Raw genomic sequence first — 56,091 nt, 5'->3', positions numbered from 1 at the left:
TCGGTGAGCCGGTTGGCGAACGTGGAGATGGTGTACGTGCCGACGCCGAGCACCACGTCCAGCGCGTGCCGGCGCTGCCACCCGGCGGCGAGCAGCGCGTCGAGGTCGGCGTCGGGGACCGCGCCCCGGTGGTCGAGGACGGCGACGGTGAACCGGCGCAGCGCCTCCAGCCGAGGGTCGGGCAGCGTCGCGCCGGTCCGCAGCGCCTCGATCAGCTCCGGCGCGGCGGCGTGCCGGACGAGCGTAGCGGTGTGCATGGCCACGCAGAGGTGGCAGCCGTTGCGGGTGGCGACGGTGAGCACGACCACCTCCCGGGCGACCGGGTCGAGGTCGGTCGCCTCGAACGCGGCGTTGGCGGCGAGGAAGCCCTTCAATAGTTCGGGTGAGCCCGCCATCAGGCCGACGGCAGCGGGCAGGTGGCCCAGTGTGCGGCGTACCCCGGCCATGACCGGGCGGGCGGCGGCGGGTGCGGTGTCCGGCTCGTACGTGGTGAAGCGGGACATGACTGTGCCCCTCTCGTAAGATAGTCAACGTGGTTGACGAAATAGTAAACGTGGTTGTCGAACGTGGCAACGCCTGACCGCCCCGGGTTCGCGCTGCCGCTGCTCCTGCTCGCCGGCTTCCGTACGCTCGTCGACGACCTGCACGCCGAGCTGGCCCGCCAGGGGCACCCCGAGCTGCGCCCGGCCCACGGGTTCGTCCTCCAGGCCGTCGGCCCGGACGGCACCACCGCCTCCGACCTCGGCCAGCGTCTCGGCGTCTCCAAGCAGGCAGCGGGCAAGACGGTGGACCGGCTGGTCGCGCTCGGCTACCTGGAACGCGTGGACGACCCCGCCGACGCCCGACGCAAGCTGGTCCGGACGACCGCGAAGGGCCGCGACGGGCTGCACCGCTCGGCGGCGGTCTTCGACGAGCTACGCGACCGCTGGGCGGCCACGCTCGGCGCGGACCGGGTCGCCGCCATCGAGGACGACCTGCGCCGGATGGTTCCCGCCGACGTGTTCCGCCTCGACGTCCCCGGCTGGTTCGGCGGCTGAGGACCGCTCAGCCGCGGTAGAGCCGAGCCGGATCGACAAGTACCACGTCCAGCCGGCCGTCGGCGGTGTCGACGAGTTCGTCATCGAAGCCGTGGCCGCTCGCCAGCAGCAGCCGCGCCCCGGCCGCGTCGAAGCCGGGTCGCCGTACCAGCACGGCGCGGATCCGCTCCAGCCGCTGGAGGTCGGCTCGGCCCAGCCGGCGACCCCACTTCACCTCACCGATCGCCAACAGCGGGCGGGGGCCGTCGCCCGAGGGCGGCTCTCCCATCGCGACCAGGTCGAGTTCGTGACGCGTCCGGGTGTCCGGATCGGTCAGCGTCGCCGCGCTCACCTCGGCGACGTGCCCACCGAGCAACTCCGGTTCGGCGAAGCGCAGCGACCACTGCCGCACGATCTCCTCGAACCGGGGCCCGAGCACCGCGCTGGCGTAGCGACGCTGTGAACGACGCCAGACGTCGGCCCCGCGCCGCTGCTCCAGAGCCGTCCACGCCGGGCGCATCACCGCCTGGTAGAAGGTGATCAACGGCTCGGTGATCCGGTAGCTGCTGCGACCGCTGCGCAGCGGATCGGGCTCCCGCAGCAGCAGCCCGGCGTCCTCCAGCACGGTCAGCGGGTGCTGGAGGTCGGTGGCCTTCCGCCCGATGTAGCCGGCGATGCCGCCACGACTGGCGTTCCCCTCCGCCACGGCGGCCAGAACCGAGTGGTACAGCGCCGTGTCCCGCAGGTCCGGATCCTCGGCCAGCAGGTACCGGGCCTCGCGGAACAGCGGCCGGGCCGGGTTCAGGACGGTACGGACGATCCACGCGTCGAAGTCGTCCGGCCCGGCCGGGGCGTCGTCCTGGACGTACTCCCGGCGGTAGGCCGGCGTGCCGCCGACGACGGAGAAGACGCGCACCGCGAGCAGCGGGTCGTCGATCTGCCAGAAGGCCGCCGCGGCGCGGAAGTCCAGTGGTTGCACCGGCAGCTCCAGCCCGGCGCGCCCGCGCAGCGGCGCCGACCCGGCGAGCAGCCCTCCCATGAAGGACAGCGCCGAGCCGCACAACAACAACCGCGCCCGGGACCCGGTCCGCTCCGGACGCCCCGGTGTCAGCGCATGCTGGATGATCGACGGCAGGTCACGCGCCGCCCGCACCAGGTACGGAAACTCGTCGAGGACGACAGTGACGGGACGCTCCCGTCCCAGCGCGAGCAACGCGTCGACCGCCGCACCCCAGTCCGGCAGGTGGACGGGTCCGGGCCCCCCGGAGTACGCGCCGAGCGCCTCGCCCAGCCGGCGCAGCGATTCCGTCGACGTCGCCTCGGTCGCGCCGAAGTAGAAGCCTCCGCTCGCCTGCGCCAGTTGATACAGCAGCAGGGTCTTGCCCTGCCTCCGGCGGCCGCTGACCACGCCGAGGGTCGCGCCGGGCCGGTCGTCGGCCACGAACCGGGCGAGTTCGGCCCACTCGACATCCCGGTCGAAGATCTCTGCGGGCTTTCCGAGCAGCGGCATACAGGCTCACACTTCTTATAACTACAGTTCTAAGAAGTGTAGTCCTACATTCTTCGTCACTGACAGGATCGCCGACGGCGGTTCATCATCGGCGGATGGATGACGCATACGTGGTGGGTGACCCGGACGGCCTCAGCCCACTCCAGGCAGAGATCCGCGACGCGGTGGCCCGCGAACTGCACGCCCAGTTCGCGCTCCGGGCCGACCGCCTCGAACTGGCCGACCTGCCGGAGGTGGCCTACCAGGTCACGCGCCGGGTGGACGAGGTGCTGAGCGCGCGCCCGGCCACTACACCCCGGCGTACGAGTGCAGACCGGTGAAGAAGAAGTTCACGCCGAACAGGTTCATCATCACGGTCAGGAAGCCCACGATGGAGATCCAGGTGGCCACGTTGCGCTTCACGCTCGGCGTGGCCCGGGCGTGCAGGTAGCCCGCGTACACCACCCAGGAGATGAACGCCCAGGTCTCCTTGGGGTCCCAGCCCCAGGCGCGGCCCCAGGCCGCCTCGGCCCAGATCGCGCCCGCGATCACCGCGAACGTGAAGATCGGGAACGAGAAGGCGTGCAGCGTGAAGGTCAACCGCTCCAGCCCGGCCGCCGCCGGAAGGCGGCGGGCCAGGGTGTACGGGAAGCTGCGGCGACCCTGCTCCCAGCCGGCCCGCATCAGGTACGCGGCAGCGGGCACCACGCCCAGCAGGAAGAGGCCCGAGGCAAAGATGATCGTCGAGACGTGGATGATGAACCACCACGACTGCAGTGCCGGCATCAGCGGCTCGATCGGCACGTAGAGCTTCAGCTCGGCGAACGCCAGCAGCAGCACCATCACCAGCGTCAGGAACAGCCCGAGCCGGCGCAGCCACGGCTGCTTCCAGAGCACCACGAGCCAGGCCGCCACACCGATCCAGGTGCCGGTCAGCACGAACTCGTACATGTTGCCCCAGGGCATCCGGTCGGCGGCGACGCCCCGCGTGATCACCGCGCCCAGGTGCACGGCGGCGGCGACCGCGGTGAGCCAGCCGGCGATCCGGCCGGCCAGCACGGCCCGGGCGGCGGAGTGGTCCGGGCGCGGCGGCGCGGCCGGCTCGTCGACGGTGCCGCCGGCGCCGCCGACGCCCGCGCCGACCAGTTCCCGCGCGGGCGCGGCCGCGGGGACCTTCCGCGCGTTGCCCAGCGCGAACTCCACGGCGTGGCTGATCATCGCGATCAGGTACACCAGGATCGCGTACGCGACCAGCTGGTCGGAGAGTGCGGACATCACTCGTCTCCTTCTCGCGCCCGCCGCGCGTCCGGCTCGTCGCCGCTCACCGCGGCGACGAGCTGCGCGAACTCGTCGGCGAACCCTGGGTGCTCGGTGCGCGGAAGCCCACCGGCCTCCACCAAACTACTACCGCCCGTCGGAGATCCACCCTCCGGGGGCGAAACCCGGAACCACACCCGTCGCCGCCGGGCGAACAGCGAGCCCATCAGGCCCAGCAGCAGCGTGCCGCTGGCCACCAGCAGCAGCGTCTGCCCGGGCGCGTGCCGGACCGCGAGCGTGATGTACGGCTTGGTGCCGACGAACTCCAGCGTGCTGCCGTCGTCGAGGGTCCACTTCTCCCCCGGCCGCAGCAGCTTGGTGCCGATCTCCTTGAGCTTGCCGTCGTCGATCTGCCGCCGGTCCAGCGCGTAGACCGAGCCGGGGATGCCGGCGTCCATCCCGAGGTTCCCCCGGTACGCGGTCAGGTTCACCATCGGGTTGCGCTCGGCCGGGTACTGCGACGCCACGTACGGCGCGCTCTCCGGCCCCGTGGGCAGGTAGAGCCCGTCGAAGGCGATCTGCTGGTCCGGGGCCCGCGCGCCGGTCTTCGGGTCGACGTTGGCGTCCGGGAAGATCGCCACGCCCTCCTCGGTCGCGTTGGAGTCGCCGGTACGCAGGAACGGCGCCTCGCTGGTCTGGCTGCGGCCGTACTTGTCGGTGTACTTCAGCAGCGGCGCGTAGCCGTTGCCGAGCAGGTAGACGTTCGCCGAGCCGAGCCGCAGCGGCGAGTTGACCGAGAAGCCGGCGGTCCGCGCCTCGCCGCCCGGCTCGTCCACGGTCACCGTGGCCCAGTAGCGGGACGCCAGCCCGGACGGCAGGTAGTCGGCCTCGAACTTCTCCAGCGTCAGGCAGAACGGCGGCAGGTCGGCGCTGTCCACGCGCGGGCCGAGCGACGCCTCGGCGTACTGCTGACGGGTGTTGCAGAAGGCGTTGTCCTCGCCCGCGACCAGGATGCGGTTGCCGTGCCATCCGTACCAGGAACCGAGCGCGACCCCGAGCAGGACGGCGACCAGCGATACGTGGAAGAGCAGGTTGCCGGTCTCCTTGAGGTAGCCCTTCTCGGCGGAGACCTCGTTGCCGCGCACGGTGACCCGCCACCGGCGGCCGCGCAGCACCGCCGCGATCGCCTCGGGGTCGGCGGCGGCCGGGGCCTCCAGCACCGTGTGCTGGGGCAGCCGTTCGAGCCGCTTCGGCGCGGCCGGCGGCTTCATCCGCAGCGCGCGGACGTGGTCCCGGGCGCGGGGCAGGATGCAGCCGATCAGCGAGGTGAACAGCAGCAGGTAGATCGCGGAGAACCAGACCGAGCCGAAGACCTCGAACGCGCCGATCTGGTCCAGCCGGGGTGCGAGATCGGGGTGGTCCACGAACCACTGGTTGACCCGCTCCGGGTTGACGCCGCGCTGCGGCAGCACCGAGCCGGGGATGGCCGCGACGGCGAGCAGGAACAGCAGGATCAGCGCGGTACGCATGCTGGTGAGCTGCCGCCACGAGTTGCGCAGCAGGGCCAGCACCGGGTTGACCCGCCGTCGGGGCGCCTGCGCCGGAGGGGTCGACGGCCGGTCGTCGACGGTCGTCATCAGATGCTCACCTCGCCCACGCCCACGTTCGTCTGCAGCCAGATCACCACGTTCACCCAGCCGCCGGTGATCAGCGCCAGGCCGATCGCGATCAGCAGGGCCCCGCCGATGCGGGTGACCCAGCGGCTGTTGCGCCGGACGGCGCGGAACACCCCGAGCAGGCGCTGGAAGCCCAGCCCGAAGACGACGAACGGTATCCCCAGCCCGAGGCAGTACGCCACGGCGAGCACCACGGCCCGGTCGGTGCCCCCCTCGGTGGCCGCCATGCCGAGCACCGCGCCGAGCGTCGGGCCGGTGCAGGGCAGCCAGCTGAGCGCGAAGACCGCGCCGAGCACCGGCGCGCCGAGCAACCCGGCGGAGGGCAGCCAGCGGATGCGGAACTCCCGCTGCATGCCGGGGATCACCCCGAGGTAGCCGAGCCCGAGCACCACCACGAGCGCGCCGATGACGATCTCCAGCGTGCGCTCGTACCGGAAGAAGAGCTTGCCGACGCCGGAGAAGAGGATCGCGGTGGCGACGAACACGACTGTGAAGCCGGCGATGAACAGCAGCGTGCCGGCGAGCACCCGGCCCTTGACGGCCGCGGTGGTCCGGGCCGGCGCCGCCCGCTCGGCGACGCCCACACCGCCCCCGCTCGCGCCGCCGCTGTTAACAAGGGGCCCTTCCTCTACCGGAGGCGTTAACAGGGGGCCCTTCCTTGCACCCTCCAGGTCGGCGCCGGCCAGGCCGGTCACGTACGACAGGTAGCCGGGCATCAGCGGGAGCACGCACGGGGACAGGAAACTCACCAGCCCGGCCAGTGCGGCCGCGCCCACCGCGAACAGCAGCGGGCCGGACTCGGCGAGCTGGCGGAACGTCTCGCCCATCAGCGGGCGCCGTTCGGCGCCGGCGACTCGGCGGCGATCTTCTCGACGATCGGTCGCAGCTCGTCGCGGGTGACGGCCCGGCGGATCACCACGGCGATCCGGCCCTCGCGGTCGAGCACGACGGTGGCCGGGGTGGTGTTCGGCGGGATGTCGAAGTTGAGCGCCTGCCGGCTGGCCGGGTCGAAGATGCTCGGGTACGTGACCCGGCCCTCCTCGAAGGCGAGCGCCTTGTCCTTGCTGTCCTGCACGTTGATGCCGAGGAACGTCACGCCGGAGCCCTTTGTGGCCTGGTAGGTGTCCTCCAGGTCGTCGGCCTCGGCGCGGCAGGGCGCGCACCAGGAGCCCCAGAAGTTGACCACGACGACCTGGCCGCGGTCGCGGGAGATGTCGTAGCCGCCGCCGGTGAGCAGCTCACCGCTGACCTTCGGCGTCTTCGAGCGCTGGTCGGGTGCGCAGGTGACGACGGAGCCGTCGGCCGCGCACCGGCTCTCCTGGCTGCCGGAGGAGCAGCCGACCAGCGCCGTACCGGCGGTGACGGCGGCGAGCAGGGCGGCGGCGAGCCTCCGGGTGAGCATCAGGCCCCCTTGGCCGTCCGGGCGGTCGGCGAGATCGACACCAGGTGGGCGGCCGGCTCGGAGTACCCGATGCCGACGATCTTGGCGCCGTCGAAGTGGAACGAGGTGAGGCTGGCCAGGCCGCACTGGCGGCGGCGCGGGTCGTGCCAGAGGCGCTTGCGCTCGACGTGCCGGCGCAGCGTCCAGATCGGGAGCTGGTGCGACACGAGCACCGCCTCGCGGCCCTCGGCGGCGACGCGGGCGGCGTGCAGCGCGGCGAACATGCGCTCGGCGATGGCCCGGTACGCCTCGCCCCAGGACGGGGTCACCGGGTCGCGCAGCACCCACCAGTTGCGCGGGTCGCGGAACGAGCCGTCACCGGGCGAGACCTTCTTGCCCTCGAACCAGTTCGCGCTCTCGATCAGCCGCTCGTCGACGCCGACGGAGAGGCCGAACTGCGCCGCGATCGGCTCGGCGGTCTGCTGGGCGCGCTCCAGCGGGCTGGCCACCACGTGCACCACGGTCCGGTCGGCGAGCGCCTGCGCGGCCGCCTTCGCCATCTGCACGCCCAGCTCGGAGAGGCGGAACCCGGGCAGGCGGCCGTAGAGGATGCCGTCCGGGTTGTGCACCTCACCGTGCCGCAGCACGTGCACCACGGTCTCCGCCATAGTTACCCCCCGCTTCCCGCCGCTGCCGCCGCCCGCGCCGCCACCGGCAGGGCGGCGGCGATCTGCTCCCACGCCGCGTCGTCGATCGCGGTCGAGACGAACCACGACTCGAACGCGCTCGGCGGCAGGTAGACGCCACCGGCGAGCATCGCGTGGAAGAACGCCTTGAACGCCGGCACCACCTGGGTACGGGCGCTGTCGTAGTCGCGCACGTCCGCGTCGGTGAAGAAGACCGAGAACATGTTGCCGGCGGTGGAGAGGCGGTGCGGCACGCCGGCCGCGGACAGCGCCTCGGTGGTGAGCTTGCCGAGCGCGGCGGAGGTCTCGTCGAGCCGCCGGTAGAGCGCGTCGTCGGCCAGCCGCAGCGTGGCCAGTCCGGCGGCGCAGGCCAGCGGGTTACCGGAGAGCGTCCCGGCCTGGTAGACCGGGCCGGCCGGGGCGAGCTTCGCCATGATCTCCGCGCGCCCGCCGAACGCCGCGGCGGGCAGGCCGCCACCCATGACCTTCCCGTACGTCCACAGGTCCGCGTCCGACGGGTCGAGGCCGTGCCATCCGGCGCGGGACACCCGGAACCCGGTCATCACCTCGTCGACGATGAGCAGCGCGCCGTGCGCGTGCGCGATCCGGGCCAGTTCGGCGTTGAAGCCGTCGCGCGGGGCGATCACGCCCATGTTGCCAGCGGCGGCCTCGGTGATGATCGCGGCGATGTGCTGGCCCTGGGCGGCGAACGCCTCCTCGACCGCGCGCAGGTCGTTGTACGGCAGCACGATCGTGTCGCCCGCTGCCGCGCCGGTCACGCCGGGCGAGTCGGGCAGGCCGAACGTGGCCACGCCGGAGCCGGCGGCGGCGAGCAGCGCGTCCGAGTGGCCGTGGTAGCAGCCGGCGAACTTGATGATTTTGGAGCGGCCGGTGAAGCCGCGGGCCAGCCGGATCGCCGACATGGTCGCCTCGGTGCCGGAGTTGACCAGGCGCACCTGCTCGACCGGCGTCCGCGCGATGATCTCCTCGGCGAGGTCCACCTCACCCGGGGTGGGCGTGCCGAAGCTCGTGCCCAGCGTGGCGGCCTCGCGCAGCGCCTCCACCACTGCCGGGTGCGCGTGGCCGAGAATGAGCGGGCCCCAGGAGCAGACCAGGTCGACGTACCGACGACCGTCGGCGTCGAAGAGCCACGGACCCTCCCCCCGGACCATGAAGCGCGGGGTGCCGCCGACGGCACGGAACGCGCGCACGGGAGAGTTCACCCCGCCGGGCACGACGGCCTTGGCGCGGTCGAACAGGGCCTCGGAGGCCGGGGCGTCGGCCGGGTAGCGGCCGGATCCGGCGGAAAGCGTCTCGGTCACGATGGGCCCATTGTGTCAGCGTCGGAGCACTGCCTGGCACGCACCCCGCGACGGGGGTTACCAGGCTCACCCCGGTGAGCGGCGGCAGGCCGCCAGCGATCCGCTCGACAGGCCCGTCGGTCGAGATCGCGATAGGCTGACCGGGTGGATCGTGCCGAACTGTCCATCGCCGTACAGCGGACCGGTGACGAAGCAGTGCTTCGTCTGGCCGGTGAGATCGACATGCTCACGGCCGCCCAGCTCTCGACGGTGGTCAACGAGGTGCTGGCGGATCCGCCCCCGCGCATCGTGCTCGACCTGGCCGGGGTCACGTTCTGCGACTCGCAGGGCCTCGGCACGCTCGTGGTGCTCAGCCGCAAGGCCAGTCATGCCCAGTGCCTGCTGATACTCACCAACGTCGGCGACTTCCTGATCCGCGTCCTGGACATCACCGGTCTCCGCAGCGCCCTGATGATCCGCAACGAAGCCACCCCGTAGCCCCGCCCTCCTTCCTCCGCGATCTTGCACTTGCGGCCCTCCACGAGGGTGATTCACCCCTTTCGCCGGGGCCGCAAGTGCAAGATCAACGCTGCTAGAGGACGGGGACGTCGCGGCGGCGGAAGGTGAGCAGGCCAGCCGTGGCCAGGGTCACCGCCAGGGCCGTGAGCAGGTAGAGCGGGGTGGGCGTCCAGGCGTCGCGGAGCACCTGCGGAGTGTGCGTGAACGGGGACAGGTCCAGCAGCCACTGGTCCAGCTCCAGCACCGCGCCGAGCTGCCCGAGCAGCACGCAGACCGCCAGCACCGCCCAGGTGACCGGCGCGAGCCGGGGCAGCAGGCCGTAGAGCAGTACGGCGAGTCCGGCCAGCACCCACGCCGCCGGCACCTGAGCCAGGCCCGCGGCGAGCATCCGGCCGAGTTGCCGGGGCACGTCACCGGTGCTCAGCCCGTACGTCAGGCCGGTGGCCAGCCCGGTCACCGCGAGCACCACCACCGGGCCGAGCAGCGCGAACGTCACGTGCGAGAGCAGCCAGGTCGAGCGGCGGGTGGCGGTGGCGAGCACCGGCTCGGCGTGCCCGGCGGACTCCTCGGCGCGCATCCGCAGCGCGGCCTGGATGCCGTACCCGGCGGCGGCCAGCCCGGCCAGGCTCAGCGTCACGCCCAGGTACGCGTCGGCCATGCCGGACGCCCCGCCGAGCCGGGCCACGATCTCCTCCATCCGCGGGCTCCCCTCGACGGACCGTCCGGCCGCCTCGGCCGCGCCACCGAGGATCAGCCCGAGCAGGCCGAACCCGACCGACCACCAGAGGATCTGCCCCCGGTGCAGCCGCCAGGCCAGGCCGAACGGACCGGACAGGCCACCACCGGCGGTGGCCGGGCCGAGCCGGGGCGGCAGCACGCCCGCGCCCAGGTCGCGGCGGACCGAGACCGGGTACGCGAACGCGGCGAGCAGCGCCGTGGCGGCAAGCGGCAGCAGCAGCACCCACCACCGCTCCCCCTCGTACGGGCGGACCCGGGCGGCCCAGCCCAGCGGGGACAGCCAGCTCGGCCAGTCGTTGCCCGCCGTGTCCCCGGCCAGGCGCAGCCCGAACGCGGCGCCGAGACCGGCGAGGCCGATGCCCCGCGCCCCACCCGCGGTCTCGGTCAACTGGGCCGCCAGCCCGCCGAGCGTGGCGAACACGACGCCGGTCAGCACGGTGACCAGGCCGTACGCCAGCGAGCCGCCGACCGGCAGCCCGGTCGCGACCAGCCCGGCGGCGGTGAGCAGGCCGAGCAGCAGATCCGCCGCGTACGTGACGAGCAGCGCGGCGGTCAGCCCGGCGTGCCGCCCGAGCACGTTGCCGCCGAGCAGTTCCCGCCGGCCGGCCTCCTCCTCGGTGCGGGTGTGCCGGATGACGGTGAGCAGGCTGGCCAGCGCGACGATGAGCAGCAGGAAGCCGCTGCGCTGCGCGGTCAGCCCGCCGATGCTGTCGCCGTAGGCGGGGCCGAGCAGCGCGACGATGGACGGGTTGCGGGCGGTGCCCTCCAGGTACGCGGCCCGCTCGGCGGCGGTCGGGAACAGCCCGGCGAAGCTGGCCGCGTACGTCATCGGCAGCACCGCGAGGATCAGCACCCACAGCGGCAGCAGGAGGCGGTCCCGGCGCAGGATCAGCCGGACCAGGTGGCGGGTGCCGGTGAGCGTGCTCATGCCCGGTCCGCCGTCTCGTAGTGCCGCAGGAACAGTTCCTCCAGCGTGGGCGGCGTGCTGACCAGGCTGCGTACGCCCAGTTCGGTGAGCCGGCGCAGCGCGGCGTCGAGCGCGGCGGTGTCGACGTCGAAGCGCACCCGCCGCCCGTCGACCCGCAGGTCGTGTACGCCGGGCAGGTCGGCCAGGCCGTCGAGCGGCGCGGCGACCTCGGCGTCGATGGCGGTGCGGTGCAGGTGGCGCAGGTCGCCGAGCGTGCCGGACTCCACCGTCCGGCCGGCCCGGATGATCGTCACCCGGTCGCAGAGCGCCTCCACCTCGGCGAGGATGTGGCTGGACAGCAGCACCGTGCGTCCGTCGTGGACAGCGCGGCGGACCCAGTGCTGGAAGACCTCCTCCATCAGCGGGTCGAGCCCGGAGGTCGGCTCGTCGAGGATGAGCAGTTCGACGTCGGAGGCGAGCGCGGCGACCAGGCCGACCTTCTGCCGGTTGCCCTTGGAGTAGGTGCGGCCCTTCTTGCGCGGGTCCAGCTCGAAGGAGTCCAGCAGTTCGGCGCGGCGTTTCGGGTCGAGCCCGCCGCGCATCCGGCCGAGCAGGTCGATCACCTCGCCGCCGCTGAGGTTGGGCCAGAGCGTGACGTCGCCGGGCACGTACGCGAGGCGGCGGTGCAGCGCGACCGCGTCCCGCCAGGGGTCGCCGCCCAGCAGCCGGGCGGCCCCCGCGTCCGCCCGCAGCAGGCCGAGCAGCACCCGGATGGTGGTCGACTTGCCGGAGCCGTTCGGGCCGAGGAAGCCGTGCACCTCCCCGGTGCGGACGGTCAGGTCGAGCCCGTCGAGGGCCCGGGTGCGGCCGAAGGTCTTCACCAGGCCGGACACATCGATTGCCGTTTCCATATTTCAGAAGCTACGCTCGTTTAACAAACTTGTGAAGACTGTAGGGTCACGGGGTGAGTGTCGAGGAGCCGACCATGAACGAGCCATTCCGCCACGACGAGGAGGAGGTACACCTCTTCGTGGAGCGGATGGCGATGGCCTTCGCCGACGTGGGCTTCCCCCGGATGGCCGCCCGGGTCCTGTTCACGGTGATGAGCGCCGACGACCCGCTCACCGCGGGCGAGATCGCCGAACGGCTCGGCGTCAGCGCGGCGGCGGTCAGCGGCGCGGTCCGCTACCTGACCCAGTTCGCCATGCTGGTCCGCGAGCCGGTCAAGGGCTCCCGGCGCGACCGCTACCGGATGCCGGACAACCCCTGGTACGAGGCGACGATCACCAAGACCACGCTCTACAAGAACTTCATCGACATCGCCGCCGGCGGGGTCGACGCGCTGCACGGCCGCAGCACCCCGGCCGGTGAACGGGTCGCCGAGATGCGCGACTTCTTCCTCTTCGTACAGGAGGAACTGGAATCGCTCGGCGACCGGTGGCGGGCCCGGCGGGCCGCGACCGGGCACGGCGGCCCGGCCGGCGGCTGAACCGTCAGCGGGTGTTGCCCCAGCGCGCCTGCTCCAGCAGCTCGACCGCGCGTTCGCGGGTGGACGGGTCGTCGTCGGCGCGCAGCAGCGCCGTCGCCTCGTCCACCGCGTCGGTCAGGTGCCGCCACTGCAGATCCCGCTCCCGCACCAGGTCCGACTGGGCGGCGAGCTGCCGGGTCTTCACCCACAGGTCGACGAAGACGGTCACCTTCGCCCGCAGCACCCACGGATCGAACGGCTTGGTCAGGTAGTCGACCGCACCCGCCGCGTAGCCGCGCAACGCGAGCTGCGCGTCCTTGTCCGCGGCGGTCAGGAAGATGATCGGTACGTGCCGGGTGCGCTCGCGCCGCTTGATGTGCGTCGCCGTCTCGAAGCCGTCCATGTCGGGCATCTGGGCGTCCAGCAGGATCACCGCGAAGTCGTCCACGAGGAGCTGCTTGAGCGCGGCCTCGCCGCTCTCCACCGCGACCGACTGCACCGGGAGACCCTGGAGGATCGCCTCCAGCGCCATCAGGTTCTCCCGCCGATCGTCCACCAGCAGGGCCTTGGCCGTCTGCGTCACGCGTTCTCCTCGCCTCGGCTGCGGCCGATCCAGGACGCCATCAGCTCGATCAGCTCGTCCAGGTCCACCGGCTTGGTGATGTAGTCGCTACCGCCGGCGCTGAGCGCCGACTCCCGGTCGCCGGGCATCGCCTTGGCGGTCAGGAAGACGATCGGCAGATCCGCGAACCGGTGGTTGCGGCGGATCTGCGCGGTCGTCTCGTACCCGTCCTGGTCCGGCATCATGGCGTCCATCAGGACGATGTCCACCTCCGGATGCTCGGCGAGCTGGCGGACGCCGTCCGCCCCGTTGTCCGAGTACAACACGGTCATGCCGTGCAGTTCCAACGCGGACGTCAACGCGAACACGTTCCGCACGTCGTCGTCGATGATCAGCACGGTCACGCCGTCCAGCCGCCGGGTGGCCGGCGTCTCCTGCGGCTGCGGCAGCTCCATCGGCATGAGCAGCGACGACGGCAGGCCCGCGCGGCTCGGCGACGGCGGCGCCGGCGCCACCACCGCGTCCGGCGCCAGCACATCGGGTACGAAGAGAGTGAACGTCGAACCCTGACCGGGCGCGGACGAGACGGTGATCGTGCCGCCGAGCAGGCGGGCCAGATCACGGCTGATGGACAGCCCGAGGCCGGTCCCGCCGTACCGCCGGCTGGTGGTGCCGTCCGCCTGCTGGAACGCCTCGAAGATCAGCGACAGCTTGTCGTCGGAGATGCCGATGCCGGTGTCGATCACGGTGAACGCGATCACCCGCTGCGCGTTCGTCAGCGCCGGCACGTCGAAGACGGCGTTCTCGGCAGCCGGCCCGATCCGCAGCGTCACCGCGCCGTTGTCGGTGAACTTCACCGCGTTGGAGAGCAGGTTGCGCAGGATCTGCTGCAACCGTTGGGCGTCGGTCACCAGCGCCGGCGGCAGATCGCTGCTGACCCGTACCTGGAAGTCCAGGCCCTTCTCCTCGGCCTGCGGCGCGAACGCCTGCTCGACGTAGCTCCGGATCTCGGCGAACTGGATCTCGGTGGGCTCCACGTCCATCCGGCCCGCCTCGATCTTCGACAGGTCGAGGATGTCGTCGATCAGCGAGAGCAGGTCCGAGCCGGCGCCGTGGATGGTCCGCGCGAACTCGATCTGCTTCGCGCTGAGGTTGCGCTCCGGGTTCTCGGCCAGCAACCGGGCCAGCAGGAGCAGCGAGTTCAGCGGCGTACGCAGCTCGTGGCTCATGTTCGCCAGGAACTCCGACTTGTACGCCGACGCCCGGGTGAGCTGCTGCGCCTTCTCCTCCAGGCCGAGTCGGGCCAGCTCGATCTCCCGGTTCTGCGTCTCGATGTTGGCCTTCTGCTCGGACAGCAGCTTCGCCTTGTCCTCCAGCTCGGCGTTGGTGCGCTGCAACTCGGCCGACTGGTCCTGCATCTCGTGCGCCAGCCGCTGCGACTGCGCCAGCAGCTCCTCCGTACGCCGGTTGGCCTGGATGGTGTTGACCGCGACGCCGATGGTGAGCACCAGCCGCTCCAGGAACGCCAGGTGCAGGTCGGAGAACGTGGCCACGCCGGCGAACTCGATCACGGCGAGCAGTTCGCCCTCGAACAGGACCGGGAGCACCACCAGGTCGGCCGGGGGCGTGTCGGCCAGCCCGGAGCGCACCACGAGGCGCCCGTCCGGCTGCGCCTTGACCCGGATGGTCCGGCGGGACAACGCGGCCTGCCCGACCAGCCCCTCACCCGGGCCGAACGTGACGTCGTGCCCGCGGGCCACGTACCCGTAGGAGGCGGTGAGCCGCAGCCGCATGCTGCCCTCGGAGCTGTCCGCCAGGAAGAACGCGCCGAGCTGCGCGTCCACCAGCGGGGTCACCTCCATCATGATCATGCGGCAGACCTCGCCCAGGTCGCGCTGGCCCTGCAGCAGACCACCGATGCGGGCCAGGTTCGAGTCGAGCCAGCCCTGCTCGGCGTTCTTCTTCGTCGTCTCCCGGAGGGTGACGATCATCTGGTTGATGTTGTCCTTCAGCTCGGCGACCTCGCCCTGCGCCTTCACGTTGATCCGCTGGGTCAGGTCGCCGCGGGTCACCGACGTGGAGACCTGCGCGATCGCGCGCAACTGCGTGGTGAGCGTGGAGGCGAGCTGGTTGACGTTCTCGGTGAGGTCGCGCCACGTACCGGAGACGCCCTTGACCTGGGCCTGACCACCCAGCTTGCCCTCGGTGCCCACCTCGCGCGCCACCCGCGTCACCTCGTCCGCGAACGAGGAGAGCTGGTCGACCATCGTGTTGACGGTGTTCTTCAGCTCCAGGATCTCGCCCTGCGCGTCCACGGTGATCTTCTGACCCAGGTCACCGTTCGCCACGGCGGTGGTGACCGAGGCGATGTTCCGCACCTGGCTGGTCAGGTTCGACGCCATCGAGTTCACGTTGTCGGTCAGGTCCCGCCACGTACCCGAGACGCCCTTGACCTGGGCCTGACCACCCAGCTTGCCCTCGGTGCCCACCTCACGCGCCACCCGCGTCACCTCGTCCGCGAACGACGACAGCTGGTCCACCATCGTGTTGACAGTCGACTTCAGCTCCAGGATCTCGCCCTGCGCGTCCACGGTGATCTTCTGCGACAGGTCACCCTTCGCCACCGCAGTGGACACCTGGGCGATGTTGCGCACCTGCGCGGTCAGGTTCGACGCCATCGAGTTGACGTTGTCCGTCAGGTCCCGCCAGGTGCCGGCGACGCCGCGTACCTGCGCCTGGCCGCCGAGCTTGCCCTCGGTGCCCACCTCACGGGCCACCCGCGTGACCTCGTCGGCGAACGACGACAGCTGGTCCACCATCGTGTTGACAGTCGACTTCAGCTCCAGGATCTCGCCCCGGGCGTCCACGGTGATCTTCTGCGACAGGTCACCCTTCGCCACCGCAGTGGTGACCGAGGCGATGTTCCGCACCTGGCTGGTCAGGTTCGACGCCATCGAGTTCACGTTGTCGGTGAGGTCGCGCCACGTACCGGAGACGCCCTTGACCTGGGCCTGACCACCCAGCTTGCCCTCGGTGCCCACCTCACGCGCCACGCGCGTCACCTCGTCCGCAAACGACGAGAGCTGGTCCACCATCGTGTTGACGGTGTTCTTCAGCTCCAGGATCTCGCCCTGCGCGTCCACGGTGATCTTCTGGCCCAGGTCGCCCTTGGCCACCGCCGTGGAGACCTGGGAGATGTTGCGCACCTGGCTGGTCAGGTTGCCGGCGAGCTGGTTCACGTTCTCGGTGAGGTCCCGCCAGGTGCCGGAGACGCCGCGCACCTGCGCCTGGCCGCCCAGCTTGCCCTCGATGCCGACCTCGCGCGCCACCCGCGTGACCTCGTCGGCGAACGACGACAGCTGGTCCACCATCGTGTTGACGGTGTCCTTCAGCTCCAGGATCTCGCCCTGCGCGGCCACCGTGATCTTCTGCGACAGGTCACCCTTGGCGACAGCCGTCGACACCTGGGCGATGTTGCGGACCTGCGCGGTCAGGTTCGACGCCATCGAGTTGACGTTGTCGGTCAGGTCCTTCCAGGTGCCGGCCACGCCCGGCACCTCGGCCTGGCCGCCCAGCTTGCCCTCGGTGCCCACCTCGCGGGCCACCCGGGTCACCTGCTCGGCGAACAGCCGCAGCGTGTCGGTGAGCGAGTTCATCGTGTCGGCCAGCTCGGCCACCTCGCCGCGCGCACCGACCGTGATCTTCTGCGACAGGTCGCCCTTCGCGACGGCGGTCGCCACCTGCGAGATCGACCGCACCTGGCCGGTGAGGTTCGACGCCATGGTGTTCACCGAGTCGGTGAGGTCCTTCCAGGTGCCGGCCACGCCACGCACGTCGGCCTGGCCGCCCAGCTTGCCCTCGGTGCCCACCTCGCGCGCCACCCGGGTCACCTCGTCGGCGAACGACGACAGCTGGTCCACCATCGTGTTCACCGTGCGGCCGATGCGCAGATACTCACCCCGGAGCGGACGACCGTCTATCTCCAGCGCCATGTGCTGGGAGAGGTCACCGTCGGCGACCGCCACGATCACCCGGGCGATCTCCGTGGTGGGCCGGCCCAGGTCGTCGATGAGCGAGTTGACCGCCCGCTGCCCCTCCGCCCAGGAGCCGTCCAGGCCCTCGTCGTCCAGGCGCTCGGTGAGCCGGCCGTCGCGGCCGACGATCCGGCTGATCCGGCGCAGGTCCAGGTGCTGCCGCTCCTGCAACGACACCACGTCGTTGAAGGCGTCGGCGACCTCACCGGGCAGTCCGGCCCGGCGCGGCAGGCGTACCCGCAGGTCACCGTGCGCCACCCGGCGCAACGCGTCGACCAGCTCGCCGAGGAGCACCTCGTGGTCGGGCGCGGACGGGTCCGCGGTCACCGACTGTTTTGCCGTGGTCATGGTTCCTCGCTCCGCTCGGGCTCGTGCCGTCACGCGGCCATCCCATCATTCTGCCGCGCGATCCGTCGAGGTCACGGCGTGCAACCGCGCGTCACGCGCCGTATCCGCCCGACTGGCCGGTTCGCCGGACCCTTGGCACCCGGGGCCGGACCGGTGGAGGATACGGAGGTGTCAGCGGAGGCGGGGGCCACTCGGAGCGGCGGTGCGGACGAGCACGTCCGCCGCGTCCGCCTCCCCGCAGACCGCCGCACCCCGGCGGCGGCCCGCGCGGTGGTACGCACCATGCTGCTCGAAGCGCGGCTGCCCGAACTGCTGAACGAGGCGCTGCTGCTCACCACCGAGCTGACCACGAACGCCGTCGAGCACGCGCGCACCGAACTGGACATCGAGGTCGAAGCCGACCCGAACGGCCTCACCGTCACCGTCACCGACTTCGCCTCCGGACCCGTCGACGAACTGATCGTCGGCGTGCGCAACACCACCTCCGACATCACCGAAGTGGCCGCGCGGGGACGCGGACTGCTGCTCGTCGACCACTTCTCCAGCCGGTGGGGCACCACGTACCTGCCCACCGGCAAGGGCGTCTGGTTCCGCCTCGACCGGCCCGGCCCCGGCGGGCCCGCCCGCCCGTCGGCCGGCCCACCGCCGGTGACCGAGCCGGAACGGACCGGCGACGGTACGCCCAGCGCCGCCGCGATGAGCGAGTTGATGCAGATCACCCCCGACCCGTACGCCGACGAGCCACTGCCCGAGTTCGCGACCGCCCTGCTGAGCCGGGTCGGCGAAATGGTCGGCGCCGCCGGTGGCACGGTCCGGCTGGACCGGGGCGACGGGCTCGGCACCCAGGTGTTCGCCCGGTACGGCCGGCACCCGCGTGAGGGCAACGAACTGCTGCGCGTACCGCTCGCCGTGCACCGCCCGTACACCGGTGAGCTGGAACTGGACGCGGCACCCTCCACGTACGCGCGGCCGCTGGCGGTGCTGGCCGCCGAGCGGCTGTCGCTGCACCTGGAGAACGACCGGCTGCGCCGCGCCGACGTACGCCGGTCCACCTGGCTGACGTTCCTCGCCGAGGCGAGCGAACTGCTCGCCCAGTCGCTGGACGTCGAGCTGACCATGGCGCTCATCCCGCAGCTCGTGGTGCCCCGGCTCGGCCAGTGGTGCGCCGTGCACACCACCGACGAGTGGGGGCGGCTGCGTCTCGCCGCGTCCAGCCACGCCGACGAGGCCATGCTGCCGCAGCTGCACCGGATCCTCCAGGAGACCGGCCCGGACTCGATCCAGTCCCGGCTGCGCGAGGCGTCCCGCAACGCCGCCCAGGTGCCGCTCGGCGGACCGATGGAGGGCTTCGCCGTACCGCTGATCGCCCGTGGCCAGCGGCTCGGCACCCTCGCGGTGGGCCGGCACCAGCGGCACCGGCACGACCCGGACGAGGTCTCGGTGCTGGAGGACGTGGCCCGCCGCGCCGCCCTCGCCATCGAGAACGCGCGCATCCACGCCGAACGCCGCCGGGTCGCCCAGACGCTCCAGCAGTCCCTGCTGCCGCCGGTGCTCCCGGTGGTCGAGGGCATCGGCTTCGCCGCCGAGTACGTCCCGACCGGCGACGACGCGGAAGTCGGCGGCGACTTCTACGACGTGGTCCCGCTGCCGGACGGCCGCTGGCTCGTGGTGGTCGGCGACGTTTCCGGCAAGGGCGTGCAGGCCGCCGCCGTGACCGGCCTGGTCCGGGACGTGATCCGGGTCCTCGTCGGCGACGGCAAACCGCTGCCCGAGGTGCTCAGCCGGCTCAACGAGACGCTCGTCGAGCGCGGCGGCGGACGCTACTGCACGCTGGCGCTGGCGGCCGTCTCACCCGGCGACGGCGACCAGCTCGACGTCTCGCTGCACCTGGCCGGCCACGACCGCCCGGTGCTGCTGCACGGCGGAGGCGGCGCCACCTTCGTCGGCACCGGCGGTACGGCGCTGGGCCTGCTCGACACCATCACCACGCCGACCGCCGAGCTGGCGCTCAAGCCCGGCGACGCGCTGATCTTCTACACCGACGGGGTCACCGAGCGGCGGCGCGGACGCGAGCTGTTCGGCACCGAACGGCTGCGCGAGTCGGCGGCGCCGCTGGCCGGGTACTCGGCCGACGTGGTCGCGGCACGGCTGCGCGCGGCGACGATCGCCTTCTCGGTGGAGCCACCGCGCGACGACATAGCCGTCCTGGTCCTCCGAAACGACACCCCGTAGCCCTCTCCCCGCGCCCCGCCCCCGGTTCCGACTCCGGTTCCGACCCGGCGGTGATCAAGGAGTTTGTGGCCTGGGGAGGCGCGAAACGTGACACAAACTCCTTGATCACGACAGTGGTGGGGAGTGCGGGTTGTCGGTGGCGGGTGGGCGGTGCCAGCTCGCCGAAGTGGCGGCATCCGGCGCACGTGGACACAACCACCACCCCGAACTGGTGCCTGCCGCTGCCGCGCCCGCTGGGACGGGCGTCCAGTGTGGAGGCAGGTCGGGGTGCCGGGTGAGCAGGCCGAGGCGGGCCGGATTCAGAGACCACCGGGGAGGCGGCCGGGGGCCAGCCGGTGGTGCGGGTCCAGGTGGGCCTTGGCGCTGCGCAGGCGCGGCAACGCGGGCAGCTCGCCCCAGAGGTCCACGGCACGGCGCACCGCCGGCGGCGCGGCCACCACCACACACCGGCCTCGCCGGGCGATCAGCACGCTGCGGACGGCGGTGAGGATCGAGGCGACCCGCTCCGGCGGCAGCGCGCCGGGCAGGGCGGCGTGCACCGCGCCGCTGCCGGCCGAGCCGCGTACCGGCACGGGGGTGCCGGCGGCGTCGCGCAGCGCGTAGACGGCGGCGTGCAGGTCGTTGATCGGCACCTCGATGCGCAGCGCGGTGTCTCCGGGCGCGAAGGGATAGCGCCCCCACCACTCCGGCGCGTGGCGGCTGACCATCGCCGGGGCGCCGAGCACGGCGGTGAGCCGTTCGGCCCGCTCGGTCACGTCGGCCGGGCCGCCCTCCAGGAGCACCACCAGGTTGCCCGCCGCGGGTCGGCCGGTCACGGCCGGGTGATCGGGGCGGTTGATCACCGACGGGTGCGTGGCCGGAATCCTACGACGGGGCAACGGCACCGGCACGGGCAGGTCCAGCTCGACGGCGGCCTGGCCGACGCCGGACGCCAGTACGGCACGGACCAGGTCGTGCACCTCCAGCGGGGTCCAGACCGGACGGGACACCCAGACCCGGCTCGCGGGCACGGCCTGCACCCGCATGGTGGCCGAGACCAGCACGCCGAGACCGCCCTGCGAGCCGCAGAGCAGCCGTGCCACGTCCAGCCCGGGCATCCCACCCCGACCGAGGATCGCATCGCCACCACCGCGACCCGGACCTCCGTCGGCACCGGCATCGGCCGCCGGAGCGCGTCCGCCCGGACGGCCACCGCCGACACCCGGGGCGGCCCGGCCGAACGCCTCCGTGCCGGACTCGCCGACGCTCACCAACTCGCCGTCGGCGTCGAGATAGCGCACGCCGATGAGCTGGGCGCACGGGCTGCCGTGCCGGTGCCGCAGCGGACCGGACTCGTCGGCGGCGAGCACCCCGCCGAGCGTCGCGCCCGGCGAGGGCGCGTCGACAGGCAGCCGCCGGTTGGTGCGCGCCAGCGTGGCCTGGACGGCGCGCAGCGGCGTACCGGCGCCGATCTCGGCCACCGCCGCGGCATGCGGCTCGTGCCAGACGCCGGCGAGGCGGCCGGTGTCGAGCATGATGTCCACCTGCGCCGGAGCGGCGCCCCAGTCGATCTTCGTGCCGGCGCCGCGGGGCACCACTGTCAGGTCGTACGCCGCGGCCAGCCGCAACACCTCGGCGGCGGCGTGCGGGCCGCCCGGCACGGCCACCCAGCGGGCGGTACGCCCGGCCACCTCGTCGGCCGGGCCGGCGAAGCGGGCGAACGGCGAACCACAGATCTCCGCCAGCTTCCGGGTGATGTCGAGGGCTCCGGGTCGGTTGGTGGAACGAGCTGCATCCGCCATGGCGCTTATCGTACACATGTTCGAAAGCCCTGGCGGCGAGTCGCCGGATTCGCGCGGCGGCCGGGCCCGGCGGCGGTCCGGCGCCCGGTAACGTGGCGCCGTGACCGAAACCCCACTGCCCGTCGCCAAGCGCGTCCCGACCGAGCGCGTCCATCACGGTGACACAGTCCTCGACGAGTACGCCTGGCTCGCCGCCAAGGACGACCCGGACACGATCGCCTACCTGGACGCCGAGAACGCGTACACCGAGGCGCGCACCGCCCACCTGGCCGAGTTGCGCGCGGAGCTGTTCGAGGAGACGCGCCGGCGCACCCAGGAGACCGACCTGTCGGTGCCGACCCGCAAGGACGGTCACTGGTACTACACCCGCACCGTCGAGGGGCAGCAGTACGGCGTGCACTGCCGCCGCGCGGTCCGCCCCGGCGAGACCGCGCCCCCGGTCAGCGCCGACGGCGCGCCGCTCGACGGCGAGGAGGTGCTGCTCGACGGCAACCAGCTCGCCGAGGGGCACGACTTCTTCTCGCTCGGCGCGTTCGACGTCAGCCCGGACGGCCGCTGGCTGGCCTACTCCACCGACTTCTCCGGCGACGAGCGCTTCACGCTGCGGATCAAGGACCTGACCACCGGCGAGTCGCTGCCGGACGAGGTGCCGGACACGTTCTACGGCACGGCGTGGTCGAGCGACGCCTCGACTCTGTTCTACGTGACGGTGGACGAGGCGTGGCGGCCGAACCGGGTCTGGCGGCACACCGTCGGCACGTCGTCCACCGAGGACGTGGTGGTCTACCAGGAGGACGACGAGCGGTTCTGGGTCGGCGTCGAGCTGACCCGCTCCGAGCGCTTCGTGGTGATCGACATCCACAGCAAGATCACCAGCGAGGTGCGGGTGATCCCGACCGCCAACCCGACCGGCGAGCCCGCCGTCGTGGCCCCGCGGCGTCAGGGCATCGAGTACGCGGTGGAGCACCACGGCCACCGCTTCCTGATCCTGCACAACGACGGCGCGGAGGACTTCGCGCTCGCGTACACCTCGGCGGACGCGCCGGGCGAGTGGACGCCGCTGATCCCGCACACGCCGGGCACCCGGCTGGAGGCGGTCGACGCGTTCGAGAACCACCTCGTGGTGTCGCTGCGCGCCAACGGGCTGACCGGTCTGCGGGTGCTGCCGGTCGGCAGCGACGACAGCTGGGACATCGACTTCCCCGAGCCGATCTACAGCGTCGGGCTGGACGCGAACCCGGAGTACCGCACGAACGAGGTGCGGCTGCGCTACACCTCGCTCGTCACCCCGGACTCGGTCTACGACTACGACCTGGTGACCCGGGAGCTGACGTTGCGGCGGCAGAAGCCGGTACGCCCCGGGCCGGACGGGCGGCCGTACGACCCGGCCGACTACGAGCAGCACCGGGACTGGGCGCTCGCCGACGACGGCACCCGGGTGCCGATCTCGCTGGTCTGCCGCCGGGACACCCCGCGCGACGGCTCGGCGCCCGCCGTCATCTACGGCTACGGGTCGTACGAGGCGAGCATGGACCCGTGGTTCTCGATCGCCCGGCTGAGCCTGCTCGACCGCGGCGTGATCTTCGCGGTGGCGCACATCCGGGGCGGTGGCGAGCTGGGCCGGCGCTGGTACGACGAGGGCAAGCTGCTGGCCAAGAAGAACACGTTCACTGATTTCGTGGCCTGCGCCCGGCACCTGGTGAAGGCGGGCTGGACGGCGAGCGACCGGCTGGTCGCCCGGGGCGCGTCGGCCGGTGGCCTGCTGATGGGCGCGGTGGCGAACCTCGCCCCGGACGCGTTCACCGGGATCGTCGCGCAGGTGCCGTTCGTGGACGCGCTCACCTCGATCCTCGACCCGTCGCTGCCGTTGACGGTCACCGAGTGGGAGGAGTGGGGCAACCCGCTGGACGACCCCGAGGTGTACGCGTACATGAAGTCGTACACGCCGTACGAGAATGTGACCGCCGCCGACTACCCGGCCATCCTGGCGGTGACCAGCCTCAACGACACTCGCGTGCTCTATCACGAGCCGGCCAAGTGGATCGCCCGGCTGCGCGCGCTCGCGCCGGCCGGCGACTACCTGCTCAAGACCGAGATGGGCGCGGGCCACGGCGGGCCGAGCGGCCGGTACGACTCGTGGCGTGAGGAGGCGTTCGTCAACGCCTGGATCCTGGACCGCGTCGGCCGCGCGTGACGGGGTTCAGGCGGCCAGTGCCGCGGTGAGCACCTGCGGGTCGGCGTTGCCGCCGGTCACGACCGCGACGGTACGGCCGGCCGGCAGCTCACCACTGTGGAAGAGCCGGGCGGCCAGGGCGACCGCGCCGCTCGGCTCGGCCACCAGTCGCGCGTCCCGGATCAGCCGGCCGGTGGCCGCCATGATCTCGTCCTCGGTCACCGTGACGATGCCGTCGAGCCGGTCCCGCAGGTGGGCCAGCGTCAACGCGGACAGGCTGGTCCGCAGCCCGTCGGCGCACGTCCGGTAGGTGCGTTCGACGTCCCAGACGACCACCTCACCGGCGGCGAGTGACTCCTGGGCGTCGGCGGCCAGCGCCGGCTCGACGCCGATCACGGCGGCGGACGGGCGCAGCGCCTTGACCGCCGTGGCCACGCCCGAGCCGAGCCCACCGCCGCCCACCGGCACCAGCACCACGTCCACGTCCGGCAGGTCGGTGACGATCTCCAGCCCGACGGTGCCCTGACCGGCGATGACCGCCGGGTGGTCGAACGGCGGCACCAGCGTCGCACCGGTCCCGGCCACGATCCGCTCCGCCTCGGCGAGCCGCCGGGCCGGCGGCACCAGCCGTACGTCCGCGCCGAGCGCCCGCATCCGGGCCACCTTGACCTCCGGCGCACCCTCGGGGACCACCACCGTGCAGGGCGCGCCGAGGGCGCGGGCCGCGTACGCCAGGGCTTGCCCGTGGTTTCCCGACGAGTGGGTGACCACCCCCCGGGAGCGGGTCGCCGGATCGAGCCGGGCCACCGCGTGGGTGGCGCCGCGCAGCTTGAACGACCCCACCGGTTGCAGGTTCTCCGGCTTGAGCCACAGCTGGTCGTCCCAGAGCACCGGCATTAACGGGGTCCGCAGCACGGTGCCGGCCACGTCCTCGGCCGCGTCGCGGATGTCGGCGATCGAGATCAGCTCCATCGCACCAACCTAGACTGCCGGCATGAGTGCGGAGGAGCCCTCGGCGGCGCGACGCGGACCGACCTGGCTGATCCTCGTGGTGGTGGCCGCCGCGCTCGTCGTCTGCTGCTGTTCGACGGTGATCGGGCTGGTCGTCGCCGGCTCCGCCGGGCTGCTCGGTCGCTGACCGCCGGGCCGGACGCCGGCCGTCCCGGCCCGGCGGGCGCCGCCGTCCGTGCCGCTCGCCGCCCCGTGCCGGCGAGCAAGCAACGTCAGCGGGTCCAGGCCGGGTTCCGTCCGGCCCGGCCGAGCAGCGCGTCCATGCTGGCCGGCGCCGCCTCGGTGGGCACCGGCGGGCCGAACGCGCCCATCTTCTGCCCCATGTCGCCCATCCGGTCCATGAACTCGTGCCCGGCCGACACCACGGCCGGATCCACTGTCAGCTCCTGGCCGGTGGCCCGGGCCAGGTCCCACCCGTGCACCGTGAGGTCGATCAGCGCCATCGACCCGACGGTCTCCTGTGGTAGCCCCATGCCGGGTGACACGCCCTCCAGCGCGGCCGGGTCGGACCAGGCCTCGGTGAGCCGGGCCGTCTCGGTCGCGAACCGGTCACGCCAGCCCTCGGTCAGGTGATCGGTCTTGCCGGACCAGTCGACCTCTTCCCGGCGGGCCAGCGCCTGGAAGTTGACCACCACGTCGAACAGGTGCCCGAGCAGGTCGCGCACCGTGTAGTCGGGGCACGGGGTGGGCAGGCCGAGTTGCTCGTCGGAGATGCCGCGAACCACAGCGACCGTACGCGGCGCCGCGACGGCGAGCAGCTCACTAGTCTTCGTGCTCATAGGGGCAGCGTATGAGGGCGGTCTTGAAGAAATGCGACACGAACCGCGGCGTGACAACCGGGGCATCCTCGATCCGGGCCGGCTGCGGCAGCAGGTCCGGTTCCGGCGCCGGATGGCCGCCCCGGCGTTGCGCCGGTGGGTGGAGCACTACTGGTTGATCGACTGGGATCTGACCGAGCCGTTCGAGCAGCGGGTGGTGCCGCACCCCACCGTGAACGTGGTGTTCCAGGCGCAGGAGGGCGCGCCCGAACAGGGCGAGATCGCCGGCGTCGACACCGGCCTGTTCGCCGTCACGCTGCACGGCGTCGGCCGGGTCTCCGGCGTCCAGTTCCGCCCGGGCGGCTTCCGGCCGTTCTGGCGGCGCCCGGTCGCCGAACTGACCGGCCGGCGCGTGCCGATCCCCGGCGGGCCGATCTGCCCGGGGACCGACGACGAGCGATGCGCGAGGCTGGACGAGCTGCTGACCTCGTGGCCGCCGGTCGCGGATCCGCTCGCCGCGGAGGCCACCACGCTGGTCGAGGAGATCCGCGCCGACCGGACCGTGCTGCGGGTGACCGACTTCGCCCGGCGGCGCGGCGTCTCCGTCCGCCGGCTCCAGCGCCTCTTCCTCGACCACGTGGGCGTCGGTCCGAAGTGGGTGATCCGCCGCTACCGGCTCCAGGAGGCGATCGAACAGGCCGCCGCCGGGCCGCTGGACTGGTCGCGGGTCGCCGCCGATCTGGGGTACGCCGACCAGGCCCACCTGGTGCGCGAGTTCACCGCCGCCGCCGGGGTCTCGCCCGCGGCGTACGCCCGCTCGCTGGCGGCCCTGCGGCCGTGACGCGGGTCAGGCCTGCCGAGCGCGGGCCAACCCTCACTCCGCGCGGTTACGCAAGGTGACAGTCGGCCCGAGCGGCGGGCCTCGCCTCGCGCCGACTTTGCTCTGCAGCCACTGACGCAACGCACACCGACGGTGACGGTGGCGGTGCGACGCCGCCGACCATGGTCAACAGGAAGCGCCTGCTCAGGCTCCTGCTGCACCGATGGCTGCAGAGCAAAGTCGGCAGCAAGCCCACTCACTCGCCCGGCGGCGGCCGTGACGCAGCGTTACAGGCAGCTTCGCTACGGTACGTGATCGGGAACGCGCGTCAGCGGCGGCGGACCGCCACCACCGCAACGTCGTCCTGGATTTCCGGCGGCGCCAACTCGACCAGCAGCCGCTGGCAGAACTGGTCCAGGTCGTCGTCCACCCGGGCGGCGGCCACGCCGAGCGCCGCCATGCCGTCGTCGATGGTGGCGTCCCGCCGCTCGATCAGCCCGTCGGTGTAGAGCACGAGCGTCGCCCCGGCGGGAAGCACGAACTCCAGGTCGGGCGGACGCGGCGCGCGTACCCCGAGCAGCGGCGCGGACTGCGCCACGAACTCGACCCGGCCGTCCCGGCTCAGCAACGCCGGCAGGTGCCCGGCGCTGGCCATCCGGACCAGCCCGGTCGACGGCTGGAGCAGCAGCACGCAGATGGTGGCCAGCTCATTCGGCAGCAGGTTGCGCATCAGCTCGTTGACCCGGTCCAGGATCACCCCGGGCTGATGGCCCTCGACCGCGTACGCCCGTACCGCGTGGCGCAGCTCGGCCATCACGGTGGCCGCGTGCAGCGAGTGCCCGGCCACGTCACCGATCGCCACCAGCAGGTGCCCGTCGAGCATCACCAGCTCGTAGAAGTCGCCGCCCACCTCGGTCTGCGCGCTCGCCGGCTCGTACCGCACGGCCAGGTCCAGGCCCACGACGTCGGGCAGCCGCTGCGGCAGCAGGCTGCGCTGCAACGTCACGGCGATCCGGTGCTCCTCGTCGAAGGAGCGCTGCGCCTCCACCGCCGAGGCGACGGCCTGGGCGAGCTGCACCAGCACCGGCGTACGGACGGTCTGGGTGGCGGTCGGCACCACCACGTACAGCGGGGCGCGGTCCTCCCGCAGCCGGGAGGCGGCCACCGTCACCGTGTCCCCGTCCGGCCAGCCCGTCAGCGCCCAGTCGCCCGGGTCGTCGACCCGTACCCGGGTGCCGATCGGCACGCCGGTGTCGTCCACCACCCACGGCACGATCGTGGCCGGCGTGTGCGGGTCGACCGCCACCCCGGCCAGGCAGTCCCCGTCGAACGTCTCGGCGACCACCGCCGCGGGGGCCTTGAAGATCCGCGCCGCGCCGCTCGCTGCCGCCTCCAGCAGCCGGACGAAGTTCGGCGTCGCGTGCATCTCCACCGTGGCGTCGGCGAGCGCGGCGAGCCGCTCGGCGAGCTGCTCGGCACGCAGCCGGGCCTGGTAGTAGCGCAGCACCGCGTGCGCGGTGGCGACCAGTTCCTCCGGCTCGATCGGCTCGGCCAGGTAGGCGTCCGCGCCCCGGGTGAGACCCTGCGCCCGGTCGACCACGTCCACCGCGTGGGCGGAGACGTGGATGACCGGAATGTACGGGTGCGTCTCCTTGATCCGCTCGCACACCTCGAAGCCGCTCATGTCGGGCAGCCGCACGTCGAGCACCACGAGGTCGACGTGCTCACGGGCCACCCGGTCCAGCGCCTCCGTGCCGTTCTCCGCCTCCACGGTGACGAAACCGGCCCGGGTGAGCCAGTTCACCAGCAGGTACCGCTTGGGGCCGCTGTCGTCGACCACCAGCACGGTCACCGGCCCGCTGTCCACCGTCACGCTCCGCCCGCGGGAAGGACCACTGTGAACGTGCTGCCCCGGCCGGTTTCGCTCGTCAGCTCCAGCGTCCCGCCGAGCAGCGTGACCAGCCGCCGCGCGTACGGCAGGCCGAGCCCGGTGCCACCGACCCGCGTCGTGCCGGGCACCTGGTAGAACTCCTCGAAGACCCGCTCGTGCAGTTCGGGCGGGATGCCGACGCCGGTGTCGGTGACCGACAGCGTCCACTGCTCGCCCCGGCGCTCGGCGCGCAGGCGTACCTCGCCGCGCTCGGTGAACTTCAGGCCGTTGTGCAGCAGGTTGCGCAGCACCTGGGCGAGCAGCACCTCGTCCGAGCGGAGCGTCGCCGGGGCCGGGGGCTCCTCGACCACAAGCTCCACATCGGAGCGGACGGTGAGCGCCCGCAGCGTGCCGCGCAGCTGCCCGAACACCGCGCGCAGGTCGACCTCGGACCAGTCCGGCTCGATCCGGCCCGACTCCGCCTTCGCCAGATCGAGCAGCTCGTTGACCAGCCCCAGCAGGTCACCGGCGGAGGACCGGATCAGCCCCACCTGGCGGGCCTGCTCGCCGGTGAGCGGGTCGGAGGCGGAGTCGGCCAGCAGCCGGGCCAGACCGATGATCGCGGTGACCGGCGCGCGCAGCTCGTGGCTGACGTTGGCGAGGAACCGGCTCTTCGACTCGCTCGCGGCCCGCAGCTGTGTGGACTTCTCCTCCAGCTCGGCGTAGAGCGCCACCACGCCCCGGTTGGTCTCCTCCAGCTCCTCGGTGAGCTGGTTGTAGAGCGCCATCACGCCCCGGTTGGTCTCCTGCAGTTCGGAGTTGAGCACCGCCAGCTCGTCGCGCTGGCTGCGTACCTCGTCGAGGGCCGCGATGAGCTGGGAGTTCTGCGCGGCCAGCTCGTCCAGCGCGGAGGCCGGAGCACGCTCGGCCAGCTCGGCCCGGAGCCGGCCGGCGCGTTCCGGCGTCAGCTCCTCGGCGTGGTCGGGCACCCGTCTGGACATCCTCACGACGGTATCGCCCTCGACGGCCACGACCTGCAACGTGTCCACCAGACGCGCGACGGCGCCGGACTTCGGCTCGTACCGGCCGCCTGGCAGTGGACGCAACGGCGACAGGTCGACCTGGAGGATCCGGCGGCCCACGGCGTCCCGGTCGAGAGCGAACGTGACGTCCGCGCCGTCGGCGCCGCTCAACAACTCCCGGGCCACCTCACTGAGCGCGGTGGCGATCCGCACCTGGTCCTGGTGTTCCAGCCCGACCGCCGCGGCCACCTCGCGGCCGCGCTGCCGGACCAGGAAGATGTCCTGCTCGACCCGGAGTGCCAGGTGCAGAAGGGGTTCGGTCATGCCGCCCCCCGCGCGACCAGGACGCAGGCGTCGTCGCGACGGATGGCGGCGTCACGCAGCAGCGTCGCGGCGGCCAGCAACGGGTTGCGCCCGGCCAGCCCGGGGTAGTCGTCCAGGTCCCAGCGATCCACCACCCCGTCACTGTGCATGACCAGGGTGGAGTCACGCGAGAAGGGGTAGTCGTACCCGCGGATCGCCGGACGCTGGTGCCCGGCGATGCCCGGCAGCGAGACGAGCCCGCGCCGCCGCTCGCCCGGCGCGACGATCATCGCGGCGATGTTGCCCAGGCCGGCGAAGCGGAGCAGCCCGGCGGCGGGATCCGGTTCGGCCACCGCGAGCGCCGCGCCCCGGGTGTGCGACATGGCGGCGTGCAGGTGCCGCACCACGACATCCGGCGGCCCGTCCGGCGCCGAGCGGAACGCGGACACGGCGGCCCCGGTCGCGGCGGCGGCCAGTGGCCCGTGGCCGAGGCCGTCGGAGACCAGCACCTGACGACGGCCGTCCACCTCGCGCACCGCGTACCCGTCGCCGCTGCTCTGCTCGCCGGTGATCGGCCGGGCCAGCCCGGCCGCCCAGTCCGGCTCCGGCGGCGCTCCGTCCCAGACCTGGACGACCAGGACCGTGCCCCGGCCGGGCGTCGAGTAGCCGTCGAACCGGCTCGACTGCCGGGTGATCGCGCCGAGCCCGATGCCGAGCGTGCCGGCGGTGGAGTGGCCGTCGACCGACGAGAGCGTCAGGTCGGCCATGCCGGGGCCGGAGTCGATGGCCACCAGTTCCACCCCGGCCCGTCCGGCCCGGCGCGCCGGGCGCAGCAGGAGCGTGCCCTCGCGGGCGTGCTTGACCAGGTTGCTGGTGATCTCGGCGGTGACGATGGCCAGGTCCGCGACACGATCGGTGCTCAGTTCGAGCTGCCGGCCGAGACGCTCGGCGGCCCGGCGTACGCCGCCGGCGGTCGCGCCGTTGTCGACCCGGAACCACACCCCGTGGTCGGGGACCACGTCGGCGGTCATCGCGACCACTTGGTGACGGTGATCCTCGTCCCCTCGCCGACAGCCGTCTGGATGTCGAAGTCGTCCACCAGCCGGCGGGCCCCGCTGAGCCCGAGGCCCAGCCCGCCCCCCGTGGTGTAGCCGTCGGTCAGCGCCAGGTCGAGGTCGGGGATGCCCGGCCCTTCGTCGGCGAAGAGGATCCGTACGCCACGCCGGCGGCCGTCCTCCACTGTGCTCACCTCGGCGCTGCCCCCGCCGCCGTAGATCAGCGTGTTGCGGGCCAGCTCGCTGGCGGCGGTCACCAGCTTCGTCTGGTCGACCAGGGAGAGCCGGACCGCGACGGCCGTGGTACGCACCAACTGCCGGACCCGCACCACGTCCTCGTCGCTGCGGATCGCCTGCGTCGCCGGCACGCCGAGGTCGACGCCCGTGGTCATGCCGTCGCCGTCGTCTCGGTGTCCTCGTCGTCGGCGCCCTCGTCCCACTCGTCGGCCCGGCTGGCCGCGATCAGCTCCATGCCGCGCTCGACGTTCAGCGCGGTACGGATGCCGTTGAGCGACAGCCCCAGCTCGACGAGCGTGATGGCGACGGCCGGGCGCATGCCGACCACCACCGTCTCGGCGTCCAGCACCTTCGAGATGGACGCGATGGTGGAGAGCATCCGGCCGACGAAGGAGTCGACGATGTCCAGCGCCGTGATGTCGATGATCACGCCGTGGCAGCCGGTGGCGACGATCCGCTCGGCCAGGTCTTCCTGCAACTGGATCGCCGTCTGGTCGGACATGTCGACCTGGATGGAGACCAGCAGGATGTCGCCGATCTTGAGGATCGGCACCCGTTCCATCAGGACTCCCGCCGCGGGCGGCGAGCGGTGGTCTCGACCCCGGTCAGGCGCAGCACGTGGCGCAGCGCGTCGGCGAGGCTCGCCTTGGTGGCGATGTCGCCGAACTCGATGCCGAGGGCGACGATCGTCTGGGCGATCTGCGGGCGGATGCCGGAGATGATGCAGTCGGCGCCCATCAGCCGGGCGGCCACCACGGTCTTGAGGATGTGCTGCGCGACCTGGGTGTCCACCGCCGGCACGCCGGTGATGTCGATGATCGCGTACGGCGAGCCGGTGTCGACCAGGGTCTGGAGCAGCCGCTCCATCACCACCTGGGCGCGGGCCGAGTCCAGCGTCCCGACCAGCGGGACGGCGACCACGCCCTCCCAGAGCTTGACCACCGGGGTGGACAGCTCCAGCAGCTGCTCCGCCTGGTCGGCGATCAGGCTCTCGCGGGCCCGGACGAACGTCTCGAACGTGAACAGGCCCATCTGGTCGACGAGCGCGGAGAAGGCGACGAAGTCGCGCAGGGTGTCGTCACCCTTCTCCTCTTCCATCAGCTCCAGCAGGGCGTCCTTGCACGCGAACACGCTGATCGCGGTCTCGGTGGCGGAGAACCCCTGCCGGGCCCGGTTGGTGGACAGCTCGGACAGCACCGCCCGCAGCTCACCGCCGTGCTCGTCGGCCAGGTCGGAGACGCCCTGGCGACCGGCGTCGACCAGCGCACGGTGCAGCTCCTGGACCTGCCGGGCCAGCTCGGCCCGGCTCAGGCGACCGCGCAGCGAACTGGCGACGATCTCCGTCCAGCGGTTGGTCAGCCGGTCCGCGTGCTGACTGAGCAGGTGGGCGAGCCGACCACCCTGTTCGGCGCTCAACGCCATCCTGACCTCCCTGATTTGGACGGGCGGACTCTATCACCGGGGGCTGACGCGGTACTTGTCACGGAGCAAAGAATGATCGACCGCACCCGTGACCGCTCCCGTTCTGCGCGGCGCGCCCGTCGTGGGATACCGTTTCCCCCGAACACAGGAGGTCGACGAATGTCCTTGACGGTGCACACGGAACAGCGCGGCGACGTGGTCGTCGTGTCGGTCGCGGGCGAGCTGGACATGGCCACGGCACCGCAGCTGCAGGACCAGATCACGGATCTGCTGGACAAGGGGCGCAACCGCCTGGTCTTCGACCTGGCCGAGGTGTCGTTCTGCGACTCCACCGGCCTGTCGGTGTTCGTCCGGGCGAAGAACAACTGCGACGAGGCCGGCGGCGTCGTCCGGCTGGCCGCTCCGCAGCGCGGCGTGCTGCGCATCCTCGAGGTCAGCGGGCTGGTCGAGGTGCTGCACACGTACCCGACCGTGGAACAGGCCGTCGCGGGCGAGCCCACCCCGACCTCCTCCTGACCGGTTCCGCTCAGCGCTCGTCCTCGATGTAGCGGGGACGGGCGATCACCATGCCCGCCGCCGTCTGCACGGCGAGCGCCACCAGCAGGAAGCCGATCGGGGCGGTCCAGCCGCCGGTCGCCTCGTAGAGGATGCCCACCAGCAGCGGCCCGAGCGCCGCGATGACGTACCCGGTGCTCTGCGCGAACGCGGACAACGCCACGGTCCCCTCGGCGGTCCGGGCGCGCAGCCCGATCGTGGTCAGGATGAGCGGGAACGCGCCCTGGCCGAGCGCCAGCAGCAGCACCCACAGCGGCGCCAGGCCGTGCGGGGCCAGCGCCAGACCGGTGTACGCGGCGGCGGAGAACACGGTGAGCGACAGCACCAGCGGCCGGAGCGTGGCCAGCCGGCCGGCCAGCGCCGGCATCATCAGCGCCACCGGCACGCCCAGCGCGGTCACGCCGGCGAGCAGCAGCCCGGCCGCCTCCGGGCGGTACCCGGCGTCCCGGAAGAGCTGGGCCAGCCAGCCCATGATCGCGTACCCGCTGAGCGACTGCGCCCCGAAGTAGACCGCCATGGCCCAGCCGAGCCGGGTCCGGGCGGGTTGCACCCGCGCCGGGGCGGCGACGGCCACCGCCGGGGGCGCGGCCCGTCGCGCGGCGCGGGCCCGCAGCGCCAGCGGCACCCACGGGAGTACGGCCAGCGCGGCCAGCCCGGCCCAGACGCCGAGTCCGGCCCGCCAGGAGCCGAAGGCGTGCGCGACCGGCACCGCCGCGGCGGCGGCCACCGTCGTGCCCACCGTCAGGGCCATCGTGTACGCCCCGGTGACGAGCCCGGTGCGGTGCGGGAAGTGCTGCTTGACGAGCATCGGCAGCAGGATGTTCGCCACCGCGATGCCGGCCAGCGCGAGCGCGCTGGTGAGCACGAAGACCGCCGCCGAGCCGGTGAGCGCGCGCAGCACCTGCCCGACGGTGAGCGCCAGCATGGCGAGCACCAGCACCCGGGGCGCGGCCCAGCGGCGAACCAGCCACGGGGTGAGCGCGCCCAGTCCGGCGAACGCGATGGTGGGCAGCGTGGTGACCAGGCCGGCCATCGCCCCGGAGAGGCCGAGACCGACCCGTACCTCGTCGAGCAGCGCGCCGAGGCTGGTCACCGCCGCGCGCAGGTTCAGCGCGACGAGCAGCATCCCGGTCAGCACGAGCAGTCCGCCTCGGACCGCGCGGGGCGCCGGGGTGGGGAGGGCCGCGGAGCCGGCGCCGGGGGCGGGCACTGTCGCGGCGGGCGCGGGTGGCGGAGTCATGACCTCGAACCTACAATCATGGGATGAATTTCGGCACGAGGTGTAACCGGTGACACCCGCCGTGGATTCCGTCGTCGTGCCGCCGCGCGGTCACCGGGTCCGCCAGACCATCGAGCAGCTCCGCGAGCGCATCCTCGGCGGCGAGTGGCCGGTGGGCGGGCGCATCCCCACCGAGCCGCAACTCGTCGCCGAGCTCGGCGTGGGCCGGAACACGGTCCGCGAGGCGGTCCGGGCGCTCGTGCACGCCGGGGTGCTGGTGTGCCGGCAGGGCTCCGGCACGTACGTGGTGTCGACCGACGAGCTGGCCCCGGTGGTGGCCCGCCGGCTCACCGACGACCGGATGACCGAGGTGATCGAGGTCCGGCGCGCGTTCGAGGTGGAGGCCGCCCGGCTCGCCGCGTTGAGGCGTACCCCCGAGGACCTGGTGGCGCTCGACGGCGCGCTCGCGGCCCGCGAGGCCGCGTGGCGCGGCGGCCGGGTGGACGAGTTCGTCGAGGCGGACGCCGCGCTGCACACCGCCGTGGTGGCGGCCGCGCACAACGCCATGCTGGCCGAGCTGTACGCCTCGGTCGGCGCCGCGCTGCGCAGCACCGTGGCCCAGGCGATGGGCGAGGCGCTGACCCCGGAGCGGTACGTGGATCACGGCCGGCTGGTGGAGGCGATCCGGGCCGGCGACCCGCAGCGGGCGGCGATCGAGGCCGGTGCTTTTCTCGAAGGGCCCGCCGGGGCATAGGTTGTCCCCGACGCAGACTCATCAGGGCACGGGAGTACGGATGCTCAAGGGCTTCAAAGACTTCATCATGCGCGGCAACGTCGTCGACCTGGCGGTCGGTGTCGTCATCGGCGCGGCTTTCACCGGCGTGGTGACCCAGCTCACCAAGTCGTTCCTGGAACCGCTGGTACGCGTGTTCATTGCGCTGATCACCGGCAGCAAGAACGGGCTCACCGGCTCGACCCCCGAGTTCCGGGGCATCCCGTTCGACTGGGTGGCGTTCGTCAACGCGGTGATCACGTTCGCGCTCACCGCGGCGGCGCTGTACTTCCTGGTCGTCTACCCGATGAACAAGCTCGCCGAGCGCCGCAAGCGCGGCGAGGAGCCGCCGCCGTCGGCCCCGAGCGAGGAGGTCAAGCTGCTCACCGAGATCCGTGACGCGCTGCTCGCCGGCAACCACGGCACGCCGGGGCAGCGCAGCGCCCTGGACGACGTGCTCGGCCGCCGGCAGGAGCCGCCCGCGCCGCGCTGACGCCATAGCCGATCGGCCCCCGCGACAATCTCGCGGGGGCCGACGTGTATCGAACACATGTTCGATAGAGTCCGGGCATGGAGCAGCGTAGGCACTGGTGGAACGGGAAATGGGGACGCCTCGCCCGGCGTGACGTCTTCCTCCGGGTGGACGGCGACCGCTGGCACGTGGAGCAGCGGGCCGGCGGCGCCGAGGGGGTTTCCCGGTTCTACGAGCACGCCAGCGTCGAGGAGGCGGAGGAGACGGTCCGGGCGCTGCTGGACGGCACCGACACGTGGCGCGAACTGTCCCCCCGCCCGCCGGGCGGCTGGGCCCCGTCCGTTTAGCGCCCGTGCGACCCGGGAACCGCTGCCGTATGAGCCAGCAGCAGGACACCGTCTCCCGGGTCACCACCGGCATGCGGGTGGTCGACTCCGCAGGCGTCGAGGTGGGCACAGTCGATCTCGTCCAGCGCGGCGACCCGGCCGCGGTGACCGTGCAGGCGCCCGCGCCGGTCGACCCGGGCAGCAGCCTGGACGAGCTGATCGAGTCGGCGGCGGTCGAGGAGCCGGACGTGCCGGCCGACCTGGCCGCACGGCTGCTGCGCGACGGCTATCTCAAGGTCTCCACCGACCTGGTCCGCACCGGCGCGGTCTACGTGCTGGCCGACCGGATCGCCGCGGTGCACGACGGCGCGGTACGCCTGACCGTCCCGGCCACGGAGCTGCCCGCCGAGGAGTGACGCCCGCCGAGGTGATGGATTTGTCACCCGCAGTAATAGGTGATCAATGCAAGTTGCCCGGAAAAGCCGCCCGTCAATCCCCTTGCGCAGAGTCTCAATGCCATGACTTTGCGCTTTAATCGCTGATGAACGACTTGATCGTTGATCTTCAAAAACATTGCGCGTGTTCTGGTATCTACATCGACCTCTCGCCACGGATAGTAATTGGCGAACCAAGGGGGCCGAGGGGGAACAATGAACGAAGCGCTGGCGGAACCGCTCACCGGATATCAGGTGGTGGCCGTGGCCACTGCCGTCGCCGGAGTGGTGGCGGGCCTGGTGCGGGCCTACGTGGCATACCGCGCCCGGATGAACGAGGAACGCGAGGCGACAACACGCACCACAGCGCGGGTCACGTGGCTGATCCGGCTGGCCGAGGCGGACCATGACGTCGTACGGATCGTGGAGCGCGATCGCGACGGGCATCGGGAGGTCGAACTGGGCGGGCGCGCTGCGTCGAAGCCCGGCCCCGTCGAGGAGGCGGCGTGACAGACATCAAGGGCACCGCCGCTCTCACACCGGATCCCGACGACAACGACGCTCTGCGCGAGGCGGAGGCGGCCCGCCTGAAGGCCGTTCACGACCGGGAGTTCGCCGAATTCACCGAAGGCTCGTACCACACCGTGGAACGGATTCTCCGGGCGAGATGCCGGGACCGTCAGGCGGTGGAGGACGCGCTTCACGAAGCCTTTCTGCACGGTCGGGTCGAGTGGTCCAAGCTCCGCGACCACGTCCGGCCGATCGGGTGGATCGTCCGTACGGCGCGGTTCAAGATGCTGAAGGATCACGACCGACGACTGCGGGAGGCCGCGGTGGCGCCGGAGGACCTGCCGCCGTCGTCCCACTCGGACATCGCTGACGCGTGGGAGGCGCAGGAGACGCTGCGCGGCTGGTTGCACCAGTTGCCGGTACGGCACGCCGAGGTGTTCCAGATGTCGAAGGAGGGCTTCTCCAACCAGGAGATCGCCCGCATCCTCGGCCTGACCGAGAACAGCGTCCGCTCCTACAAGGCCGCCGCCAAGAAGGAGCTGTGCGAACTGGCCGAGAAGGCCGGCTTCACCCGCTCGGAGAGCGAGCGGCGGCAGGGGGCCGGCCGTGGATCTCGATGACATCCTGGCGCTCGCCGAGACCACACCCAGCCCGTTGGAGCTCGCGCGCGCCCGCCGGGTGGCGCGGACCGTGCAGAGCCAGCACGACCTGTCCCTCGCCGAGGGCTACAAGATCATCGTCGACACCGACCTCGCCGATCCCCTGACCTGGGACGCCGACGAGGCCGTCCGGGTCACCCGCGCCGCCCAGTTGGCGAAGCAGGGCACCGTCACCTGGCTGCCCGGCGACCACGACGCGGAGCGCTTCGAGCGGCTCTCCTGGTCCGACGAGATGGCGATGATCGTCGGGCACGCGCCGGGAACGCTCCGCCTCACCCCGCGGACGCTCGCCGACCTCGTTCATCCCGCCGATGTCGAGCGCGTCCTCGCCGCGGTGCGGACGGCGTGGGAACAGAGCCGCCCCGACGAGATCGGCTTCCGGGTGGTCCAGCCCGGAGGCAGCGTCCGCCACGTGTACTGCCACCTCGAGATCCTCACCGACGCGGGCCGGCCGGTCGGCGTCATCGCCACCGGCGAGGACATCACCGCGCTCGAACTCGCCCGCCAGGAGCAGCGCCGGCTCGCCGTACGCAGCCGGATGCTCGGCCCCGACCCGGCCGTCCGGGACGTGCTCACCGGGCTCCAGACCCGCGGGTACGTGATCGACGAGGTCGACCGGGCGCGGCGCACCACCGGCGGCGCCCTGATCGTCGTGGCGACCGAACCGGCCACCCGGCTGCCCGACGCGCTGACCGACGAGGACCGCGACCAGGTGACGGCGGAGATCGCCCGGACCCTGCGCGCAGTCGCCGGGGACGGCGTCACCAGCGGGCTGGTGGGTTCCGGCTCGTGGGGGCTACTGCTCGCCCCCCGGGACGACGCGGGGAAGGCCGAGGCCCTGGCCGCCCGGATCGTGGACAAGTTCCGGAACCATCTGTTCAGCGTTCGGCAGAAGCCCCTGCGGCTCAACACCTCGGCCGGCGTGGTCCATTTCGACAACGACATCCCGGACACCGGCTTCGACCTTCTCGTGGACGGCGAGCACGCGGCCCGCGACGCGCACCGCAACGCCACCGCCGTCAAGGTCCTGGAGCGGCCGGTCGCCGAGCGGGAACGTACGGACCGGTGCCGCCGCCGGATTCACCGCGCCGTCTCGGCCAACCGGTTCGCCCTGTACGCCCAGCCCATCATCGATCTCGGGCTCAATCAGGTGGCCCGTCACGAGATTCTGCTGCGCGTTCGCAGCGACACCGGTGAACCGGTCGCGCCGTGGGCCTTTCTCGACATGGCCGAGCGGGTCGGCGAGATCCTGTCGGTGGACAAGTGGGTCATCGACCACGCTCTGGAACTGATCGGCCGCGGGGCACAGACCTCGCATTACCAGGTGAACATTTCCGGGAAGTCGCTCGCCGACCCGGGACTGCTCGCTTTCGTGACCGGGGCGATCCACCGGCACCACGTCAAGCCGGAATGCCTGACGTTCGAAATCACCGAGACCGCGCTCATCGAGAACCGCAACGAGGCGCTGGCCTTCGCCACCGGAATCAGAGAGGTCGGCTGCCACCTGGCGCTCGACGACTTCGGCACCGGATACGGCGCCCTCGCCCAGCTCAAATACCTGCCGGTGGACCTGGTGAAGATCGACGGCGCGTTCATCGTCGACCTGTGCCGGTCGCCGGCCGACCAGGCTGTGGTGTCGGCGCTCGTCGAGCTGTGCCACACGCTCGGCATCCGGGTCGCCGCGGAGTACGTCCAGGACCAGGAGACCCTGGATCTCCTGCGCGCCGCGGAGGTCGACTTCGCGCAGGGCTACCAGATCGGGCGACCGGAACCGATAACTGTGGGCCAGGAGGAGGTGCAGAGCATCGAACTCGAACTGCGGCTCCCGCCTCAGCAGACCGCCATGGGATGACCGGTCGTCACCCGGCCCGGCTGGGAACCGGCGGGGCGGGTTCCGCCTCGGGCGACCCGGCCGGCGGGGACGCGGCCGCGCGGCGGCGGAACAGCAGCAGCATCAGCCAGCCCGCGACCAGTCCCCAGAACGCGCCGCCCACCCCGAACAGGCTCACCCCGGAGGCGGTGACCACGAACGTCACCACCGCCGCCTCCCGCGCGTCCGGCTGGGCCACAGCCGCCGCGACAGCCCCGGCCAGCGCGCCGAGCAGGGCGAGCCCGGCGACGGCCTCGACCAGCACCGGCGGGGAGAGCAACACCAGTGTGGTGGCCACGCCCGCGCCGAGCCCGAGCAGCGCCAGCCCGATCCCGGCGGTGACCGAGGCGATCCAGCGCCGTTCCGGGTCCGGGTGGGCGTCCGGCCCGGCCGCCAGCGCGGCGGTGATCGCGGCCAGGTTCACCGCGTGCCCGCCGGCCGGAGCGCCGAGGGCGGTGGCGAGCCCGGTCACCCGCAGCGCCGAGCCCAGCGGGGCCCGATAGCCGTAGCCGGCGAGCACGGCGGTGCCGGGCACGTTCTGGGCGGCCATGGTGACCAGGAACAGCGGCAGGGCGAGCCCGACGACGGCGGGCAGCGTCCAGGCCGGCGCGGTGAGCGCGACGACCGGTGCGGCGTCCATCCGGGCCGGGCCGGAGGTGGTGAGCGCGATCGCGACAACTGCCACGGCGAGCGCGCCGGGTACCGCCCAGCGGCGGGCGAACCGGTGCAGCAGGAGCCAGACCAGCACCACCGGCCCGGCCAGCCGGGGCACCTCCACGAGGGCGCGTACGGGCGCCGTACACAGCGGCAGCAGCACCCCGGCGAGCATGGCGGAGGCGATCGGGGCGGGGATCGCGGCGACCGCGCGGCCGAGCGCGGGGATCAGCCCGGCGGCGACGATCAGCAGGCCGGCGAGCAGGAACGCGCCGACCGCGGCGGGCCAGCCGCCGGTGACCGGCCCGGTGGCGACGAGCAGCGCCGCGCCCGGCGTGGACCAGGCGATCGACAGTGGCAGCCGGTGCCGCAGGCCGAGCCAGACCGCGCAGGCGCCACTGGCGACGCAGAGCGCGAGCAGGCCGGAGGCGGCCTGGTCCCGGTCGGCGCCGACGGCGCGCAGCCCGGCCAGGACGACTGTGAACGAGCTGGCGAAGCCGACCAGGGCGGTCACCACGCCGGCCAGGACGGGTTGGAGCCGACCCCCCATGCTCTCCTCCTCCGCCGTTCCGTTTACGGAACGGCACGGTGTAGCACGATAGCCCTCATGACAGCCGCCGCACCACCCGATGACCGGGGCGCCCGGGAGGTCGGCCGGCGCATCCGCTCGCTCCGCACCGAACGGGGCATCTCCCTGTCCGAGCTGGCCCGCCTCGCGGGCGTCGGCAAGGCCACGCTGTCCGGCCTGGAGAACGGCGTACGCAACCCCCGGCTGGAGACCCTGTACGCGATCACCGCGCAGCTCGGCGTGCCGCTGACCGCCGTACTCTCCGCGCCCGAGCAGGCACCGACGGTACGCGGGGCCGCTGTCGGCGCCACGCTGCTGGAGGTCTTCGGCGACCGGGAGGCGACCTTCGAGCTGTACCGGATGTGGGTCACCCCGGGTCCGGCTCAGCTCTCCCCCGCTCACTCCAGCGGCGTGACCGAGCACGTCACAGTCTTCTCCGGCGTACTGCGCGCCGGCCCGGTCGACGCCCCGCTCACCGCCGGTCCGGGCGGCTACCTGCGGTGGGTCTCCGACGTGCCGCACACGTACGCGGCGGTGGGCGAGGAGGAGGTCCACGCGAGCCTGCTGCTGCGTTATCCTCGACCGTCCACACCGGACAGTTGACGCATACCCAGGATGCAAGCGGATGACATTTCTTTCAGCAGACCCGCCACCGCGTAGAGACGCGGAGCCGTTCTTCTTGGCAAGCTTGTCCTCATGACGCTCATCCTCCGCTCGGCCATCCTCAACGACGTCGGCCTCGTCCGGACCAACAACGAGGACTCCGCCCTCGCCGGTGACCGCCTCGTGGCGGTGGCCGACGGCATGGGCGGGCTCCCCGCCGGCGAGGTGGCCAGCGAGATCGTCATCCGGATCCTGGACGAGCTGACCCCGCCCACCGGCGCCGACGAGGCGGCCGACGCGCTGCGCGCCGTGGTCAGCACCGCCAACCAGCGCATCCGCGCGGCCATCACCGTCGACCCGGCCCGCGACGGCATGGGTACGACGCTGACCGCCGCCCTGCTCGCCGGGGACACCCTGGTGCTCGCCCAGGTCGGCGACTCCCGCTGCTACCTGCTGCGCGACCACGAGCTGACCCAGCTCACCCGCGACGACACGTTCGTGCAGGCGCTCGTCGACCAGGGCGCGCTCTCCCGCGACCAGGCCCGCCACCACCCGCAGCGTTCGCTGGTCACCCGCGCGGTGCAGGGCTCCGACGCGCCGCCCGCCGTCGGGGCGCTCACCGTGTTCCCCGGCGACCGGCTGCTGCTGTGCAGCGACGGCCTCTCCGACTACGTGGAGGACGCCGCCATCGCGGCGGCGCTCGCCACCTACGGCGACCGCCAGCAGTGCGGCGAGCAACTGGTGAAGCTGGCCCACCAGGCCGGCGCGCCGGACAACGTGACTGTGGTCATCTCGGACGTCACCGAGGCGTGAGTCGGCGTCCTTTCCGGTTGCGGAGCGCGCCCGCTGCGGTTGGGATGAACGGATGCACATCCGCCGGCTGGCCGCCGATGAACGACTGACCACCAGCTTCCCGCTCCAGGCGTACGCGTTCGAGGCCTCGCCGATGGGCGCCTCCCGGACCGACCAGTTCCGCGCCTACCTGCCGTACAACGCCGGGAACACGACACTGGTGGCCGAGGAGGACGGCGTCACCGCGGCGGCGGTCTCGGCGATCCCGATGCGGCAGAACCTGCGCGGCGCGGTGCTGCCGATGGCCGGTGTCGCGGGCGTGGCCACCCATCCGCTGGCCCGCCGGCGCGGACACGTCCGCACGCTCATGCACCAGCTCCTCGACGGCATGCGGGACGAGGGGCAGCAGCTCAGCGCGCTGCACCCGTTCCGCGCCTCGTTCTACGAGCGCTTCGGCTACATCGGGCTGCCCCGGCGGCGTACCGCTGTCTTCTCCCCCGCGGACCTGGCGCCGCTGCTGCGCGCCGAACTGCCGGACGAGCTGGTCTGGGAGCGGATCGGCACCGGCTATGCGCGGTGGCGCGCGTACACCGAACGGTGCCTGCGGGAACGGCACGGCTTCGCGGTCTTCCCGGACTTCCGGGCGGTCGGGCTGCGCGACCGCGACGACCGCTGGCTGGTCAGCGTGGTGCGCGGCGGCGAGACGGTCGGCGCTGTCACCTACCGGATCGACGACCACGCCGGCACGCTGCACGCCGACGACCTGCTCGTCGACGACCCGTACGCCCGGGCGTCGGTGCTCCAGTTCTTCGCCCGGCACGTCGACCAGGTGGCCCGGATCAGCGTCCAGATTCCCCCGGACGAACTGCCCGAGCTGTGGCTCACCGACCTCGACGTGCAGGTGGAGGCGAGGGTGGCCCGGCCCGACCCGACCGCGCCGATGGCCCGGCTGCTCAGCCTGGACGCGCTCGCCGACCAGCCGGTCGGGGTGGGCCGGGTGCTGATCGAGGTGGTCGGCGACCGCTGGCTCGCCGGCCGGCACCTGCTCGACGGCACCACCGGCAAGCTCGCGGTGCTGCCCGCGCAGACCACCGCCGAGGGCGGCGTGCCGGCCGCGCGGCTCACCGCCGCCGGGCTGTCCGCCCTGGCGTACGGGGTGCTCGACCCGGCCGAGGTGGTGGTACGCGGCCTGGGCAACGTGCCGGTGGACGCGGCCGGTGAGCTGCGCCGCCTCTTCCCCCGCGAACTGCCGCACCTGTTCGCCGACTTCTGACCCGGTTGGCGGCACGCGGCCGGGGGTAGGGTCCAGCGCGTGCCGGAATGGCTGGAAGCGGGATTCTGGGGCCTGCTCGCCGGGTCGGCCCTGCTGATCGGGGCGGCCGTCGGGTTCTTCGCGCGCGTACCGCGCCGGACGACCGCCTCGGTGATGGCGTTCGGGGCGGGCGTGCTGCTCTCCGCCGTCTCGTTCGAGCTGATCGACGAGGCGCACGAGCAGGGTGGCCTGCGGCCGGTGGTGATCGGTGCGGCGATCGGCGCGCTCGCGTACACCGGGGCGAACGTCCTGCTGGCCCGGCACGGCGCGCGGCACCGCAAGCGCTCCGGCGACGAGCAGCCCTCCGAGCGGGAGCAGCCCGGCTCGGGTACGGCCATCGCTGTCGGCGCGCTGCTCGACGGCGTACCCGAATCGGTGGTGATCGGCGCGAGCCTGCTCGCCGGCGGCCCGGTCAGCCTGGTCACCGTCATCGCGGTCTTCCTCAGCAACGTGCCGGAAGGGCTGTCCAGCGCGGCCGGCATGCGGCAGGCCGGGCGCACCCGGCGCTACGTGTTCGGGCTGTGGACGGCCATCGCGTTGATCTCCGGCGCGGCTGCGCTGGCCGGGTACACGCTGCTCGGCGGCGCGCCGCCCGAGGTGCTGGCGACGATCACCGCGCTCGCGGCGGGTGCGATCCTCGCGATGATCACCGACACGATGGTGCCGGAGGCGTTCGCGGACGCGCACCTGCTGGTCGGGCTGATCACAGTGCTCGGCTTCCTGGTCGCGTTCGCGCTGTCGCACGCCTGACCGTCGCGCGGCCGCTCGCTGCGGCTTAGCGGCGGGTTAAGGATCGGCTGTGGAGTCGTGCCGGGGCGGCCGGGCCTCCTAGCATCGGGCGGTGCGCGTGAAGTCGGCTGTCACTCTGCTCGTCCTCGCCCTGGCGACGGCGACGCTGCCCGCCTGCGGCGACGATCCGGCCCCCGCACCCGCCGCCGACCCCGGTTCGCCGGCCGGTCCGGCAGCCGCCCCGTCGCCCTCGCTCTCCCCGAGCGGGCGTTCCGGACTCGGCAGCGCCCGGCCGAGCCCCACCCCCGCCACAGTGGCGTTCCGCGCCGGCAACCCCGCCGGCCGGGCGAGCGTGCCGGCCGAGGCGCGTCCGGTGGACACCTCGCGCCCGACCCGTACCGTCGGCAGCGGCACCCCGGCGAGCTGCACCTCCGAGGCGGTGGTGAAGGCCGTCGCGGCCGGCGGCGTCATCACCTTCGACTGCGGGCCCGCGCCGGTCACCATCACCATGAAGGCCACCGCCAAGGTGGTGAACTCGCACGGCCCGCGCATCGTGCTGGACGGCGGCGGCACTGTCACGCTCAGCGGCGGCGGCAAGCGCCGCATCCTCTACATGAACACCTGCGACCAGGCGCAGGGCTTCACCACCTCGCACTGCCAGAACCAGGACCACCCGCAGCTCACCGTGCAGAACCTGACGTTCGCCGACGGCGACTCCACCGGCGAGCGGACCGAGGGCGGCGGGGGCGGCGCGATCTTCGTCCGGGGCGGGCGGTTCAAGGTGGTCAACTCGCGGTTCGTCGGCAACCGCTGCGACCGTACCGGCCCCGACCTGGGCGGCGCGGCGCTGCGCGTGCTCAGCCAGTTCGAGAACAAACCGGTGTACGTGGTGAGCAGCACCTTCACCGGCGGTGTGTGCGCCAACGGCGGGGCGCTGAGCAGCATCGGCGTCTCCTGGACGGTGCTGAACAGCGTCTTCCGCGACAACCGGGCGATCGGCACCGGCGCGAACCCGGCCCGGGGCGGCACGCCGGGTGGCGGTAGTGGCGGCGCGATCTACTGCGACGGCAACGGGTTCGCGGTGCGGATCGCCGGCACGGTGATCGAGGACAACAGCGCGAACGAGGGCGGCGGCGCAATCTTCTTCGTCAGCAACAACCGCACCGGCACGCTGCAGATCGACAGTTCAACGCTGCGCCGCAACCCGAGCAGAGGCTTCGAGACAAAGGGCCACCCCGGCATCTTCTTCCTGGGTGCCCAAATCTCCTGACCCCCTCCCTGCCCTGCCCCGCCCCGTCCCGCCCCGTCTCGCCTCGCCTCGCCTCGCCTCGCCTCGCCTCGCCTCGTCGATCATGAAGTTGGCGGCCTCGCCATCGGCGTGTCGCGCCGCCAACCTCATGATCGCCGCCTGACCAGCCAGCTCGCGCACGCCCCGCTCCGCTCCGCCACGCCACGCCCGTCGATCATGAAGTTGACGGTCCCGCCATCGGCGTGCCGCCCCGTTAACTCCATGATCACCGACCAGCCCTCGGCCCTACGGCGCCCGCCCCACCCTCCCAACCCTCGCACCCGCCCTTCTGACGGTGATCAAGGAGTTTGTGTCCCAGTTGATCTCTGCGCGTGACACAAACTCCTTGATCAACAGGGCAGGGCGGGGCGGAGTGAAGTGGTGGCGAGAGGCGCGGGCGCGCCGGAGCGGGGCCGCGGACGGAGCGGATGGAGACAGCGGCGGGCAGCGGGCGGCGGGCAGCGGCGATGGGTGGGATCAGTAGGGGTTGGGGTGGCCGGGGAGGTGGCCTCGGGTCAGGGCTGCGGGGCGGCCGGGGAGGGTCGGGTCCGGGGACAGCGGCGGGGAATCCGTGCCGGCTCTCGTGGCCATGCCGGTGAACAGGTCCTTCAGGGCGGTCACCGAGTCGATCGCCGGGGCCCAGCCGAGTTCGGTCTCGGCACGGTGGCTGGACATCAGCGGCACGTTCAGCGCCAGGTCGACCCAGCCGGTGTCGACCGGTTGCAGCCGCGCCCGCCAGGTCAGCGCCGCCGCCGCGCGCAGCACCGGCGTCGCCACCGGCACCGTCCAGCCGTGGAAGTGCCGGGCCACCAGCTCCGGCGTCAGCACCGGGTCGGCCGCCACGTTGAAGGCGCCGCTCGCGTCCCCCAGAACCGCCCGGGCGTACGCGTCGGCCACGTCGTCGGCGTGCACCGCCTGCATCCGCAGTCGCTTGTTCGACGGCACCAGCGGAATGCGGCCGTACCGGAGAAGGCGCACCGGCGCCAGCGGGCCGAGGAAGTAGCGGCTGATCTCCGTACCGGCCTCCCGCTGGAAGATCAGCCCCGGGCGCAGCCGTACCAGCCGCAGCTTCGGGTGCTCCCGCTGCACGCCGTCGAGCAGCGCCTCCACCTCCGCCTTGTCCCGGCTGTACGACGACGTCTCCACCCCGGTCGCCGGCCAGTTCTCGCTGACCGGATGGTTCTTCGGGCCGGGCGCGTAGGTGCCGACCGATGAGGCGTACACCAGGGCCGGAACGCCGACCCGGACGGCGGCCTCGATCACCGCGCGGCTGCCGCCGACGTTGGTCCGGTAGAGCGTGCGGCGGTCGTGGCTGGGCTGGATCTGCCAGGCCAGATGCACCACCGCCCGCGCCCCGGCGAAGATCCGCACGAGCTGGTCGGCCGCGCCGGGCGCGCCGATGTCGCAGGAGTGCCACTCCACGTCGGCGTACGGCTCACCGGCGTCCGGCCCGGGCAGCCGGCGCGCGACGCCCACCAGTTCCGCTTCCGCCTCCTGCCGCAGCCGGCGCAGCACGGCCGTCCCCACGTTGCCGGTCGCTCCCACGATCACGATGCGCATGTCCGGTGCGGTACCCGCTGAACCGGGCAGCAACCGCTCACGGACGGGGGTTCGTACGTACCCAGCCCTTCTCCCGATCGCGGCGACCCGACGTGGCGGCCAGGCAGCGCGGACAGACCCAGCCCTCCGGGTCGGCCTCGGTGAGGACGTCGGTGCCGGAGTAGTCGAACGGCACGTGCGGGAAGCGGCGCAGGCGGGTACGGCTCAGCGGCAGCCCGCACAGCGTCTGGTTCTGGCCCGGCAGCCAGGCGTGCACCTCACCGCCGGGCCGGCGTACGCCGTCGGCGCCTGGAACCTCGCGGGAGGCCGCGACGGCGGCGGTGCTGGTGACTCGCATGGTTGCCCCGGTTCCCCGGGCGGGGAGGTTCACGCCTCGCGCCTGGCGCGTCGCCTGGTTCGGGTCTGAAGATCGACAGGCGGTGGAAGCCGCGAGCTTAGGGCGGGTGCGTTCCGGTAACCTGAGCGGGCGGGCCGCTAGCTCAATGGCAGAGCTGTGGACTTTTAATCCATAGGTTCAGGGTTCGAGTCCCTGGCGGCCCACTCAACAGCGCATCTGAGCTGCGGGAACACCGGCCGAAGATCATCGGGCACAACCAGGGCGCAACTCGGTTCTGATCTTGATCGGTGGGGCGTTCAGATGACTTGCCGTCTGCCTGCCGCAGGAGATTGCCGACCAGCCCGCGTGGCCGGTCCTTCTTCGGCAGCCAGTGCACGTAGGTCTCCAACGTGATCCGCAGGTTGGCGTGTCTGAGCGCTTTCTGCACCTCCTGGGGCTCGACACCGTTGCTCATGAGCGTCGTGGCGAAGAAATGCCGCAGGGAGTGGAAGGTCTCTTCCTTCGGCCACCCGGCGGCCTGACGCCAGTCCGCCCACAGCTCCGACCAGTAGGTGTCCGTCAGCAGCTTTCCGCGTGCCGAGGCGAAGAGGACCGCCACCGGTCGGATCAAGGCGGCCCGCCTCGCAGGCCGCGCACGCCACCGAACCTGGGCCGGGCCCATGGCCCCGCCGCCGCCCCTCTGGCCTTCAGCCGCCAGCGCGACAGTGACAGCCCGCCAGCGGCGCGACATACGAAGAAGCCCCGGGCCGCCAGTGGTGGCAGGGTCCGGGACTGTTGTCGTTTGCTCCAAGTCAGAGGCCGCCAGATCAGATGCCTCCGGCGGGTCCTTCGGTTTCGGGAGGGTGTCTTCCCGCCGACCGTCGTCCAAGCAGAGCAGGGCCGCCGCACTCCACAGCGCTCTTCAGCCAGCTAGAACGCTTGCAGGCTAGTGCAATTTCAGCACCTCAGCTACCTTGGGTAACTCTGCGACTACTTCAGGGTGGTGTGATGGCTGACGTCTCCAAGAAAACGCCTCGACAGCGGGCGACACGATGGATTAATGGGATTGCTCGCGAAATTGCCGAGGTGTCTCGCCCCGATTCGCACACTAGCCTATCGCGCATCCTGCCAGTTGCGGCTGGCGCATCGATCATCCTAGTGATTACCCTCATTGTACTGCTTTGGATTGTCGTTGCGATTCTTTCGGGATTCAACGCGCCGGATTCACAAGCGGTATCGCGCCTCCTGACCGCAGCTATCAGCATGACCGCACTGATAGGGGCTTCCCTCGGTGCCGTGTATGCGTTCCGCAAACAACTGCTCGCCGAGCGAGAAGGGGTTCGAGCGGAGCAGCAGGTCTATTCAGAAAGATTCGTAAAGGCTGCTGAGCTGCTTGCACATGAAAGGCCGTCAGCGCGGCTGGCGGGCCTCCATTCCCTTACAAGTCTAGCTGACGACTGGCGCCAGGGCCGCCAATCGTGCGCCTCAGCAATAGCCTCCTACCTCCGCTTGCCGCCGCCCGATGACGCAGGCGAGCGGGAAGTCAGACGGACCGCCTGGAAGTCCGTACATGATCGACTGATGGACCCTTCTGCAACCAATTCCTGGCACCGCGAAGAGCTGGATTTCTCCGGCGGAACGTACCAGTTTATCGATTTAGACAGAGCGATGCTGCATAACACTCGGGTTCTTTTCAGGGATTGCACTTTCAAGGATGGTGAGTTACGTCTTAGGGGTGTCAGCATAGTCGACGGCCAGATTGATTTTACTGGGTCATCATTCGCTAACATGAAGATACTCATGGTCGGCATGAGACTTGAGGACAGTTCGCACGTTTATCTAGATGGCACCAGAATCATTGATTCCGACTTCTATCCGGTTGCAGTGAACATCGCAGGCGGATCATCCATTAACATACGGAGCGCCGAGGTTCAGAATTCCAACTTCAAGTTCGACGCTGACGACTTGATGTCGTACATGCTCCAAGGAAGGAGCTCGATCATCGTGGGTGAAGTTGACTTTTCGGAGTCCCAGCTCACAAATGTCTCAATACCTATGCATGCTTATACGTTGGCTGCCGGAAGGCTCGTCTTTTCCGGCGCGGTGACCGACAACCTTCGACTATCTCTCCCGGGGACGATGGAGGGCCATGTCTATGTCAACCTAGACGTCAAGGCCATGGGGCCGACAAAAATTAGAATTGGCCCTGGGCAAATCGACGGGGGGGATCTACGTATTCGACCCCTGAAAGGAGCACCGGCAACGCTCGACGTTGATTTTGTCAATTACCAGGTACTGGGGGGCGAAGTGATGGTGCAGACAAGACAAAATGTCTGGAAGAGCTTTCGATTTGATCATATGGGCGAGATCGTGGGCAATCTCAATTTCGATCTTTCGTTCCCTCCTGGTGTGGAGGTCGACGTAGATCTGGACCCCGAAGACATGTACAGCGCACGACGTGCGCGCCAGCGTCGGCAGGCGAGGCGGGAAGTGGGGCCACCCGCAGGAGACGACGGCGGAGCCGTAGGAACGTCTGATGCGGCAGTGGTCGAGTGACCGGAACGCCCTGAAATGAGCCGTTTTCATCCTGAATAGCGGCTGGTCTCGACGCTGTGCAGGACGAGGATCGCCTTCACGATCGCCGTAGCGCGGCGGGGACAGCAACGCAGCTTGGTCAGGATCTTCCAGGTCTTCAGCGTGGCGATGGCTCGTTCGCCGCGGGCGCGGAGCCGGGTATGACCACGGTTGACGGCCCGCTGGCGGCGGGACAGCTTCGGTCGGTATCGGTGGCGCTTGAACGGCGTGCGCACGCTTCCGCTGGCTCCCTGATAGCCCTTGTCTGCGAAGGTCAGCACGTTTGCGCTGGTCAGCGCGTCGATCAGGCCGTGGGTGCGGGCGGCGGTGAGGTCGTGGACCGCGTCGGGCAGCGCGGCCGACGCCCAGACCAACCGCCCGGCCGGGTCGGCCAGGACCTGCACGTTCACCCCGTGGCGCTTGTGCTTACCGGAGTAGTAGGGCCGCTGGTCAGCGACCCGGTCGATGGGAATCAGCGTGCCGTCGAGGATCGCGTACGCCAACCGGGCAGCCCGACGCATCGCGGCGGTGAGGTCGTCGGCGCAGGCGGCGAGCAGGTCGACGGCCTCGCGTAGGTACCGCCACACGGTGGCCACCGATACCTCGAAGCCGGCCGCGAGGCGGGTGAGGGTGTCACCGTTGCGCAGATGGGCCAGGGCCATCAGCGCCTGCTGCTGCGCAGGCAGCCTCCGCCAGCGGCCGCCGAGCGCACGTCGGCGGTCGCGGATCAGCTCGGTCAGGCGGGTCAGGCTGCGCGTGGACAGCGGGATGCTGGCAGGATAGGTCAGCAACGAAGCTCCCGTGCTGGGCAGTGCGTCTTGGTCGACTGCTGCCCTACCGGGAGCTTCGTCCTATCCGGACAATCGACACGCCGCCCCGCCTGCCTGCTCAACCGCCCTTGATCACGATGAAAAGAGCTCAATGAACAACTCGGCAGGGCTGATCTTGGGGTGGTGTCACCTCAGACAGACACAAGTGACAGAAGTTCGGACCTGACTGGTGGACTCTCGGCTGGCAGGAGAAGGGTCAAGGGAATCTGGACCGGTGCGTCGGCGAAGCTTGCAACAGTCAGCGGCGTCGTCAGCACGGTCACGGGGATCATCGGCGTCTTCAAGTGGCCTCCCCCTGCGATGTTCACTACCCTGCTCAAGATTAAGGGGCGCAACTGCGGCACAACTGAGGACGACAAGGGCTGTCAAGGTCGTCAGGCAGAGCAAGGGAAGGTCCTGCTCAGCAGCCCGATCCGTCCGGGCGCACCACATCCTGGGGACACCGGCCGGATTTTCAGGGTTCGAGTCCCTGGAGGCCCACCACATACCGCCTGACCGGGTCCATCGACCCCGAGCCAAGTCGCGGGGTGCCGCCGCCAGCGGCCCGGTACCGCTGGTCGGATACTGGCCGTGTGACGGAGGAACTGGCTAGCAGGTCGACGCGCTGGACGATTCACGGCGAGCGGGTAGTGGACGGCAGCCGGCGCTCCCGGTTGAGCATCGCCGACGTGGAGTTGCCGGACGGGGTGCGCTTCGAGCAGTACGTGATCCGGGCGCCCAGGTCGGCCATGGTTGCCGTGCTCGACGGCCAGGAGCGCCTGTTGCTGATGCGGCGGCACCGGTTCGTGTTCGACAGGTGGGTGTGGGAGCTGCCGGGCGGATACGTCGATGAGGGCGAGGATCCGGCAACCTGCGCGATCCGCGAGGTCGAGGAGGAAACCGGCTGGCGCCCGGGCACCGTGGAGCCCTTGGTGTCGTTTCAGCCGTGGGTGGCGACCGCAGACGCGGAGAACTTGCTGTTCCTTGCTCGGAATGCGGAGTACACCGGCGCTCCGGTTGACGTCAACGAGACCGAGCGCGTGGCCTGGGTTCCGCTGGAGGAGACGCGGCAACTCGTGTCCGAGGGTGAGATCGTTGGTGCCGGAACGGTGATCGCCGTGTTGGAGCTGATGGCGCGCCAGGCGCGGGGTGAGCTGTAGTCAGCGCCGCTGGCCGAGCGCCGCATCGACCCGGGTGATGAACTGCCATACTGCCGGCTTGCGGCGGTGGGGTGCCAGGCCGGTCTGCAGATCGCGCACGTAACGGACGGCACGAGCCGACCGCAGTTGGGTGGTCAGGGTCAGGGCTTCCGCGCCGACGGCACTGGCACGTTCCGGCTCGCCGTGGCGAGCGTGGACGCTGGCCAGCAGGGCGAGGTTGAAGGCTTTGCCGCGTACGTAGCGCTCGTCCATCTTGAGTGAGCGAGCGGCGAAGCGCTCGGCTCGGCGGTGTTGACCGAGCGCGTGGAAGCAGTGGCCGAACTTGGCCGACAGGTACGCCTCGTCGAAGTAGCCGAGCCACTGAGGATCGCTGCTGCGGTCCGCTCGGTCGAGGGTTCGCTCCGCTTGGTGAAGCGCGGTCGCGCAGTCGCGTTCGTGGAGGGCGACGGCGTGGGCATGCGCTTCCATGACCAGCGCTTCGGCAGTCAGCGCCGTGAGGCCGGCGCGTTGTGCTGTCTGCCGGGCGGCGCGGGCGAGGTCGACCCCCGTGGCGGCGTGCCCGAGGTAGGTGGCTTGATGGCTCATCGCGGCGAGGATCTCGGCACCAAGGCCGGCGTCGGCGGCCGTTCGGGCGAGGTCCAGGGCATGCGTGAGGTATCGCTGGGCGAGGCCGTGTTCGGCCATGTCGTACGCCTGCCACCCGGCGAGCTGCGTCAGTTCGGCAGCAGCGGCGAGCAGTCTGCGGCCGGTCGCCGGGTCGTACCGGCACTCGGTCACCAGGGGCGCCACCTCGTGGTGCAGGAAGCGGGTGACGTTGTCGCGGGCATGCCCGCCGCCGTACTGGTTGTCGAGTCGCCGATAAGTGGCGGTCATCTGCCGGATCGTGTCGATGTCGGGTTGACCGACCGTTCGTCGGCCCTCCTGCTCGACGGGCTGCGCCGTGGTGGCGGTGAACCAGCGTAGGGCGGGCAAGGTGTACGCGGTGGAGCTGAACACTGTCTGGCGAAGCAGTTCTCGACGGTTCACATCGCCTTCCCATAGCTGCGCGGCGGCCCGGACGTCCTCGCGCCAGGACCGGTTGGCCGGCACGTCACTGTGCCGACCGCGGGAGTGATCCGCCATGGCCGGGCGATATGAACGCTGGCAGGGCGCGAGGCCCAGCGTCATTCGAGCTTCGTCGGGCATGCCGCAGCCGTCGGCGATCCGCTCCAGCACGTCGATCGAGGTCACCCGTCGGCCGGCGATGATCCGGCTGATGTAGCCCTGCTCCAGGCCGACAGCCGCACCGATGCGAGTTTGGCTCGCGCCGGTGTGCCGAGCGAGCAGCCGGAACACGGCACCGATGTCGCGGGCCGCCAGAGCCTTGTGCATGTCCTCGCGCGACCAGAGGTCGTCGGGTATCCGGAGATTTTCCAGCAGCACAACGGCTCCCAGCGTCGTCAGACGACTACCCATGGTGGTCAGTCAGGAGCCTACGGTCGGTGTACGGGCAGGGTCGAGTCCGCTCATGTCACCGTGACATGACCAGTCGACATGGTCACCGCACCCCACTCGGCGGGACCGTCTCCGGCATGGACTTCGACGTCGACGACCCGCCGGGCGGGATGTTCGTCTACGGCTCTGAGCCGCCGGTCAGGCTCGCCTTCTCGACCTTGCACGACAGGACGGGCTCGTGACTATCCGGGGTCGCCTGTGTCCGTTGGTGCGATGGCTGTTCCGGCAACCCGATCCGGCATCACCGCCCGGAACAGGGCAGCGGTACCAGGACGCCGAGCGCGCGGCAGCGCAACAGCGCCTACTCGACCTGGCAGCGCAGCTACGACGCCCCGAAGGCAACCGTGAACCGGCGCAGGACGCGGCAGAGCAGCGATGAGCCGAAGGGCGGCCCGGACGACTCCGAGAGAACGACACGTCTCGTACGAGGACTACCTGGTCGCGACGGCACTCACTCTCGCCCGGAGGCACCGCCCTGTCTGGTGCTGGCGGAAGTGGCGACGGATCTGCCGCTGCGGAGCAGATCTGCCCTGCCGCGCCCGGCACCGAATCCCTATCAATCGTGGCCACTGGCCGGGAGAGGACGCGTCGTGAAGGACGACCTGGAGCAGGCGATCCTGGCCGTGCATGTCCGAGGGTTCGACGGCATGTGCACCGGTTGCCGCGCCTGGTGGTCGCGGCTGTCGCCGTACCCCTGCTGGCAGGTGGAATGGGCGACCAGCCGACAGGCGCGGACGATCACCACCCGTTTCCTCGAGGGTGTGCGGTGACCACCCACGGCCCGGTCATGCCGGTCTGGAGCTGCGGAGGTTGCGATCTGCCCTGGCCCTGCCCGACACGGAAACGCGAGCTGCGCGCGGAGTATGACCGCGCTCCCGTGTCACTGGCCCTCTACCTCGGCGCCTACCTGGTCCAAGCCACTGAGGACATGCCGTGGACGCCAGCCGGGGTGTTGCACCGCCGCTTTCTCGGCTGGACCAGGCAGGCCGACTAGGTCCGGCCGACGGAGGGTGAGTTCTCGCCCGTGACGGACTTCGAGTTCCCCGTCGGCAACGCGCCCTATGTCGTCACCGCTCAGTATCCCGACGGCACCTGGTCGGGCGGTGCCGGTGTTCCCGGCACTACGACCGCGTACGCGCCGGCCCCTCCGGTGTCGGAGATCGGGACGCCAGAGGGGTCGGCCAGAGCCGGCACTGCCTGTCGATCGACGCCCCCACGCTAACGCTCGTTAGGTCTATGGTCAGCGACCATGATGAATACGAATCGCAATCTGGGGCTGGGGCATGGCAGCGCATTCGGCGAGCGTGGGGTGGCGAAGAGGCTCGGCACATTGGGCCGGCACACATCGCTGACCGGCCGGCGATTACTGGAGATCGGCTGCGGGGACGGCACGTACACGATGCGGCTGGTCGACGCGTTCGCGCAGATCGAGGCCGTCGACATCCAGCAGGATCGGCTGAAACTGTTCCGGGAGCGGCTGGCCGGCGATCCGGCGGCGGCCCGGAAGATCAACGTGCGGGAGTTGTCCGCCACCGAGCTGGACTACCCGGACGGCAGCTTCGACCTGGTCACCGCCATCGAGGTGGTGGAGCACATCGACGACCTGGATGCCGCCCTGCGGCAGGTCCACCGCGTGCTCGTGCCCGGCGGCCGGTTCGCGCTGACGACGCCCAACCGGTGGTTCCCGTTCGAGACGCACGGCTTCCTGATCCGGGGCCGGCGGTACCGGCCGGCGCGGGGTCCGTTCCTGCCGTGGATCGTGCCGCTGCACCGTCGGCTCGCCGACGCCCGTTCCTTCACCGCCCGTGGCTTGTCCGGGCAGCTGCGGCGGGCCGGGTTGGAGCCGGTAGCGGTGGACTACATCATGCCGCCGTTCGACAGGTCCCGCTTCGGGCGTCGCATCCGGCCGGTGACCGACGCTATCGAACGCTCGCCGTTGAAGTTCTTCGGCATGGCCCTGGCGGTTGTCGCCCGCCGCCCGGCATGACGGTCCCAGCACGGGAAGCGCCCCAGGTTTAGCAGCTTGCCGGATGGCTATGAGGGGAATCGATCCGCAGACCGACGATCGAGGAGAGAGCCGATGGCCAGCGGTGCGATCCCGTCCGACGATCCGACCCGTACCCTCGTCCATGCCCGGCCCGACGACCCCGGCCTGGCGCACCTCGCCATCGCGGGCGGCACCTACTCGATCCTGGTCACCGGTGAGCAGACGGCCGGCCGGTACTGCCTGATCGACATGCGGGTTCCGCCGGGTGGTGGGCCGCCTCCGCACCGGCACGACTTCGAGGAGATGTTCACGGTGCTCGACGGGGCGGTGGAGTTCACGTTCCGGGGCGAGCAGACCGTCGCGCGGGCCGGGGAGACGGTGAACATTCCGGCGAACGCGCCGCATTTCTTCCGCAACTCCTTCGACCAGCCGGCGCGGCTGCTGTGCATGTGCACGCCGGCCGGGCAGGACGAGTATTTCCTGCGCGTCGGCGACCGGGTGGACGGCCCCACTTCGCCGCCGCCGGCTCTCACCGAGGAGGAGCAGGCCGAGCGCCGGAACCGGGCCGCCGCGCTGGCCGCCGACTACCGCACGGAGTTGCTGATCGGCTGACACCGGCAGCACGCGAGCACCACGAAAGCGGCTCACCGCCGTGGCCGAGACCACGACGGTGAGCCGTTTTCCGTACGCGAAGGTCAGCTCGTCGCGACGAGCTGGAACCGCTGGTTGGCCTGGCCGTTGCAGTCGTAGATCTGCACCTGCTGGCCGTTGCCGGTGCCCCAGACGTCGAGGCAGCGGCCGGACTGGACTCCGGTGATGGTGCCGTTGGAGTTGACGTTCCACTGCTGGTTCGTCTGGCCGTTGCAGCTGTAGATCTGGACCGCCGAGCCGTTGCCGGAGCCGGCGGCGTCCAGGCACATCGAGCCGTACACGGTCAGCTGCCGGCTGGAGGTGTAGGTCCACCGCTGGTTGGTCTGGCCGTGGCAGTCGTAGAGCTGCACCCGGGTGCCGTTGCTCTGCGAGGAGTTCGGCACGTCGATGCACCGGCCGGACTGGTTGCCGACGATCCGGCTCGCGCCGGTGGTCGGCGGCGGCGTGGTCGGTCCGCCGGTCGGCCCGGCGGTCGGGGACACGGTCGGCGACACGGTCGCGGTCGGCGTGGGGTTGGGCGACGCGGAGTTGAGGACGTTGAGGACCGAGTTGTACGCGGCCTTCTTGTTGCCTCCGCCGTCGAACAGCAGCGGGCTCTCGTTGGAACGCCACGAGTCGCTGTCACGCACGCCCCACACCGTGATGCCGATGCAGCGCGGCACGTTGATGCACGCCTGCGTCAGACCCGCGTACTGGCTGGTCGAGGAGTTC

55 protein-coding genes, 1 tRNA gene and 1 pseudogene (1 of these 57 only partly in view) are annotated in these 56,091 nt (G+C 71.6%); 28 read left to right on the top strand and 29 right to left on the bottom strand.

The genetic code is table 11. The annotated features are described in order from the left end of the window. Nucleotides 1-503: the 5' portion of a carboxymuconolactone decarboxylase family protein gene (locus HA073_RS03405; protein ID WP_166455686.1), read on the bottom strand. Its footprint begins 52 nt before the window's first position; only the first 503 of its 555 coding nucleotides appear in the window; the start codon lies at nt 501-503; the stop codon falls past the left edge of the window. Between the two features lie 63 nt (nt 504-566). Between HA073_RS03405 and HA073_RS03400 the strand changes: the two genes are divergently transcribed. Beyond that, complete coding sequence (locus HA073_RS03400) at nt 567-1,037, top strand: MarR family winged helix-turn-helix transcriptional regulator (RefSeq protein WP_113972218.1); 471 nt, start codon at nt 567-569, stop codon at nt 1,035-1,037. A 7-nt stretch (nt 1,038-1,044) separates the two neighbouring features. Here the strand turns inward: HA073_RS03400 and HA073_RS03395 are convergent, their stop codons facing one another. Further along, nucleotides 1,045-2,526 carry an ATP-binding protein gene (locus HA073_RS03395; RefSeq protein ID WP_166455685.1) on the bottom strand — a complete coding sequence of 494 codons (1,482 nt, stop codon included), beginning with the start codon at nt 2,524-2,526 and terminating at the stop codon, nt 1,045-1,047. A 95-nt stretch (nt 2,527-2,621) separates the two neighbouring features. Between HA073_RS03395 and HA073_RS03390 the strand changes: the two genes are divergently transcribed. Then, nucleotides 2,622-2,846, top strand: a complete 225-nt coding sequence (locus HA073_RS03390; protein ID WP_043327397.1) for a hypothetical protein — start codon at nt 2,622-2,624, stop codon at nt 2,844-2,846. Here HA073_RS03390 and ccsB read toward each other — a convergent pair. Genes ccsB through hemL form a run of 6 tightly spaced genes read right to left on the bottom strand, consistent with a single transcriptional unit; the run spans nt 2,815 to nt 8,827 of the window. Next, nucleotides 2,815-3,780, bottom strand: a complete 966-nt coding sequence (gene ccsB / locus HA073_RS03385; protein ID WP_064448403.1) for a c-type cytochrome biogenesis protein CcsB — start codon at nt 3,778-3,780, stop codon at nt 2,815-2,817. The genes HA073_RS03390 and ccsB overlap by 32 nt on opposite strands. Then, nucleotides 3,780-5,399, bottom strand: a complete 1,620-nt coding sequence (locus HA073_RS03380; RefSeq protein ID WP_043327402.1) for a cytochrome c biogenesis protein ResB — start codon at nt 5,397-5,399, stop codon at nt 3,780-3,782. The genes ccsB and HA073_RS03380 overlap by 1 nt, the downstream gene beginning before the upstream one ends. Further along, nucleotides 5,399-6,265, bottom strand: coding sequence for a cytochrome c biogenesis CcdA family protein (locus HA073_RS03375; protein ID WP_166455684.1), 867 nt, complete (start codon nt 6,263-6,265; stop codon nt 5,399-5,401). Before HA073_RS03375 ends, HA073_RS03380 begins: the two co-directional genes overlap by 1 nt. Continuing rightward, entirely contained in the window at nt 6,265-6,840 is a 576-nt protein-coding gene (locus HA073_RS03370; protein WP_030500717.1) for a TlpA disulfide reductase family protein, read from the bottom strand. The genes HA073_RS03375 and HA073_RS03370 overlap by 1 nt, the downstream gene beginning before the upstream one ends. Next, nucleotides 6,840-7,487, bottom strand: coding sequence for a histidine phosphatase family protein (locus HA073_RS03365; protein ID WP_013283542.1), 648 nt, complete (start codon nt 7,485-7,487; stop codon nt 6,840-6,842). The genes HA073_RS03370 and HA073_RS03365 overlap by 1 nt, the downstream gene beginning before the upstream one ends. Nucleotides 7,488-7,489: 2 nt before the next feature. Continuing rightward, nucleotides 7,490-8,827, bottom strand: a complete 1,338-nt coding sequence (gene hemL, locus HA073_RS03360; protein WP_166455683.1) for a glutamate-1-semialdehyde 2,1-aminomutase — start codon at nt 8,825-8,827, stop codon at nt 7,490-7,492. Between the two features lie 144 nt (nt 8,828-8,971). Here hemL and HA073_RS03355 point away from each other — a divergent pair, with 144 nt between their 5' ends. Continuing rightward, entirely contained in the window at nt 8,972-9,304 is a 333-nt protein-coding gene (locus tag HA073_RS03355) for an STAS domain-containing protein (RefSeq protein WP_043327409.1), read from the top strand. A gap of 94 nt (nt 9,305-9,398) precedes the next feature. Here HA073_RS03355 and HA073_RS03350 read toward each other — a convergent pair whose 3' ends face one another. After that, a complete protein-coding gene (locus HA073_RS03350) occupies nt 9,399-10,991 on the bottom strand; it encodes an ABC transporter permease (RefSeq protein ID WP_166455682.1) in 1,593 nt (530 codons plus the stop codon). Continuing rightward, nucleotides 10,988-11,881 carry an ABC transporter ATP-binding protein gene (locus HA073_RS03345; RefSeq protein ID WP_043327413.1) on the bottom strand — a complete coding sequence of 298 codons (894 nt, stop codon included), beginning with the start codon at nt 11,879-11,881 and terminating at the stop codon, nt 10,988-10,990. The genes HA073_RS03350 and HA073_RS03345 overlap by 4 nt, the downstream gene beginning before the upstream one ends. Before the next feature lie 74 nt (nt 11,882-11,955). On the opposite strand from HA073_RS03345, the gene HA073_RS03340 reads away from it, so the two are divergent. After that, the gene (locus tag HA073_RS03340) at nt 11,956-12,459 is read left to right on the top strand and encodes a GbsR/MarR family transcriptional regulator (protein ID WP_043330731.1); all 504 of its coding nucleotides are present in this window, start codon (nt 11,956-11,958) and stop codon (nt 12,457-12,459) included. Between the two features lie 4 nt (nt 12,460-12,463). Here the strand turns inward: HA073_RS03340 and HA073_RS03335 are convergent, their stop codons facing one another. Both HA073_RS03335 and HA073_RS03330 read right to left on the bottom strand, forming a co-directional pair. Then, nucleotides 12,464-13,021, bottom strand: coding sequence for a two-component system response regulator (locus tag HA073_RS03335; protein ID WP_013283536.1), 558 nt, complete (start codon nt 13,019-13,021; stop codon nt 12,464-12,466). Further along, the gene (locus tag HA073_RS03330) at nt 13,018-17,382 is read right to left on the bottom strand and encodes a HAMP domain-containing protein (protein WP_043327414.1); all 4,365 of its coding nucleotides are present in this window, start codon (nt 17,380-17,382) and stop codon (nt 13,018-13,020) included. The genes HA073_RS03335 and HA073_RS03330 overlap by 4 nt, the downstream gene beginning before the upstream one ends. Before the next feature lie 168 nt (nt 17,383-17,550). On the opposite strand from HA073_RS03330, the gene HA073_RS03325 reads away from it, so the two are divergent. Beyond that, the gene (locus HA073_RS03325) at nt 17,551-19,614 is read left to right on the top strand and encodes a SpoIIE family protein phosphatase (RefSeq protein WP_043327416.1); all 2,064 of its coding nucleotides are present in this window, start codon (nt 17,551-17,553) and stop codon (nt 19,612-19,614) included. A 299-nt stretch (nt 19,615-19,913) separates the two neighbouring features. Here HA073_RS03325 and HA073_RS03320 read toward each other — a convergent pair whose 3' ends face one another. Next, a complete protein-coding gene (locus HA073_RS03320) occupies nt 19,914-21,395 on the bottom strand; it encodes an FAD-binding oxidoreductase (RefSeq protein ID WP_240925508.1) in 1,482 nt (493 codons plus the stop codon). Nucleotides 21,396-21,495: 100 nt separating this feature from the next. Between HA073_RS03320 and HA073_RS03315 the strand changes: the two genes are divergently transcribed. Beyond that, nucleotides 21,496-23,589, top strand: a complete 2,094-nt coding sequence (locus HA073_RS03315) for a S9 family peptidase (RefSeq protein ID WP_166455680.1) — start codon at nt 21,496-21,498, stop codon at nt 23,587-23,589. A 6-nt stretch (nt 23,590-23,595) separates the two neighbouring features. Here HA073_RS03315 and HA073_RS03310 read toward each other — a convergent pair whose 3' ends face one another. Next, nucleotides 23,596-24,540 (bottom strand): threonine/serine dehydratase, encoded by a 945-nt coding sequence (locus HA073_RS03310; RefSeq protein WP_166455679.1) that lies wholly within the window; start codon nt 24,538-24,540, stop codon nt 23,596-23,598. A gap of 22 nt (nt 24,541-24,562) precedes the next feature. Between HA073_RS03310 and HA073_RS03305 the strand changes: the two genes are divergently transcribed. Then, nucleotides 24,563-24,706, top strand: coding sequence for a hypothetical protein (locus HA073_RS03305; RefSeq protein WP_166455678.1), 144 nt, complete (start codon nt 24,563-24,565; stop codon nt 24,704-24,706). An 85-nt stretch (nt 24,707-24,791) separates the two neighbouring features. Here the strand turns inward: HA073_RS03305 and HA073_RS03300 are convergent, their stop codons facing one another. Then, nucleotides 24,792-25,358 carry a TIGR03086 family metal-binding protein gene (locus HA073_RS03300; RefSeq protein WP_043327422.1) on the bottom strand — a complete coding sequence of 189 codons (567 nt, stop codon included), beginning with the start codon at nt 25,356-25,358 and terminating at the stop codon, nt 24,792-24,794. A 31-nt stretch (nt 25,359-25,389) separates the two neighbouring features. Between HA073_RS03300 and HA073_RS03295 the strand changes: the two genes are divergently transcribed. After that, nucleotides 25,390-26,178, top strand: coding sequence for an AraC family transcriptional regulator (locus HA073_RS03295; RefSeq protein ID WP_166455677.1), 789 nt, complete (start codon nt 25,390-25,392; stop codon nt 26,176-26,178). Between the two features lie 307 nt (nt 26,179-26,485). Here HA073_RS03295 and HA073_RS03290 read toward each other — a convergent pair whose 3' ends face one another. Genes HA073_RS03290 through HA073_RS03265 form a run of 6 tightly spaced genes read right to left on the bottom strand, consistent with a single transcriptional unit; the run spans nt 26,486 to nt 32,066 of the window. Next, nucleotides 26,486-28,024, bottom strand: coding sequence for a SpoIIE family protein phosphatase (locus tag HA073_RS03290; protein ID WP_043327426.1), 1,539 nt, complete (start codon nt 28,022-28,024; stop codon nt 26,486-26,488). Nucleotides 28,025-28,026: 2 nt separating this feature from the next. Continuing rightward, entirely contained in the window at nt 28,027-29,373 is a 1,347-nt protein-coding gene (locus HA073_RS03285) for a sensor histidine kinase (RefSeq protein ID WP_064448391.1), read from the bottom strand. Further along, nucleotides 29,370-30,383, bottom strand: coding sequence for a SpoIIE family protein phosphatase (locus HA073_RS03280; protein WP_043330732.1), 1,014 nt, complete (start codon nt 30,381-30,383; stop codon nt 29,370-29,372). Before HA073_RS03280 ends, HA073_RS03285 begins: the two co-directional genes overlap by 4 nt. Beyond that, nucleotides 30,380-30,799 carry an ATP-binding protein gene (locus tag HA073_RS03275; protein ID WP_043327430.1) on the bottom strand — a complete coding sequence of 140 codons (420 nt, stop codon included), beginning with the start codon at nt 30,797-30,799 and terminating at the stop codon, nt 30,380-30,382. Before HA073_RS03275 ends, HA073_RS03280 begins: the two co-directional genes overlap by 4 nt. Beyond that, nucleotides 30,796-31,206 carry an STAS domain-containing protein gene (locus tag HA073_RS03270; protein ID WP_043327433.1) on the bottom strand — a complete coding sequence of 137 codons (411 nt, stop codon included), beginning with the start codon at nt 31,204-31,206 and terminating at the stop codon, nt 30,796-30,798. Before HA073_RS03270 ends, HA073_RS03275 begins: the two co-directional genes overlap by 4 nt. Continuing rightward, entirely contained in the window at nt 31,206-32,066 is an 861-nt protein-coding gene (locus HA073_RS03265; protein WP_043327435.1) for an STAS domain-containing protein, read from the bottom strand. The genes HA073_RS03270 and HA073_RS03265 overlap by 1 nt, the downstream gene beginning before the upstream one ends. Before the next feature lie 159 nt (nt 32,067-32,225). Between HA073_RS03265 and HA073_RS03260 the strand changes: the two genes are divergently transcribed. Then, nucleotides 32,226-32,582, top strand: coding sequence for an STAS domain-containing protein (locus HA073_RS03260; protein ID WP_030500698.1), 357 nt, complete (start codon nt 32,226-32,228; stop codon nt 32,580-32,582). 10 nt (nt 32,583-32,592) lie between these two features. On the opposite strand, the gene HA073_RS03255 is transcribed toward HA073_RS03260, so the two are convergent. Beyond that, nucleotides 32,593-33,861 (bottom strand): MFS transporter, encoded by a 1,269-nt coding sequence (locus HA073_RS03255; RefSeq protein WP_166455676.1) that lies wholly within the window; start codon nt 33,859-33,861, stop codon nt 32,593-32,595. A 49-nt stretch (nt 33,862-33,910) separates the two neighbouring features. On the opposite strand from HA073_RS03255, the gene HA073_RS03250 reads away from it, so the two are divergent. The 7 genes from HA073_RS03250 to HA073_RS03220 all read left to right on the top strand — a co-directional run bounded on the left by HA073_RS03250 (nt 33,911) and on the right by HA073_RS03220 (nt 38,865). Next, entirely contained in the window at nt 33,911-34,594 is a 684-nt protein-coding gene (locus tag HA073_RS03250; protein WP_043327439.1) for a FadR/GntR family transcriptional regulator, read from the top strand. Nucleotides 34,595-34,634: 40 nt separating this feature from the next. Continuing rightward, complete coding sequence (gene mscL / locus HA073_RS03245; RefSeq protein ID WP_064448387.1) at nt 34,635-35,105, top strand: large conductance mechanosensitive channel protein MscL; 471 nt, start codon at nt 34,635-34,637, stop codon at nt 35,103-35,105. A 77-nt stretch (nt 35,106-35,182) separates the two neighbouring features. Then, a complete protein-coding gene (locus HA073_RS03240) occupies nt 35,183-35,431 on the top strand; it encodes a hypothetical protein (RefSeq protein WP_026268772.1) in 249 nt (82 codons plus the stop codon). Between the two features lie 29 nt (nt 35,432-35,460). Beyond that, nucleotides 35,461-35,826 (top strand): hypothetical protein, encoded by a 366-nt coding sequence (locus tag HA073_RS03235; RefSeq protein WP_069088720.1) that lies wholly within the window; start codon nt 35,461-35,463, stop codon nt 35,824-35,826. Between the two features lie 234 nt (nt 35,827-36,060). Then, the gene (locus tag HA073_RS03230; protein WP_069088721.1) at nt 36,061-36,354 is read left to right on the top strand and encodes a hypothetical protein; all 294 of its coding nucleotides are present in this window, start codon (nt 36,061-36,063) and stop codon (nt 36,352-36,354) included. Next, nucleotides 36,351-36,974, top strand: coding sequence for an RNA polymerase sigma factor (locus tag HA073_RS03225; protein WP_113972225.1), 624 nt, complete (start codon nt 36,351-36,353; stop codon nt 36,972-36,974). The genes HA073_RS03230 and HA073_RS03225 overlap by 4 nt, the downstream gene beginning before the upstream one ends. Next, nucleotides 36,961-38,865 carry a GGDEF domain-containing phosphodiesterase gene (locus HA073_RS03220; protein ID WP_166455675.1) on the top strand — a complete coding sequence of 635 codons (1,905 nt, stop codon included), beginning with the start codon at nt 36,961-36,963 and terminating at the stop codon, nt 38,863-38,865. The genes HA073_RS03225 and HA073_RS03220 overlap by 14 nt, the downstream gene beginning before the upstream one ends. 7 nt (nt 38,866-38,872) lie before the next feature. On the opposite strand, the gene HA073_RS03215 is transcribed toward HA073_RS03220, so the two are convergent. Next, nucleotides 38,873-40,087 (bottom strand): benzoate/H(+) symporter BenE family transporter, encoded by a 1,215-nt coding sequence (locus HA073_RS03215; protein ID WP_113972227.1) that lies wholly within the window; start codon nt 40,085-40,087, stop codon nt 38,873-38,875. Nucleotides 40,088-40,144: 57 nt separating this feature from the next. Between HA073_RS03215 and HA073_RS03210 the strand changes: the two genes are divergently transcribed. The 5 genes from HA073_RS03210 to HA073_RS03190 all read left to right on the top strand — a co-directional run bounded on the left by HA073_RS03210 (nt 40,145) and on the right by HA073_RS03190 (nt 44,811). Further along, the gene (locus HA073_RS03210) at nt 40,145-40,708 is read left to right on the top strand and encodes a helix-turn-helix domain-containing protein (RefSeq protein WP_166455674.1); all 564 of its coding nucleotides are present in this window, start codon (nt 40,145-40,147) and stop codon (nt 40,706-40,708) included. Between the two features lie 93 nt (nt 40,709-40,801). Further along, a complete protein-coding gene (locus tag HA073_RS03205; protein WP_013283512.1) occupies nt 40,802-41,521 on the top strand; it encodes a PP2C family serine/threonine-protein phosphatase in 720 nt (239 codons plus the stop codon). A 52-nt stretch (nt 41,522-41,573) separates the two neighbouring features. Then, nucleotides 41,574-42,773: an enhanced intracellular survival protein Eis gene (gene eis / locus HA073_RS03200; protein WP_166455673.1), complete on the top strand. Its 1,200-nt coding sequence runs from the start codon at nt 41,574-41,576 to the stop codon at nt 42,771-42,773. A gap of 39 nt (nt 42,774-42,812) precedes the next feature. Beyond that, nucleotides 42,813-43,562: a ZIP family metal transporter gene (locus tag HA073_RS03195; protein ID WP_030500687.1), complete on the top strand. Its 750-nt coding sequence runs from the start codon at nt 42,813-42,815 to the stop codon at nt 43,560-43,562. Nucleotides 43,563-43,659: 97 nt separating this feature from the next. Continuing rightward, complete coding sequence (locus tag HA073_RS03190; protein ID WP_166455857.1) at nt 43,660-44,811, top strand: hypothetical protein; 1,152 nt, start codon at nt 43,660-43,662, stop codon at nt 44,809-44,811. Between the two features lie 495 nt (nt 44,812-45,306). Here the strand turns inward: HA073_RS03190 and HA073_RS03185 are convergent, their stop codons facing one another. Both HA073_RS03185 and HA073_RS03180 read right to left on the bottom strand, forming a co-directional pair. After that, a complete protein-coding gene (locus HA073_RS03185; RefSeq protein WP_166455672.1) occupies nt 45,307-46,389 on the bottom strand; it encodes an NAD-dependent epimerase/dehydratase family protein in 1,083 nt (360 codons plus the stop codon). A gap of 37 nt (nt 46,390-46,426) precedes the next feature. After that, complete coding sequence (locus HA073_RS03180; protein ID WP_043327456.1) at nt 46,427-46,726, bottom strand: hypothetical protein; 300 nt, start codon at nt 46,724-46,726, stop codon at nt 46,427-46,429. Between the two features lie 131 nt (nt 46,727-46,857). On the opposite strand from HA073_RS03180, the gene HA073_RS03175 reads away from it, so the two are divergent. Further along, nucleotides 46,858-46,929: transfer RNA gene (locus HA073_RS03175), tRNA-Lys, on the top strand. A 176-nt stretch (nt 46,930-47,105) separates the two neighbouring features. Here HA073_RS03175 and HA073_RS30450 read toward each other — a convergent pair. Further along, a pseudogene (locus HA073_RS30450) lies at nt 47,106-47,387 on the bottom strand (tyrosine-type recombinase/integrase); the annotation flags it as partial. 326 nt (nt 47,388-47,713) lie between these two features. Between HA073_RS30450 and HA073_RS03165 the strand changes: the two are divergent. Then, entirely contained in the window at nt 47,714-49,261 is a 1,548-nt protein-coding gene (locus HA073_RS03165) for a hypothetical protein (RefSeq protein ID WP_166455671.1), read from the top strand. A 26-nt stretch (nt 49,262-49,287) separates the two neighbouring features. Here HA073_RS03165 and HA073_RS03160 read toward each other — a convergent pair whose 3' ends face one another. Continuing rightward, nucleotides 49,288-50,070, bottom strand: coding sequence for a transposase family protein (locus HA073_RS03160; RefSeq protein WP_166455670.1), 783 nt, complete (start codon nt 50,068-50,070; stop codon nt 49,288-49,290). Between the two features lie 611 nt (nt 50,071-50,681). Here HA073_RS03160 and HA073_RS03155 point away from each other — a divergent pair. Next, the gene (locus HA073_RS03155) at nt 50,682-51,248 is read left to right on the top strand and encodes an NUDIX hydrolase (protein ID WP_166455669.1); all 567 of its coding nucleotides are present in this window, start codon (nt 50,682-50,684) and stop codon (nt 51,246-51,248) included. On the opposite strand, the gene HA073_RS03150 is transcribed toward HA073_RS03155, so the two are convergent. Beyond that, nucleotides 51,249-52,670 carry a helix-turn-helix domain-containing protein gene (locus tag HA073_RS03150; RefSeq protein ID WP_166455668.1) on the bottom strand — a complete coding sequence of 474 codons (1,422 nt, stop codon included), beginning with the start codon at nt 52,668-52,670 and terminating at the stop codon, nt 51,249-51,251. 416 nt (nt 52,671-53,086) lie between these two features. Between HA073_RS03150 and HA073_RS31075 the strand changes: the two genes are divergently transcribed. From HA073_RS31075 to HA073_RS03130, 4 genes are all read left to right on the top strand, one after another. After that, nucleotides 53,087-53,512 carry a hypothetical protein gene (locus HA073_RS31075; RefSeq protein WP_375336219.1) on the top strand — a complete coding sequence of 142 codons (426 nt, stop codon included), beginning with the start codon at nt 53,087-53,089 and terminating at the stop codon, nt 53,510-53,512. Beyond that, nucleotides 53,509-53,736, top strand: a complete 228-nt coding sequence (locus HA073_RS30440) for a hypothetical protein (protein WP_043327471.1) — start codon at nt 53,509-53,511, stop codon at nt 53,734-53,736. Before HA073_RS31075 ends, HA073_RS30440 begins: the two co-directional genes overlap by 4 nt. Before the next feature lie 315 nt (nt 53,737-54,051). Further along, on the top strand, nt 54,052-54,729 hold the full coding sequence (locus tag HA073_RS03135) for a class I SAM-dependent methyltransferase (protein ID WP_309227982.1): 678 nt from the start codon (nt 54,052-54,054) through the stop codon (nt 54,727-54,729). 93 nt (nt 54,730-54,822) lie between these two features. After that, a complete protein-coding gene (locus tag HA073_RS03130; RefSeq protein ID WP_166455666.1) occupies nt 54,823-55,341 on the top strand; it encodes a cupin domain-containing protein in 519 nt (172 codons plus the stop codon). Nucleotides 55,342-55,424: 83 nt separating this feature from the next. Here the strand turns inward: HA073_RS03130 and HA073_RS03125 are convergent. Further along, nucleotides 55,425-56,091 (bottom strand): RICIN domain-containing protein (locus tag HA073_RS03125; protein WP_205796047.1); only part of this gene is annotated, 667 nt, incomplete at its 5' end.

The organism is Micromonospora sp. CMU55-4 (genome assembly GCF_011602315.1).
Classification (GTDB): Bacteria; Actinomycetota; Actinomycetes; order Mycobacteriales; family Micromonosporaceae; genus Micromonospora; species Micromonospora chalcea.
Note: the sequence above shows the minus strand (reverse complement) of the source record. Positions and strands in the feature narration are given on the sequence as shown.

Bases quoted from the DNA above. Each gene is read 5' to 3' on its own strand.
- HA073_RS03395 (WP_166455685.1), bottom strand. From the start codon at position 2,526: ATGCCGCTGCTCGGAAAGCCCGCAGAGATCTTCGACCGGGATGTCGAG.
- HA073_RS03390 (WP_043327397.1), top strand. From the start codon at position 2,622: ATGGATGACGCATACGTGGTGGGTGACCCGGACGGCCTCAGCCCACTC.
- ccsB (WP_064448403.1), bottom strand. From the start codon at position 3,780: ATGTCCGCACTCTCCGACCAGCTGGTCGCGTACGCGATCCTGGTGTAC.
- HA073_RS03380 (WP_043327402.1), bottom strand. From the start codon at position 5,399: ATGACGACCGTCGACGACCGGCCGTCGACCCCTCCGGCGCAGGCGCCC.
- HA073_RS03375 (WP_166455684.1), bottom strand. From the start codon at position 6,265: ATGGGCGAGACGTTCCGCCAGCTCGCCGAGTCCGGCCCGCTGCTGTTC.
- HA073_RS03370 (WP_030500717.1), bottom strand. From the start codon at position 6,840: ATGCTCACCCGGAGGCTCGCCGCCGCCCTGCTCGCCGCCGTCACCGCC.
- HA073_RS03365 (WP_013283542.1), bottom strand. From the start codon at position 7,487: ATGGCGGAGACCGTGGTGCACGTGCTGCGGCACGGTGAGGTGCACAAC.
- HA073_RS03350 (WP_166455682.1), bottom strand. From the start codon at position 10,991: ATGAGCACGCTCACCGGCACCCGCCACCTGGTCCGGCTGATCCTGCGC.
- HA073_RS03345 (WP_043327413.1), bottom strand. From the start codon at position 11,881: ATGGAAACGGCAATCGATGTGTCCGGCCTGGTGAAGACCTTCGGCCGC.
- HA073_RS03340 (WP_043330731.1), top strand. From the start codon at position 11,956: ATGAACGAGCCATTCCGCCACGACGAGGAGGAGGTACACCTCTTCGTG.
- HA073_RS03330 (WP_043327414.1), bottom strand. From the start codon at position 17,382: ATGACCACGGCAAAACAGTCGGTGACCGCGGACCCGTCCGCGCCCGAC.
- HA073_RS03320 (WP_240925508.1), bottom strand. From the start codon at position 21,395: ATGGCGGATGCAGCTCGTTCCACCAACCGACCCGGAGCCCTCGACATC.
- HA073_RS03310 (WP_166455679.1), bottom strand. From the start codon at position 24,540: ATGGAGCTGATCTCGATCGCCGACATCCGCGACGCGGCCGAGGACGTG.
- HA073_RS03305 (WP_166455678.1), top strand. From the start codon at position 24,563: ATGAGTGCGGAGGAGCCCTCGGCGGCGCGACGCGGACCGACCTGGCTG.
- HA073_RS03300 (WP_043327422.1), bottom strand. From the start codon at position 25,358: ATGAGCACGAAGACTAGTGAGCTGCTCGCCGTCGCGGCGCCGCGTACG.
- HA073_RS03295 (WP_166455677.1), top strand. From the start codon at position 25,390: ATGCGACACGAACCGCGGCGTGACAACCGGGGCATCCTCGATCCGGGC.
- HA073_RS03285 (WP_064448391.1), bottom strand. From the start codon at position 29,373: ATGACCGAACCCCTTCTGCACCTGGCACTCCGGGTCGAGCAGGACATC.
- HA073_RS03280 (WP_043330732.1), bottom strand. From the start codon at position 30,383: ATGACCGCCGACGTGGTCCCCGACCACGGGGTGTGGTTCCGGGTCGAC.
- HA073_RS03275 (WP_043327430.1), bottom strand. From the start codon at position 30,799: ATGACCACGGGCGTCGACCTCGGCGTGCCGGCGACGCAGGCGATCCGC.
- HA073_RS03270 (WP_043327433.1), bottom strand. From the start codon at position 31,206: ATGGAACGGGTGCCGATCCTCAAGATCGGCGACATCCTGCTGGTCTCC.
- HA073_RS03265 (WP_043327435.1), bottom strand. From the start codon at position 32,066: ATGGCGTTGAGCGCCGAACAGGGTGGTCGGCTCGCCCACCTGCTCAGT.
- HA073_RS03260 (WP_030500698.1), top strand. From the start codon at position 32,226: ATGTCCTTGACGGTGCACACGGAACAGCGCGGCGACGTGGTCGTCGTG.
- HA073_RS03255 (WP_166455676.1), bottom strand. From the start codon at position 33,861: ATGACTCCGCCACCCGCGCCCGCCGCGACAGTGCCCGCCCCCGGCGCC.
- mscL (WP_064448387.1), top strand. From the start codon at position 34,635: ATGCTCAAGGGCTTCAAAGACTTCATCATGCGCGGCAACGTCGTCGAC.
- HA073_RS03240 (WP_026268772.1), top strand. From the start codon at position 35,183: ATGGAGCAGCGTAGGCACTGGTGGAACGGGAAATGGGGACGCCTCGCC.
- HA073_RS03235 (WP_069088720.1), top strand. From the start codon at position 35,461: ATGAGCCAGCAGCAGGACACCGTCTCCCGGGTCACCACCGGCATGCGG.
- HA073_RS03230 (WP_069088721.1), top strand. From the start codon at position 36,061: ATGAACGAAGCGCTGGCGGAACCGCTCACCGGATATCAGGTGGTGGCC.
- HA073_RS03215 (WP_113972227.1), bottom strand. From the start codon at position 40,087: ATGGGGGGTCGGCTCCAACCCGTCCTGGCCGGCGTGGTGACCGCCCTG.
- HA073_RS03210 (WP_166455674.1), top strand. From the start codon at position 40,145: ATGACAGCCGCCGCACCACCCGATGACCGGGGCGCCCGGGAGGTCGGC.
- HA073_RS03205 (WP_013283512.1), top strand. From the start codon at position 40,802: ATGACGCTCATCCTCCGCTCGGCCATCCTCAACGACGTCGGCCTCGTC.
- eis (WP_166455673.1), top strand. From the start codon at position 41,574: ATGCACATCCGCCGGCTGGCCGCCGATGAACGACTGACCACCAGCTTC.
- HA073_RS03185 (WP_166455672.1), bottom strand. From the start codon at position 46,389: ATGCGCATCGTGATCGTGGGAGCGACCGGCAACGTGGGGACGGCCGTG.
- HA073_RS03180 (WP_043327456.1), bottom strand. From the start codon at position 46,726: ATGCGAGTCACCAGCACCGCCGCCGTCGCGGCCTCCCGCGAGGTTCCA.
- HA073_RS03165 (WP_166455671.1), top strand. From the start codon at position 47,714: ATGGCTGACGTCTCCAAGAAAACGCCTCGACAGCGGGCGACACGATGG.
- HA073_RS03130 (WP_166455666.1), top strand. From the start codon at position 54,823: ATGGCCAGCGGTGCGATCCCGTCCGACGATCCGACCCGTACCCTCGTC.